The organism is Paraburkholderia sp. (genome assembly GCF_036488795.1).
In the GTDB taxonomy this organism is placed as follows: Bacteria; Pseudomonadota; Gammaproteobacteria; order Burkholderiales; family Burkholderiaceae; genus Paraburkholderia.
Genome location: NZ_DASXHA010000170.1, coordinates 1 through 53,072 on the forward strand (window position 1 = coordinate 1; position 53,072 = coordinate 53,072).

The 53,072-nt window shown below is 63.5% G+C and carries 44 protein-coding genes; 33 read left to right on the forward strand and 11 right to left on the reverse strand.

Annotated features, from left to right (window positions below):
- A partial coding sequence (locus VGH41_RS24870; protein ID WP_331600320.1) for an EcsC family protein occupies nt 1-745 on the reverse strand: 745 nt, incomplete at its 3' end.
- Nucleotides 746-884: 139 nt separating this feature from the next.
- On the opposite strand from VGH41_RS24870, the gene VGH41_RS24875 reads away from it, so the two are divergent.
- Together VGH41_RS24875 and VGH41_RS24880 are read left to right on the forward strand one after the other, a co-directional pair.
- Entirely contained in the window at nt 885-2,480 is a 1,596-nt protein-coding gene (locus tag VGH41_RS24875) for an MDR family MFS transporter (protein ID WP_331600321.1), read from the forward strand.
- A gap of 30 nt (nt 2,481-2,510) precedes the next feature.
- Nucleotides 2,511-2,972, forward strand: a complete 462-nt coding sequence (locus tag VGH41_RS24880) for a MarR family winged helix-turn-helix transcriptional regulator (RefSeq protein ID WP_331600322.1) — start codon at nt 2,511-2,513, stop codon at nt 2,970-2,972.
- Nucleotides 2,973-3,063: 91 nt separating this feature from the next.
- Here VGH41_RS24880 and VGH41_RS24885 read toward each other — a convergent pair whose 3' ends face one another.
- Nucleotides 3,064-4,341, reverse strand: coding sequence for an amino acid deaminase (locus VGH41_RS24885; protein ID WP_331600323.1), 1,278 nt, complete (start codon nt 4,339-4,341; stop codon nt 3,064-3,066).
- A 191-nt stretch (nt 4,342-4,532) separates the two neighbouring features.
- Here VGH41_RS24885 and VGH41_RS24890 point away from each other — a divergent pair, with 191 nt between their 5' ends.
- The 3 genes from VGH41_RS24890 (at nt 4,533) to VGH41_RS24900 (ending at nt 7,367) form a co-directional block, all read left to right on the forward strand.
- Entirely contained in the window at nt 4,533-5,423 is an 891-nt protein-coding gene (locus tag VGH41_RS24890) for a MurR/RpiR family transcriptional regulator (RefSeq protein ID WP_331600324.1), read from the forward strand.
- A 3-nt stretch (nt 5,424-5,426) separates the two neighbouring features.
- Nucleotides 5,427-6,908, forward strand: coding sequence for a D-aminoacylase (locus VGH41_RS24895; RefSeq protein WP_331600325.1), 1,482 nt, complete (start codon nt 5,427-5,429; stop codon nt 6,906-6,908).
- Nucleotides 6,909-6,974: 66 nt separating this feature from the next.
- Entirely contained in the window at nt 6,975-7,367 is a 393-nt protein-coding gene (locus VGH41_RS24900; RefSeq protein ID WP_331600326.1) for a RidA family protein, read from the forward strand.
- A gap of 142 nt (nt 7,368-7,509) precedes the next feature.
- Here VGH41_RS24900 and queF read toward each other — a convergent pair whose 3' ends face one another.
- The 3 genes from queF to ilvA are packed head-to-tail and all read right to left on the reverse strand — an operon-like array spanning nt 7,510 to nt 10,788.
- Nucleotides 7,510-8,334, reverse strand: coding sequence for an NADPH-dependent 7-cyano-7-deazaguanine reductase QueF (gene queF / locus VGH41_RS24905; protein WP_331600327.1), 825 nt, complete (start codon nt 8,332-8,334; stop codon nt 7,510-7,512).
- A complete protein-coding gene (locus tag VGH41_RS24910; RefSeq protein WP_331600328.1) occupies nt 8,331-9,248 on the reverse strand; it encodes a 5'-nucleotidase in 918 nt (305 codons plus the stop codon). Before VGH41_RS24910 ends, queF begins: the two co-directional genes overlap by 4 nt.
- 16 nt (nt 9,249-9,264) lie before the next feature.
- Nucleotides 9,265-10,788, reverse strand: a complete 1,524-nt coding sequence (gene ilvA, locus VGH41_RS24915) for a threonine ammonia-lyase, biosynthetic (RefSeq protein ID WP_331600329.1) — start codon at nt 10,786-10,788, stop codon at nt 9,265-9,267.
- 555 nt (nt 10,789-11,343) lie between these two features.
- Between ilvA and VGH41_RS24920 the strand changes: the two genes are divergently transcribed.
- The 18 genes from VGH41_RS24920 (at nt 11,344) to VGH41_RS25005 (ending at nt 33,730) form a co-directional block, all read left to right on the forward strand.
- On the forward strand, nt 11,344-15,438 hold the full coding sequence (locus tag VGH41_RS24920) for an FAD/FMN-binding oxidoreductase (RefSeq protein WP_331600330.1): 4,095 nt from the start codon (nt 11,344-11,346) through the stop codon (nt 15,436-15,438).
- Nucleotides 15,439-15,472: 34 nt separating this feature from the next.
- A complete protein-coding gene (locus VGH41_RS24925; protein WP_331600331.1) occupies nt 15,473-15,901 on the forward strand; it encodes an HIT family protein in 429 nt (142 codons plus the stop codon).
- A 76-nt stretch (nt 15,902-15,977) separates the two neighbouring features.
- A complete protein-coding gene (locus VGH41_RS24930) occupies nt 15,978-16,391 on the forward strand; it encodes a DUF971 domain-containing protein (RefSeq protein ID WP_331600332.1) in 414 nt (137 codons plus the stop codon).
- Between the two features lie 67 nt (nt 16,392-16,458).
- Nucleotides 16,459-17,190, forward strand: coding sequence for a bifunctional demethylmenaquinone methyltransferase/2-methoxy-6-polyprenyl-1,4-benzoquinol methylase UbiE (gene ubiE, locus VGH41_RS24935; RefSeq protein ID WP_331600361.1), 732 nt, complete (start codon nt 16,459-16,461; stop codon nt 17,188-17,190).
- Nucleotides 17,191-17,227: 37 nt separating this feature from the next.
- Complete coding sequence (locus tag VGH41_RS24940; RefSeq protein ID WP_331600333.1) at nt 17,228-18,244, forward strand: Tim44-like domain-containing protein; 1,017 nt, start codon at nt 17,228-17,230, stop codon at nt 18,242-18,244.
- A gap of 112 nt (nt 18,245-18,356) precedes the next feature.
- A complete protein-coding gene (locus VGH41_RS24945) occupies nt 18,357-19,001 on the forward strand; it encodes a ubiquinone biosynthesis accessory factor UbiJ (RefSeq protein WP_331600334.1) in 645 nt (214 codons plus the stop codon).
- A 15-nt stretch (nt 19,002-19,016) separates the two neighbouring features.
- A complete protein-coding gene (gene ubiB / locus VGH41_RS24950) occupies nt 19,017-20,594 on the forward strand; it encodes a ubiquinone biosynthesis regulatory protein kinase UbiB (RefSeq protein WP_331600335.1) in 1,578 nt (525 codons plus the stop codon).
- 13 nt (nt 20,595-20,607) lie between these two features.
- Nucleotides 20,608-21,246 (forward strand): thiopurine S-methyltransferase, encoded by a 639-nt coding sequence (locus VGH41_RS24955; protein WP_331600336.1) that lies wholly within the window; start codon nt 20,608-20,610, stop codon nt 21,244-21,246.
- Between the two features lie 169 nt (nt 21,247-21,415).
- Nucleotides 21,416-21,778 (forward strand): FmdB family zinc ribbon protein, encoded by a 363-nt coding sequence (locus VGH41_RS24960; RefSeq protein WP_331600337.1) that lies wholly within the window; start codon nt 21,416-21,418, stop codon nt 21,776-21,778.
- 71 nt (nt 21,779-21,849) lie between these two features.
- Nucleotides 21,850-22,503, forward strand: a complete 654-nt coding sequence (locus VGH41_RS24965; RefSeq protein WP_331600338.1) for a DUF502 domain-containing protein — start codon at nt 21,850-21,852, stop codon at nt 22,501-22,503.
- Between the two features lie 72 nt (nt 22,504-22,575).
- A complete protein-coding gene (gene aspS, locus VGH41_RS24970; protein ID WP_331600339.1) occupies nt 22,576-24,375 on the forward strand; it encodes an aspartate--tRNA ligase in 1,800 nt (599 codons plus the stop codon).
- 166 nt (nt 24,376-24,541) lie between these two features.
- Entirely contained in the window at nt 24,542-25,018 is a 477-nt protein-coding gene (gene nudB, locus VGH41_RS24975) for a dihydroneopterin triphosphate diphosphatase (RefSeq protein ID WP_331600340.1), read from the forward strand.
- Nucleotides 25,015-26,271, forward strand: a complete 1,257-nt coding sequence (clsB, locus tag VGH41_RS24980) for a cardiolipin synthase ClsB (protein WP_414696712.1) — start codon at nt 25,015-25,017, stop codon at nt 26,269-26,271. Before nudB ends, clsB begins: the two co-directional genes overlap by 4 nt.
- Before the next feature lie 245 nt (nt 26,272-26,516).
- A complete protein-coding gene (locus VGH41_RS24985) occupies nt 26,517-27,116 on the forward strand; it encodes a TetR/AcrR family transcriptional regulator (protein ID WP_331600341.1) in 600 nt (199 codons plus the stop codon).
- Between the two features lie 95 nt (nt 27,117-27,211).
- Nucleotides 27,212-28,999: an acyl-CoA dehydrogenase C-terminal domain-containing protein gene (locus VGH41_RS24990; RefSeq protein ID WP_331600342.1), complete on the forward strand. Its 1,788-nt coding sequence runs from the start codon at nt 27,212-27,214 to the stop codon at nt 28,997-28,999.
- Between the two features lie 120 nt (nt 29,000-29,119).
- Nucleotides 29,120-31,555 (forward strand): 3-hydroxyacyl-CoA dehydrogenase/enoyl-CoA hydratase family protein, encoded by a 2,436-nt coding sequence (locus tag VGH41_RS24995; protein WP_331600343.1) that lies wholly within the window; start codon nt 29,120-29,122, stop codon nt 31,553-31,555.
- Between the two features lie 86 nt (nt 31,556-31,641).
- Nucleotides 31,642-32,841: an acetyl-CoA C-acyltransferase gene (locus tag VGH41_RS25000; protein ID WP_331600344.1), complete on the forward strand. Its 1,200-nt coding sequence runs from the start codon at nt 31,642-31,644 to the stop codon at nt 32,839-32,841.
- 118 nt (nt 32,842-32,959) lie between these two features.
- Complete coding sequence (locus VGH41_RS25005) at nt 32,960-33,730, forward strand: enoyl-CoA hydratase (RefSeq protein WP_331600345.1); 771 nt, start codon at nt 32,960-32,962, stop codon at nt 33,728-33,730.
- Between the two features lie 12 nt (nt 33,731-33,742).
- On the opposite strand, the gene fdhD is transcribed toward VGH41_RS25005, so the two are convergent.
- Nucleotides 33,743-34,573, reverse strand: coding sequence for a formate dehydrogenase accessory sulfurtransferase FdhD (gene fdhD, locus VGH41_RS25010; protein ID WP_331600346.1), 831 nt, complete (start codon nt 34,571-34,573; stop codon nt 33,743-33,745).
- Between the two features lie 153 nt (nt 34,574-34,726).
- On the opposite strand from fdhD, the gene VGH41_RS25015 reads away from it, so the two are divergent.
- The 5 genes from VGH41_RS25015 to VGH41_RS25035 all read left to right on the forward strand — a co-directional run bounded on the left by VGH41_RS25015 (nt 34,727) and on the right by VGH41_RS25035 (nt 40,152).
- Entirely contained in the window at nt 34,727-35,203 is a 477-nt protein-coding gene (locus VGH41_RS25015; protein ID WP_331600347.1) for a nitrate reductase associated protein, read from the forward strand.
- Nucleotides 35,204-35,425: 222 nt separating this feature from the next.
- A complete protein-coding gene (locus tag VGH41_RS25020) occupies nt 35,426-38,530 on the forward strand; it encodes an EAL domain-containing protein (RefSeq protein WP_331600348.1) in 3,105 nt (1,034 codons plus the stop codon).
- 141 nt (nt 38,531-38,671) lie between these two features.
- Nucleotides 38,672-38,920, forward strand: coding sequence for a hypothetical protein (locus tag VGH41_RS25025; protein ID WP_331600349.1), 249 nt, complete (start codon nt 38,672-38,674; stop codon nt 38,918-38,920).
- A gap of 38 nt (nt 38,921-38,958) precedes the next feature.
- On the forward strand, nt 38,959-39,525 hold the full coding sequence (locus VGH41_RS25030) for a GNAT family N-acetyltransferase (RefSeq protein ID WP_331600350.1): 567 nt from the start codon (nt 38,959-38,961) through the stop codon (nt 39,523-39,525).
- Between the two features lie 75 nt (nt 39,526-39,600).
- The gene (locus tag VGH41_RS25035) at nt 39,601-40,152 is read left to right on the forward strand and encodes a GNAT family protein (protein WP_331600351.1); all 552 of its coding nucleotides are present in this window, start codon (nt 39,601-39,603) and stop codon (nt 40,150-40,152) included.
- Here VGH41_RS25035 and VGH41_RS25040 read toward each other — a convergent pair.
- On the reverse strand, nt 40,149-40,544 hold the full coding sequence (locus VGH41_RS25040; RefSeq protein ID WP_331600352.1) for an acyl-CoA thioesterase: 396 nt from the start codon (nt 40,542-40,544) through the stop codon (nt 40,149-40,151). The genes VGH41_RS25035 and VGH41_RS25040 overlap by 4 nt on opposite strands.
- A 299-nt stretch (nt 40,545-40,843) precedes the next feature.
- Between VGH41_RS25040 and VGH41_RS25045 the strand changes: the two genes are divergently transcribed.
- Nucleotides 40,844-42,730 carry an ABC transporter ATP-binding protein/permease gene (locus VGH41_RS25045; RefSeq protein ID WP_331600353.1) on the forward strand — a complete coding sequence of 629 codons (1,887 nt, stop codon included), beginning with the start codon at nt 40,844-40,846 and terminating at the stop codon, nt 42,728-42,730.
- Nucleotides 42,731-42,743: 13 nt separating this feature from the next.
- Here VGH41_RS25045 and murU read toward each other — a convergent pair whose 3' ends face one another.
- Both murU and VGH41_RS25055 read right to left on the reverse strand, forming a co-directional pair.
- Nucleotides 42,744-43,466: an N-acetylmuramate alpha-1-phosphate uridylyltransferase MurU gene (gene murU, locus VGH41_RS25050; protein ID WP_331600354.1), complete on the reverse strand. Its 723-nt coding sequence runs from the start codon at nt 43,464-43,466 to the stop codon at nt 42,744-42,746.
- Between the two features lie 12 nt (nt 43,467-43,478).
- Nucleotides 43,479-44,546 carry an aminoglycoside phosphotransferase family protein gene (locus VGH41_RS25055; RefSeq protein WP_331600355.1) on the reverse strand — a complete coding sequence of 356 codons (1,068 nt, stop codon included), beginning with the start codon at nt 44,544-44,546 and terminating at the stop codon, nt 43,479-43,481.
- A gap of 222 nt (nt 44,547-44,768) precedes the next feature.
- On the opposite strand from VGH41_RS25055, the gene VGH41_RS25060 reads away from it, so the two are divergent.
- The 4 genes from VGH41_RS25060 to rsmA all read left to right on the forward strand — a co-directional run bounded on the left by VGH41_RS25060 (nt 44,769) and on the right by rsmA (nt 50,537).
- On the forward strand, nt 44,769-47,135 hold the full coding sequence (locus VGH41_RS25060; RefSeq protein WP_331600356.1) for an LPS-assembly protein LptD: 2,367 nt from the start codon (nt 44,769-44,771) through the stop codon (nt 47,133-47,135).
- A gap of 67 nt (nt 47,136-47,202) precedes the next feature.
- Nucleotides 47,203-48,600 (forward strand): peptidylprolyl isomerase, encoded by a 1,398-nt coding sequence (locus VGH41_RS25065; protein ID WP_331600357.1) that lies wholly within the window; start codon nt 47,203-47,205, stop codon nt 48,598-48,600.
- 5 nt (nt 48,601-48,605) lie between these two features.
- Nucleotides 48,606-49,637: a 4-hydroxythreonine-4-phosphate dehydrogenase PdxA gene (pdxA, locus tag VGH41_RS25070; protein ID WP_331600358.1), complete on the forward strand. Its 1,032-nt coding sequence runs from the start codon at nt 48,606-48,608 to the stop codon at nt 49,635-49,637.
- Between the two features lie 30 nt (nt 49,638-49,667).
- Entirely contained in the window at nt 49,668-50,537 is an 870-nt protein-coding gene (gene rsmA, locus VGH41_RS25075) for a 16S rRNA (adenine(1518)-N(6)/adenine(1519)-N(6))-dimethyltransferase RsmA (RefSeq protein ID WP_331600359.1), read from the forward strand.
- 78 nt (nt 50,538-50,615) lie between these two features.
- Here the strand turns inward: rsmA and VGH41_RS25080 are convergent, their stop codons facing one another.
- The gene (locus VGH41_RS25080; protein WP_331600363.1) at nt 50,616-51,557 is read right to left on the reverse strand and encodes a DMT family transporter; all 942 of its coding nucleotides are present in this window, start codon (nt 51,555-51,557) and stop codon (nt 50,616-50,618) included.
- A 395-nt stretch (nt 51,558-51,952) separates the two neighbouring features.
- Nucleotides 51,953-53,072: autotransporter outer membrane beta-barrel domain-containing protein (locus VGH41_RS25085; protein WP_331600360.1), on the reverse strand; the 1,120-nt coding region annotated here is incomplete at its 5' end.

Genomic DNA, 53,072 nt, shown 5'->3' on the forward strand with positions numbered 1-53,072 from the left:
CCACGAGCTGGAAGTGGTCCATGAAAACGGTATTGACCATGGCGCCCAGCACCGCGCCGATCGCCGGAATCGACTTGGCGGCGATCTGCTCGCTCACCTGCACGGAAAAGCGCGAGGCAATGATGTTGAGCAGGCGCAGCAGCGCGGCCGAGCCGTGCGCGGTAAAACCTTTGGTCGCGATTTCGGACGACGCCTTCGACACCGCCTGCGCGAGCGCGCCGCGCATGATGAAGTAGCCGAAGTCGGCGTCGTCGTCAGCTTTCGACGTGCCGCCCATGCCCAATACGGTCAGACACTGCAACTGCGTGTCGATGGACGACAGGTCCTCGCCCTCGCTGCGCGCGATATCGCAGATCGAGCGGAACATCAGCGTGGTCGTAACCGGCAACTCCACCGGCAGCGCGAACAGACCGAAAGCGCCGCCTGCGGCGCCCGTCGTTGCCACTGCAAACTTGTGCAGCAGATTGCTCGGCTTGTCCGGCGCGGCCAGTGGCGCGGCGGCGTCCGGCCGGCCCAAGGTGCGCAAGGCAATTTGCAGGCACTTGCGTAACGCGATCTGCGTCGCGTCGGCGACTTTTTCGTTGGCGATGGCCGGCATCCGCGACAGCAGTTTTTCGAGCGGCGCGCCGACGATACTTGCAAGTTTCATCGCCAGTGCGGGACTTTCCAGCTCGTGTTTCGCGCGGCGCAGTGCGGCGAGGTCCTCGGCGGACAAGCTCTGTTCGGCGAGCGTATTGGACTCCATGTGCCTCCCTGGGTAGGCCGATTGTTTGGTCAGACGATTAGCGGCACCCTGGAGCCGGCGCCGCCACAAGCAGTTTAGACCCGCGCGCATGGTATGATTCCCGTATTGTTTGACGAGTCAACTGTTGCGCTGACAAAAAATGGCCGTCCATACCGCGGCTCACCATTCGAGTGGGCAAGTTTTGCCGTTCCGGGAATCGCTGATGGCGATGCTCGGCGTTTCTTTCGTGACCATGCTCGTCGCGCTCGACCAGACCGTGGTCGGCACCGCGCTGCCTACGATCGTCGCCGAACTCAAAGGCTTCGAGCTTTACGCATGGGTCGCCACCTCATACCTGCTGACTTCGGTGATCACCGTGCCGATCTTCGGGCGCCTCGGCGATTACTACGGGCGCAAGCCCTTTGTGATTGCATCGATCGTCGTGTTTACGGGCGCGTCGGTCTTGTGCGGCATGGCCAACAGCATGCTGTTTCTGGTGCTGGCGCGGGGGCTGCAGGGCATCGGCGGTGGCATGCTGGTGGGTACCGCATTCGCCTGTATTCCTGATCTCTTTCCCGATTCGGTCGTGCGTCTGCGCTGGCAGGTGTTGATGAGTTCGGCGTTCGGCATCGCGAACGCCGTGGGGCCGTCGCTTGGCGGCTTTCTCACGCAGTACTACGGCTGGCGTTCGGTGTTTTATGTGAATCTGCCGGTCGGCTTGCTGTCGCTGTTCTTCGTGTGGCGCTTTTTGCCGCATCTGCGGCACGTCGAACATAAAGACAAGATGCGGCTCGACTGGCCCGGCGCGTTGCTGATCGCGCTGTCGCTCGGCTTACTGCAGCTCTTCGTCGAAATGTTGCCCAAGCATGGCCTGGGACTGACCGCCGTAGCGTTACTGGCCATCAGCGTGGCTTGCGCCTACGGCCTGTGGCAATGGGAAAAGCGCTGCCCGACCGCAATCTTGCCGATCGACATGTTCCGTAACCCCAGCCTCGCCGCGCTATTTACGCTGGCGGTGCTCGGCGGCTTCACGATGTTCTCGCTGCTGTTCTACGCGCCGCTGCTATTTCAGGGCGGCTTCGGCATGTCGCCGAAACAAGCCGGGCTCGTGATCACGCCGCTGGTGGTGTTCATCACCATTGGCAGTATTGCGAACGGCCGTATCGTGTCGCGCGTGCGCAATCCGAACCTGATGTTGTATGTCGGCTTTACGCTGCTCGCGCTGTCGTGTCTGGGCGCGGTGATCGCCACGCGCGCCATGCCGCAATGGATCCTGATGTCGTTCATGGTGCTGGGCGGTCTCGGTCTGGGTTTCGTCATGCCCAACCTGACCATCTTTGCGCAGCAAACAGCGGGCCGTGAGCATCTCGGCATTGCAACTGCGCTGCTGCAATCGTTGCGTATGATCGGCGGGATGATCGGCACCGCGCTGACCGGCACGCTCGTCACCCATATGTATGCGGGCGGCGTGCGCAGCGCGCTTGAGCGTGATCAGGCGTCGCACTGGTTCGCGGATCTGGGCGACCCGCAAATCCTGATCAACCACGAGGCCCAGGCCACGCTGATGAGCCAGTTGACGCAGGCCGGCCACAATGGTGCGATGCTGCTCGAAGCGGCCCGCGAAGCGCTTGTCGCGGCGATTCATCTCGGCCTCGCGGTCGCGGCGGTGATTGCCGTGGTGTCGATCTGGCAGAGCCGCCGCGTGCCGCCTGTCAAGCTGCGCCGTCAGGTCGAGCCGACCATTCTCGCCGATTGATTATCGAATTCCCGCCTCGTCCGGTACATCATGGAACAACAGGATCGCGTCGCCATCGTTCAGCAATTCGGCCGCACCTATCGGGCGTTCATGTCGGCGTTCGAGGCGCATGTCGGGCATCCGCTGCCGCGCTGGCGCGTGATGCTCGCCTTGCACGATCAGGGCGGAGAGTCGTCGCAAAAGCGGCTCGTCGAGCGGCTGCGGGTCGATCCGGGCGCGCTCACGCGGCAGTTGAAGGCGCTGGAAGCGCTCGGCTGGATTTCGCGCAGCATGGACGCGCGCGATAACCGCGTCACCAATGTGCGTCTGACTGAAACCGGGATGGCCGCCACCGAAGCGAGCATGCCGCGCCGCAATGCATTTCTGCATGACACGCTGGCCGCGCTGCCGGACGAAGCGTTGTCCGCGTTGTCCGGTGCGTTGAGGATGCTCGAAGCGCGGATTGGAGAGGTGGGGGCGGCCGGCCCGGAGCCCATGGACGACATTCCGTGAGCCGCGCGCTTACCCGGGCGCGTGCCGCTAGCGGACGTGGAGCGCGCAGCGGCACGCGCGCAGACGCCGCCGCGCGCTGCGCGGTCAGACCTTAAAAGAACGTTTCGATTACTTCCGTCACCTGATACGCCGGATCGACCACCAGCAACTGACGCCATTTGTCGAAGGTCAGGCACGGATGCGAGATGTCGAACGCGATCATGTCACCCACTTTCAGATCGGCGCCGGCGGGAATCCGCAGATACGCGTGCTGATCCATCATGCCGAAGATTTCCCAGCCTTCGCTGGCCGCAATATCGCGCGGCGCCGGGGTGCCCGGACGATAGTGGCGCGCGGGTTCCGGCATGCCGGCGTCGAAGGCGGAGTCGCGCTTGCCGAGCCCGATGATGGCGCGATCCGGCTCGGGAATGGACTGCACATAGGCCCACAGTTGCAGCGCGGGCAACAGGCCTTCGCCCATCTTTCTGGCAACCGGATTGCGCGCGAAGATGTCCGTCTGCGCTTTGCGGTACACGCCCACGTCATGGGTCAGGTAGCAGCCCGGACGCAGCACGACTTCGACACGGCCTGCTTCGCTTGCCTTGGCGAACTCTTCCGCCACCACGTCGTACCATGCCGAGCCGGCGCCCGAGAGGATCGCCGGGGTGCGCGCAAAACGCCCTTCATCTGCGAGTGTGCGCGTGATGGCCACCGCATCTTGCAGAAACGCGCGCACTTCAGGCTCTTCCTTCAGCACGCCTTCATACAACTCGACACCGGCGAGCTTCAGGGCATCCGGATAGCGGGCAATCGCCTCGAGCACCGCATTGCGCTGCGCCGCGTCGCGCACGCCCGTGCGGCCGCCCGGCACGCCGAGTTCGAGCAGCACGTTCAGCGACTTGTGCACGGAGCCAAAGAATTCGCCGAGTTGCTCGACACCTTCCACCGAATCCACCAGGCAGAAAAATTCGAACTCCGGATCGCTCAGCATCTCGGCAATCAGCAGCATATTGCGGCGCCCGACCAGTTGATTGGCCATCAGGACGCGCGACACGCCGCCGTGATACGCGGCCCGCACCTGGTGTGCGGTGGCGAGCGTGATGCCCCACGCGCCGGTTTCGAGCTGGCGGCGAAACAGTTGCGGCGCCATGGTGGTCTTGCCGTGCGGTGCGAGCTTGACGCCGTACTCTGCAACGAACGCCTGCATCCATTTCAGGTTGTGTTCGATGCGATCCGCGTACAGGACCGCCGCCGGCAGGCTGACGTCCTCGTTCAACAGATTCCACTCAAGACGGCCGACGTCCATGAGCTGGATGCTGGCGCCCGGAACCATGCCCAAGCCCTTGCTATAAGGATCAATCGTCGCACCTTGATAGTTTGTAACTTTCATGTAAACCTGCTCCATCGTCCAGTTAAATAGAATCGATTTGACTTTCGTATGTTACCGAAAGTACGATGTTTGCTGAAATGTTATTTAGTACCACGACTGCGCCGCCGGCTGGTACAAGGTGCCGCGCGCGGCTGCGCGCGGGGGGCTTCCCATGCAAAATCCTGTCGTCTGGCAGAGTCTCCACGGTCTTCATGAACTCCACCGCTGAGCCGCTTACTTTCGATATTGTCGCTCGCATCGCCGAATGCGCGCCGGAGCTGCGTTCGGCGGAGCGCAAGGTGGCCGCCTTGATTCTCGACGATCTGACCGGCGCGTCGCGGGCGAGCATTGGCGCGCTGGCGCAGCAGGCCGGCGTCAGCGTCGCGACCGTCACGCGTTTTGCCAAAGCGGTGGGGTGCCGCGACGTGCGCGAACTCAAGCTGCGGCTTGCGCAGGCTGCGGCGGTGGGGCAACGCTTCCTGCAAAGCGGCGCGCCGGCCGATGCACCCGAGCCGCTCGCAACCCGCGTGTTCGACGAAGTGCAGACCGCGCTGACCCACAACCACCAGTTGCTGTGCCAGGCGCCTGTCGCGCAAGCCGCTGCCGCCTTGCGCGAGGCGCGCATGATCTACGTGTTCGGCATGGGCGGCGGTTCGACCGCGCTCGCTGACGAAATGCGCTTCCGGCTCGTGCGCCTTGGCCGGCCTGTTGCCACTTATCAGGACGCTTTACTGCAACGGATGGTAGCCAGTACGGTATCGCGCGAATGTGTCGTGATTGCATTGTCGACGACGGGGCGGGTGCCGGAAATGGTGGAGAACTGCCGCATCGCGCGCGGCTACGGCGCGACGCTGATTACGGTGACGGCGCCCGCGTCGCCGTTGGCCAGGTTAGCCGACTGGGTGATTCCGATCGTCGCTTTCGAAACCGACTTCATTTACAAGCCGTCGTCATCCCGTTACGCGATGATGATGGCGCTGGACGTGCTCGTCACCGAACTCGCCGTCAGCCAGGGCGACGAGAGCCGCGAGTTGCTGCGCCGCATGAAGCATGCGCTTGACGCGCACCGCGGCGGCGGCGACCGACAACCGATAGGAGACTGACTCATGCATTCGCATCCCGAAGCCGCCGACACGCTGATCATCGACGCGCAACTGTACGACGGGACGGGCGCGCCGCCGGTCGAACGCGACGTGGCGGTGCGCGACGGCAAGATTGTCGCGATCGGCAATCTGTCGAACTGGCTGGCCGAAGAGATTATCGAAGCGAACGGGCGGGCGCTCGCGCCGGGCTTCATCGACGTCCACACGCACGACGACACGCACGTGATCCGCGCGCCGCAGATGCTGCCGAAGATCAGCCAGGGCGTGACGACGGTGATCGTCGGCAATTGTGGAATCAGTGCGTCGCCGGTGGCGCTCAAGGGCGATCCGCCGGATCCGATGAACCTGCTTGGCGAGCGCGATGCGTTTGCGTATCCGACCTTCGCCGCCTATGTGGAAGCGGTGAACGCGGCGCGACCGGCGGTGAATGTCGGCGCGCTGATTGGCCATACGGCGTTGCGCAACAACCAGATGGACCGGCTCGACCGTGCGGCGACCGCGCAGGAAATCGAAGGCATGCGAGCGCAGCTCGAAGAGGCCCTGAAAAACGGCGCGCTCGGCCTGAGCACGGGGCTCGCCTATGGCTCCGCGTTTGCCGCGCCGACTGCCGAAGTGATGGCGCTGGCCGAGCCGCTCGCCGCAGCCGGCGCGCTCTACACGACCCATATGCGCACCGAGTTCGACGCGATTCTCGACGCGATGGACGAAGCGTACCGCGTGGGACGTCACGCGCGCGTGCCGGTGGTGATTTCGCATCTGAAGTGCGCGGGGCCGTCGAACTGGGGGCGCAGTGCCGAGGTGCTCGAATCGTTGGAGGGCGCGCGGCGCATGCAGCCGATTGGCTGCGACTGTTATCCGTACAACCGCAGTTCATCGACCCTTGATCTGAAGCAGGTGACGGGGGATATCGACATTACGATTACGTGGTCCGAGCCGCATCCTGAGATGGCGGGCAAGCTGGTGAAGGAGATTGCGGCCGGGTGGGGCGTGACGCAGCAAGAGGCGGGCAAGCGCCTGCAGCCGGCTGGGGCGGTGTATCACAACATGTCGGAGGACGACGTGCGGCGTATCTTGTCGCATCCGGCGACGATGGTGGGCTCGGACGGATTGCCGAACGATCCGTTGCCGCATCCGCGGCTGTGGGGTGCGTTTCCGCGTGTGCTGGGGCATTACGTGCGCGATGCCGGATTGTTGCCGCTGGAGGAGGCGGTGCGCAAGATGACGGGTTTGTCGGCGCGGCGCTTCGGTTTGACGCAGCGGGGCGAGGTGCATATTGGGTATCACGCGGATCTGGTGCTGTTCGATCCGGCGCGGGTGCGGGATGCCGCGACGTTCGCTCAACCGCAGCAGGCGGCGGATGGAATTGACGCCGTGTGGGTGAATGGTGTGCTGTCGTATCGCGATGGTCAGCCGACCGGCGAACGGGCGGGGCATTTTGTGGCGCGTGGCGCGGCATCGCGGGTGGATGCCCAGGGCGCTTTTTGAGTTTGGTTTTTTCGCGGTGCGTTCTGGCCTTGCCTGGGCGTGCCGGACCTTATAAGGAGTGGAGTGATGAAGCGTTATGGCGTGGAAGGCGGCAAGGGGACGGGCGGACAACATATGCCGTTCGCGCGTGCGGTTGAAGCGGATGGCTGGCTGTACGTGTCTGGTCAGACGCCGATGGAAAATGGCGAAGTGATCAACGGCGGGATTGTGGAGCAATCGCACAAGGCGATTCAGAATGTTTTTGCCATTCTCGCCGAAGCGGGTTATGGGGCTGAGCACGTGGTGCGATGTGGGGTTTGGCTTGATGATCCGCGCGATTTTGCTTCTTTTAATAAGGTTTTTCGCGAGTACTTCGGGGAGAACCCGCCGGCGCGGGCATGTGTTGTTTCGAGCATGGTGATTGATTGTAAGGTCGAGGTTGATTGTGTTGCTTATAAGGGCCCTGCGGGCAAGGGTTAACGGTTTGCTTTTTGTTTTTGCCGTTGCGGCGCTTTGGTTGTTTGGCCAACGCCGCAGGCAAACAGTCAAAGGGCGAAGCTAAATAGACCAATAGTCCAAAAGCAAAACAAGCAAAGGCCAACGCCGCAGGCAAACCACCAAATCACTGCCGCGCTGTGCGCAAATTATCCGGCATGGGCAAATTAAAATTCGTCCGGAACGGATTAATATCAAGCCCACCGCGCCGCGTGTAGCGCGCATAAACCGCCAACTTCAACGGCCGACAAACCTTGAGAATATCCATAAAAATCCGTTCGACACACTGCTCATGAAACCCGGTGTGATTGCGATAAGAAACGATATACCGCAACAACCCCGCAGGATCGATCTGCGGCCCAACGTAATGAATCTGCACGCTGCCCCAATCAGGCTGCCCGGTCACCGGGCAATTGGACTTGAGCAGATTGGAGAACACCGTCTCCTCGACAGGCGACTCGTCCAAAGCCGCCTTGAGCAACGACGGATCAGGGTGATAGACATCCGTATCCAGATCCAGCCGGTCAAGCGACAATCCCTCAAATTCCTCGAGCGCCAGCTTGCCAAAATCCATCGGGCCAGTCAGTTGCACTGAAACACTCGCGCCGCAGGCAGCCGAAACATCCCGCTTGATCGTGTCCCGCACCGCCTCGAACGACTCAAAGGCACTCTGCGCAAACGACCCGAGATATAGCTTGAAAGACTTCGATTCGACGATATTCGGCGAATCCGCCGGCACATAGAAAGTCGCCACGGCAATCTGCGGCTTGCCACGCGTATTCAGCCACGACAATTCATAAGCATTCCAGATGTCCGTGCCGAAGAACGGCAACTGCGCCCCAATGCCGATCGCCTCGCGCGCGGCCTGACGCGCGATCGGAAAGAGCAGCGTCGCGTCGTACTGTTCGGTATAAGCGGCAGGTTTGCCAAGCGGTGATTGTTCGGGTGTCATGATGCATTCACGATGCCACTCAGCACGTGCCCCGTCGCCGTCACGACGCGGGCCGATTCGCAGTGGCGAATTTGATCGTCGAAGAAAAAGTCCGGCTCGAACTCGCGCAAAAATGCGCTCTTGTCGAGACCGCCAAGGAACATCGCTTCGTCGATTTCGATGTTCCACGCCATCAGCGTGCGGATCGCCCGCTCATGCGCCGGAGCCGACCGCGCCGTCACCAGCGCAGTGCGAATGTGCATGGGCGCGGCCTGCGTCGGCGCGGCTTCGTCCGCCAGTTTCTGCAAGCGGTGCAGCGCCTCCAGCAACGGCTTGAGCGGTCCGTCCGCTAACGGCAAGTTCTTGTTGTGAATCTCGTGACCCACAAACGCGCGCAATCCATCCTTCTGAAACACCCGCTCGGCCTCGTCGGAAAACAGCACGGCGTCGCCGTCGAAGGCAATGCGGATCTCATCCGGATACTTGCTCGCCATTTTCGCCGATTCCGGCAACACGCGTGCAGCCGGGAATCCGGCGGCCAGCGCGTCGCGCACATCGTCCTGATTCGCGGACAGAAACAGCGACGCATTCAACGGCTTCAGATACGCAAACGGCGCACGTCCACGCGTAAACACGCCACGCTCGATGGCCAGCCCGTGCTCACGGCACGAATGAAATGCCCGCAGCCCGCTGATCGGATCGCTGCGCGACAAAATCACCACTTCGACCCGATGCGCCCCCGCATTCAACGCCAGCAGTTTGCGAATCAGCGGAAACGCCACGCCAGGTTTTGCCGGCACACTCAGGCGCTCGCGTTGCAGCTTTTCATAAGCGTGCAGGTCGCCTTTCTCGTACACGCGGTTCTCTTCCTCGAAGTCGAACAGCGCGCGTGACGAGATTGCCACGACCAGTTTGTCCTGAAGCGAGATTGCCATCTCAGCGGTCCGGCGCTTACGCGAGGAACAACCGGTACACCGGATTACGCGTCTCTTCCCAGTTCGGATAACCGAGCGTGGCAAGGAAACGTTCGAATTCGCTGTTCTCCGAAGCGGGCACCTGAATACCCACGAGGATCGAGCTGTAATCCGCGCCCTGATTCCGGTAATGGAACAGGCTGATATTCCAGTTCGGCGCCATCGACGACAGGAACTTCATCAGCGCGCCCGGCCGTTCCGGAAACTCGAAGCGGAACAACCGCTCGTCATGCGCGAGCGGCGAACGGCCGCCCACCATGTAGCGGATGTGCTGTTTCGACAGCTCGTCGCCGGTCAGATCCACGGTGGCAAAGCCGTGCGCCTCGAAGGCGCCGGCAATCTGCGCGGACTCGCTGCGGTTGCGGATCTGCACGCCGACGAAAATATGCGCGGAATTCGCATCCGCAATCCGGTAGTTGAACTCGGTCACGCTGCGGGTGCCCACCAGCTCGCAAAAGCGCTTGAAACTGCCGCGCTCCTCGGGGATGGTCACCGCGAACACCGCCTCGCGCGCCTCGCCGACCTCCGCGCGTTCGGCGACGAAACGCATGCGGTCGAAGTTCATGTTGGCGCCCGACGTGATAGCGATCAACGTCTGGTTCTCGACGCCCTCGCGCTCCGCGTATTGCTTGGCACCCGCTACCGCCAGCGAACCGGCCGGTTCGAGCACGCTGCGGGTGTCCTGGAAGACGTCCTTGATGGCGGCGCACAGCGCGTCGGTGTTCACGATCAGCACGTCGTCGAGATATTCGCGGCACAGCCGGAAGGTTTCCTCGCCGACCAGTTTCACCGCCGTGCCATCGGAAAAGAGACCGACTTCGTTCAGCGTGACGCGCTCGCCCGCTTTCAGCGACTGCGCCATGGCACAGGAATCGTCGGTCTGTACGCCGATCACCTTGATCTCCGGACGCACCGCCTTGACGTAAGCGGCAACTCCGGCCGCCAGCCCACCGCCGCCGATCGGCACGAAGATCGCGTGAATCGGCCCCTGGTGCTGGCTGAGTATTTCCATGGCCACCGTGCCCTGGCCGGCAATCACGTAAGGATCGTCGAACGGATGCACGAAGGTCAGGCCGCGCTCTTCCTGCAGCTTGACCGCGTGCGCGTAAGCGTCGCTATACGATTCGCCGGCCTGCACGACTTCCACGGTCGGGCCGCCATGCGCGCGCACCGCGTCGACCTTGACCTGCGGCGTCGTGACCGGCACCACGATGATCGCCTTCACGCCCATACGCGCCGCCGACAGCGCCACGCCTTGCGCGTGATTGCCTGCGGACGCCGTAATGACGCCGCGCTCCAGCGCCTGCGCCGGAATATGCGCCATCTTGTTGTACGCGCCGCGCACCTTGAACGAGAACACCGGCTGGTTGTCTTCGCGCTTCAGATAAATCGGATTGCGCAGCCGTGCCGACAGATTCGGCGCATGTTCGAGCTCGGTCTCGCGGGCGACGTCGTAGACGCGCGCAGTCAGGGTTTTCTTCAGATAGTCGTGGGAAGCCATGCGGGTGGCGCGGTGCGCTGTGTGAGACGGGAAAGGTCAATGATAGCGCCAACGGCCCGCGCTCTGGCCGTAACCGTGTCGTCCGCGCATGAGCGAAATGAGCGAAGCCCGGCAAGGCGCGTCAGCGGCTCGCCAGTCCAACCGTCCGGTCGACTAATTTCTGGACTCACCAGTTGGAACATATTTCAACGCGATCTGGCAGAAATCCGTTGTACAGGGGCGATTCGGGCGTCAACGCAGGCGGGGATGATGCGGTAGAATCCGATTTTGGAACAAGGATCGGAAGATGCACTGGCAGCCTCGGATCGCCCATTTGATGCCCGACCCGCGTGAGGCCCGTCCCGCGGCGCAAAGGCACATCTGTTGCGCACGATCGTGTAGTTGCATCTAAGCGCCGCGAAGCGGCCGGCGTGTGTAGCCCGCCGGCAGGTGCTTCGCCCAACTAGAAGATTTCCAGAATTGCGCCCCACGCGCATCGTCAGCCGTCGCCTCGTCAATGGTTCCTCAACGGTTCATTAACGAGCGCGTCCATCTGACCTACCGAGTCGTCCAAACATGAACGCACCTCAAGTATTCGATCCGCACGGAGCCGCCGCTGCGGTGGTCGCCGACCCCGAAGCGCGCCTGCGCGAAATTCCATACAACTACACGTCGTTCTCGGACCGCGAAATCGTCATCCGCCTGCTGGGTAACGACGCGTGGAACGCGCTCGCCGAATTGCGCGCGGAACGCCGCACCGGCCGCTCGGCACGCATGCTGTATGAGGTGCTGGGCGACATCTGGGTGGTGCGCCGCAATCCGTACCTGCAAGACGATCTGCTCGACAATCCGAAACGCCGCGCGCTGTTGATCGAAGCGCTGCATCACCGGCTGACGGAAATCGACAAGCGCCGCCGCGCCGATCTGACCGAGCATGGCGACGAGGCCGGCGTGGACCGCGCGGCGCGTGTCGAAACGCTGGTGGTGGCCGCGCGCCGCGCCGTCGATGACTTTGCCAGCGAATTCGACAAGACCGCTGAACTGCGCCGACGCGCCACCAGGGTGCTGGGCCGCGTCACGGAAAAGGACAACATCAAGTTCGACGGTTTGTCGCGCGTCTCCCACGTGACCGATGCGACCGACTGGCGCGTCGAATATCCGTTCGTGGTGCTGACACCGGATACCGAAGCCGAGATCGCCGGCATGATCAAGGCCTGCTTCGAACTCGGCCTGACGGTGATTCCGCGTGGCGGCGGCACGGGCTACACGGGCGGCGCAGTGCCGCTCACGCCGTTTTCGGCCGTCATCAATACGGAAAAACTGGAACAGCTCGGCGCGGTCGAATTGACCGACTTGCCGGGCGTGCCGCGCAAAGTCGCCACGATCTTCTCGGGCGCGGGCGTCGTGACGCGCCGCGTGACGGAGGCCGCGGAGCAGGCGGGCTATGTGTTCGCGGTCGACCCGACCTCGCTCGACGCTTCGTGCATAGGCGGCAACGTCGCCATGAATGCGGGCGGCAAGAAGGCCGTGTTGTGGGGCACCGCGCTCGACAACCTCGCCTGGTGGCGGATGGTCGACCCGGAAGGCAACTGGCTCGAAGTCACGCGTCTTGACCACAACATGGGCAAGATTCACGACATCGAAACGGCGCGCTTCGAACTGAAGTGGTTCGACGGCAACCACGCGCCGGGCGAAAAGCTGCTGCGCACCGAGTGGCTCGACATCAAGGGGCGCGTGTTCCGCAAGGAAGGCCTCGGCAAGGACGTGACGGATAAATTCCTCGCCGGGCTGCCGGGCATCCAGAAGGAAGGCTGCGACGGGCTGATCACGTCGGCGCGCTGGGTGCTGCACAAGATGCCCGCGCATACGCGCACCGTCTGCCTCGAATTCTTCGGCCAGGCGCGCGATGCGATTCCGAGCATCGTTGAAATCAAGGACTATCTGTTCGAAACGTCGAAGCAGGGCGGCGCGATTCTCGCCGGCCTCGAACATCTCGACGAACGCTATCTGCGCGCGGTCGGTTATGCGACCAAGAGCAAGCGCAACGCATTTCCGAAGATGGTGCTGATCGGCGATATCGTCGGCGACGACGCCGATGCCGTGGCCCAAGCCACCTCGGAAGTCGTGCGCATGGCCAATGGCAAGAGCGGCGAAGGTTTCGTCGCCGTGGCCGCCGAGGCGCGCAAGCGCTTCTGGCTGGACCGCAGCCGCACGGCCGCGATCGCGAAGCACACCAACGCGTTCAAGATCAACGAAGACGTGGTGATTCCGCTGAACCGCATGGGTGAGTACACCGACGGGATCGAGCGCATCAACATCGAACTGTCGATCAAGAACAAGCTGCAGCTGATCGATGCGCTCGAAGCGTTCTTCAGGGGCGGCAAGCTGCCGCTCGGCAAGAGCGACGACGCCAACGAAATCCCCAGCGCCGAATTGCTGGAAGACCGCGTGCAACACGCGCTCGACCTGCTCAAGCACGTCCGCACGCGCTGGGAATTCCTGCGCGACAAGCTGGATCTGTCGCTGCGCGAGGCGCAGCATTATCTGGTGGGCCTCGGCTACGAAGCGCTCGCGGAGAAGTTTGCCGATCGCGCGGACGCGCAGCCGGACGCCACCGTCTTCCACGTCACGCAAGACCGCACGATCCGCGTGTCGTGGAAGCAGGAGATCCGCGCTGAACTGCGCCAGATCTTCAACGGCGGGGAATTCAAGCCGATTCTCGAAGAAGCACAGGCCATCCATAAGCAGGTGCTGCGCGGCCGTGTGTTCGTCGCGCTGCACATGCACGCGGGCGACGGCAATGTTCATACGAACATTCCGGTCAACTCCGATAACTACGAAATGCTGCAGGACGCCCATACGGCGGTGGCCCGCATCATGAAGCTCGCGCGCTCGCTCGACGGCGTGATCTCCGGTGAGCACGGCATCGGCATTACGAAGCTGGAGTTCCTCACCGAAGAAGAGATTGGCGAATTCCGCAAGTACAAGCAGCGTGTCGATCCGCATGGCCGCTTCAACGCGGGCAAGCTGCTCGAAGGCGCGGATCTGCGCAATGCCTATACGCCAAGCTTCGGGCTGATGGGCTATGAATCGCTGATCATGCAGCAGTCGGATATCGGCGCGATTTCCGAGTCGATCAAGGACTGCCTGCGCTGCGGCAAGTGCAAGCCGGTGTGTGCGACGCACGTGCCGCGCGCGAACCTGTTGTACAGCCCGCGCAACAAGATTCTCGCGACCTCGTTGCTGGTCGAGGCGTTCCTGTACGAAGAGCAGACTCGCCGCGGCGTGTCGATCAAGCACTGGGACGAGTTCAACGACGTCGCCGATCATTGCACCGTCTGCCACAAATGCGTGACGCCGTGTCCGGTGAAGATCGACTTCGGCGACGTGACGATGAACATGCGCAATCTGTTGCGCAAGATGGGCAAGAAGAAGTTCAACGCGGGCAACGCGGCCGGCATGTTCTTCCTCAATGCCACCAATCCGCAGACCATTAACCTCGCGCGTACGGCGATGATGGGGGTCGGCTACAAGGCGCAGCGTCTGGGCAACGACGTGCTGAAGAAGTTCACGAAGAAGCAGACGGCGCATCCGCCGGCCACCGTCGGCAAGCCGAAGGTGGTCGAGCAGGTGATCCACTTCATGAACAAGAAGATGCCGGGCAATCTGCCGAAGAAGACGGCGCGCGCGCTGCTGGACATCGAGGACAACAAGATCGTGCCGATCATCCGCAATCCGAAGACCACCACGGCGGATACGGAAGCGGTGTTCTACTTCCCGGGCTGCGGCTCCGAGCGCCTGTTCTCGCAGGTGGGTCTGGCGACCCAGGCCATGCTGTGGGAGGCCGGCGTGCAAACCGTGCTGCCGCCGGGCTACCTGTGCTGCGGTTATCCGCAGCGCGGCTCGGGCCAGTTCGACAAGGCCGAGAAGATCGTCACGGATAACCGTGTGCTGTTCCACCGCGTCGCCAACACGCTGAACTACCTCGACATCAAGACCGTGGTGGTGTCGTGCGGCACGTGTTACGACCAGCTCGCCGGTTACGAATTCGAGAAGATTTTCCCGGGCTGCCGGATCATCGACATTCACGAATTCCTGCTCGAGAAGGGCATGAAGCTCGACGGCGTCAACGGCATGCGCTACATGTACCACGACCCGTGCCACACGCCGATCAAGACGATGGATCCCGTCAAGCTCGTCAATCAGCTGATGGGCTCTGAGAAAGACGGCTACAAGATCGAGAAGAACGATCGTTGCTGCGGCGAATCCGGCACACTCGCGGTAACGCGTCCGGACGTTTCGACGCAGGTCCGCTTCCGCAAGGAAGAAGAGATCCGCAAGGGCGCGGCGAAGCTGCGTGGGATTCCGCTGGTGGCCGAAGCAGGCGCCAATGGCATCAACCCCGCCAATGCTTCTGCGGGTTCCGCCGGCGCGCCGGACGGTTCGGTGCTCAAGGCCGGTGACGGCCCCCAGCCGAACGGCGCTACCGACATCAAGATCCTGACGAGCTGCCCGTCGTGCCTGCAAGGGCTGTCGCGCTACAACGAAGACGCGAACATCGAGGCGGACTACATCGTCGTCGAAATGGCCCGTCACGTGCTGGGTGAAGACTGGATGGCGGACTACGTTCAGCGTGCGAACAATGGCGGAATCGAGCGCGTGCTGGTTTAATGGCACGACTGACTGTTTTCGCTCGAGGACGACGATGGACTGTGTATTTTGCCGTGAAGATGGCGGCGATGTGCTGTGGCAAGACGATTCGCTGCGTGTCGTTCTTGCCGACGAACATGATTACCCGGGGTTCTGCCGGGTGATATGGAACAGGCACGTCGCCGAATTCTCGGACCTGGCCGACGCGGATCGCGACCGCGTGATGCGTGCCGTGAATGCAGTCGAGCGCGCGATCCGGCGCATCCTGCAACCGGTCAAGGTGAACCTGGCGAGCCTCGGCAACCAGGTGCCACATGTGCACTGGCACGTCATTCCGCGTTATTCGAACGACGCGCATTTCCCGCTGCCCGTGTGGGCGCCGCGTCAGCGTACGGTGTCGGAGGCGCTGCTGTCGTCGCGCCGCGCGCAGGCTACGTTGTTGCGCGAGGCGGTGCGGCACGAAATCGAACAGGCGCTTGGCTGAGCGCCCCTGAACCTGCCGCTGCGCGCCAGGGCGCCAGGAAGCTGGGCCGGCCCGGCGTTTTTCTTACGAGGTCATCATGAGTGGACTGACTCCCGACACACCGGTGCCGACCGGGGTGGTCGTGCATGCCAAATCGCATGTACTCGAACTGCAATACGCAAACGGCGAATCGTTCCGTGTGCCGTTCGAACTGCTGCGCGTGTATTCGCCTTCGGCGGAAGTGCGTGGCCACGGCCCGGGGCAGGAGACGCTGCAAACCGGCAAGCGTGAGGTGACGATCACCTCGCTCGAGGGCGTCGGCAACTATGCGCTGCAGCCGACCTTCTCGGACGGCCACTCCACCGGTCTCTATTCCTGGGATCTGCTGTACGACATCGCGACCCGCCAGGATGAACTCTGGCGCGAGTATCTCGACAAACTTTCAGCGGCGGGTGTGGACCGGGACGCCCCGATGGCTGCAAGTGGTGCAGCACACGGTCATTGTCACTGATACGATTCGGCCTGACCGCCGCGGTGATGCGGCGCAACATTTGAGAATACGCGAAAGGACGAACGCGATGAGCAAAACCCACTTCGGCTTTCAGACGGTCGACGAACAGGAAAAAGCGCAGAAGGTGGCGGGCGTGTTCCACTCCGTCGCCGCCAACTACGACCTGATGAACGACCTGATGTCGGGCGGGTTGCACCGGGCCTGGAAAATCTTCACGATCGCCCAGGCGAACGTGCGGCCGGGCTTCAAGGTGCTGGATATCGCGGGCGGTACGGGCGATCTGTCCAGGGAGTTCGCAAAGAAGGCAGGCCCGAGCGGCGAGGTCTGGCACACCGACATCAACGAATCGATGCTGCGCGTGGGCCGCGACCGCCTGCTGGACAAGGGCATCATCACGCCGGCGCTGCTGTGCGACGCGGAGAAGATCCCCTTTCCGGACAACTACTTCGACGTGGTGACGGTGGCTTTCGGGCTGCGCAACATGACTCACAAGGATATCGCTCTGGCCGAAATGCGCCGCGTGCTGAAACCCGCCGGCCGCCTGCTGGTGCTCGAGTTCTCGAAAGTGTGGGATCCGCTTAAGAAGGTATACGACGTATATTCGTTCAAGGTGCTGCCGTGGCTGGGCGACCGCTTTGCGAAAGACGCGGAGAGCTATCGTTATCTGGCCGAATCCATCCGGATGCATCCGGACCAGGAAACTTTAAAAACAATGATGGAACAAGCAGGCCTCGACGCCGTCAAATATTACAATCTGTCAGCTGGCGTGGTAGCTTTACATGTGGGGACCAAATACTAGGGTCCCTAACCCATCGTTTTTTAAAGGAAAGTGCAAAATGTCCGATTCGCGTTTGTTATCTACCCGTAAGAATTCGGGGTCGTTGGCGAGGAGAATCGGACTGGCTGCGATGGTCGGTCTGATTGCATTGACCACCATCGCCTCGCTCGACGCCGAAGCGCGCCGCATGGGCGGAGGCCGCAGCATCGGCCGCCAGCAGTCCACCACCATGCAGCGTCAAACCACGCCGCCTGCGCAACCCGCGCAACCCACCCAGCAAGCCGCTCAGCCGCAGCGTGCGCAACCTGCGCCTGTGCCGGCCGCCGCGCCCGCGCGCTCGCGCTGGCTCGGACCGATCGCGGGTCTCGCCGCCGGTCTCGGTATTGCCGCGCTGCTGTCGCACTTCGGGATGGGCGAGGCGTTCGCCGGTGCCATGGCCAATATGCTGGTGATCGCCGCCATCGCGTTCCTGGCAATCTGGCTGATCCGCCGCTTCATGGGCCGCAAGCGTGACGCTGCGGCGCCAGCGTATGCGGGCGGTGTGAGCGGCAGTTCGGCTGGCCTGAACTCGGCCCGCACGGACTATTCGCAGGAGCCGAGCTTCACGGCGCCGCCGTCCGGTTCGACCCTCGATTCGCAAGGCAGCCCGTTGAGCACGCCGGCCATCAACACGACCCCAGCGGTCCCGGCCAATTTCGATTCGGCAGCCTTCCTGCGCAACGCGAAAGTGTATTTCGTGCGCCTGCAGGCTGCGTGGGATGTCGGCAACATGGAAGACATCCGCGAATTCACCACGCCGGAAATGTTTGCTGAGGTGAAGGTGGATCTGGATTCACGCGGCGGCGAGTCGAACCTGACCGACGTGGTGCAATTGAACGCCGAGCTCCTCGGCGTCGAGGACCGCGGCAGCGAATATCTGGCGAGCGTGCGCTTCTCCGGCCTGATCCGCGAATCGTCGGGCGCGCCGGCCGAGCCTTTCGCGGAAATCTGGAATCTGTCGAAGGCCACCCGTCCGGGCGAGGGCTGGTTGCTTGCGGGGATCCAGCAGGTCGACAGCGCCCACCCTGCGCACTGAAGTTCGTCTTGCGCAATGGCTGTCTGGCTGAGTCAGCCGCGCAGCGAACGGACGTTACAATAGGAACCCGCGCAGGCACATCGCCTGCGCGGGTTTTTTCTTGCCACCATCAATGACCCTTGCCGCCAAGCCCTTCGCTGCTGCCGTCAATCATCTGCTTGCCCGCGAATCGTGGGCACGCGAGCGCCTCGCCCCGTATGCCGGCAAGACTGCCCGGCTAGCCTGTCCACCCGTGGTTCTGTCGTTGCTGGTGCAGCCCGACGGCTATCTGACCGCGGTTGACGAAGCCGCCGCGCATGCCTTCGACGTGACCGTCGCGGTGCCGTCGGACGCGCTGCCGGCCTTCGTGCAGGGCGGTCAGGCCGCGGTGATGAAGCATGTGAAGATCGAGGGCGACGCGGAGTTTGCCACGGTGATCGCCAAACTCGCCGAGCATCTGCGCTGGGAGCCGGAGGAGGACCTGTCGCGGCTGATCGGCGACGGCCCGGCGTGGCGAGTTGCCACACTCGCCCGCTCAGTGGGCGAGCATGCGAGGCGAACCGGACGTAATCTGCTCGACTCGGTGGCCGAATACCTGCTGGATGAAAATCCGCAACTGGTGCGTCGCGTCGCGCTTGACGAATTCAATGCCGAACTCGCCCGTACACGTGACACGCTCGCGCGGGTCGAAAAGCGCCTCGAGCGCCTTGAACAGAAGGTCGAAGCCCGCGGCGCACATGCGCCGGGCGGCGCCGCCACGTCGCGCGGCACGCGCTAGTCATCGGGCCCAACCATGCGTTTTCTGCGTTTCCTCAAAATCTTCTTTACGGTTATCCGCTTCGGTCTCGACGAGATGATGCTGGGTCGCATCAATGACCGGCGCGTGCGTTTGCTGTTGCGTATCACCACCATTGGCCGCAAGTTCGACCAGCCGCCGGGCGTGCGGCTGCGCCTCGCGCTCGAAAGCCTCGGCCCGATCTTCGTCAAGTTCGGTCAGGTTCTGTCCACCCGGCGCGACCTGCTGCCTGTGGATATCGCCAACGAACTCGCCAAGCTGCAGGACCAGGTGCCCCCGTTCGATTCGGCGGTGGCGATCGGACTCGTCGAAAAATCGCTGGGCGCCCCCGTCGATGTGCTGTTCGACGAGTTCGAGCGAATCCCGGTGGCCAGTGCCTCGATTGCCCAGGTGCACTTCGCCAAGGTGAAGGCGGGGCAGCACGCGGGCAAGGCGGTCGCCGTGAAGGTGCTGCGGCCGAACATGCTGCCGGTCATCGACTCCGACCTCGCACTTCTGCGCGATATCGCCGTCTGGGCCGAGCGTCTGTGGGCCGACGGCAAGCGCCTGAAGCCGCGCGAGGTGGTCGCGGAATTCGACAAATATCTGCACGACGAACTGGACCTGATGCGCGAAGCCGCCAACGGCAGCCAGTTGCGGCGCAATTTTGTCGGGCTCGATCTGTTGCTCGTGCCGGAAATGTATTGGGAGTTTTGCACGCCCACGGTGCTCGTGATGGAGCGCATGGTCGGCGTGCCGATCAGCCAGGTGGAGACGCTGCGCGCCGCGGGCGTGGACATTCCGAAGCTGGCGCGCGAAGGCGTCGAGATCTTCTTTACGCAGGTGTTCCGCGACGGCTTTTTCCACGCCGACATGCATCCCGGCAACATCCAGGTGAGTCTGGATCCGGCGCACTTCGGACGCTATATCGCGCTGGATTTCGGCATCATCGGCGCGTTGTCGGACTTCGACAAAAACTATCTCGCGCAGAACTTCCTCGCCTTCTTCAAGCGCGACTATCATCGGGTCGCGACGCTTCACCTCGAATCGGGCTGGGTGCCGCCCACCACGCGCGTCGAGGAACTGGAGAGCGCGATTCGCGCCGTCTGTGAGCCGTACTTCGACCGCGCGCTGAAAGACATTTCACTGGGCCAGGTGCTCATGCGCCTGTTCTCCACGTCGCGCCGCTTCAACGTGGAGATTCAGCCGCAACTCGTGCTGCTGCAAAAGACCATGCTGAACGTCGAAGGACTGGGCCGTTCGCTGGATCCGGAACTGGATCTGTGGAAGACCGCCAAGCCGTACCTCGAGCGCTGGATGAACGAGCAAATCGGCCTGCGTGGCTGGTTCGAGCGGCTAAAGATCGAGGCGCCGCAGTGGAGCAAGACGCTGCCGCAATTACCGCGGCTGATCCACCACGCGCTTGCTCATCACCACGATACCCAGCGCGGTCCGAATGACGACATGATTCGCCAGATCCTGCTGGAACAGAAGCGCACCAACCGGCTGCTGCAGGGCTTGTTGCTGTTCGGCGTGGCGGTCGGCGTAGGGGCCGTGCTGGCGCGCGCCTGGCTGGTGTTTGCCTACGGCGGATAAGCGGAGGTGATTCATGAGCGACCCGACTCAACCGGCGGACCCGGCTAACCCGCCCGGCGCAGATTTCGCCAACCGCGATCCCGATTCGCCCGGTTTCTGGGACGAACGCTTCGAGCGTGGCTTCACACCCTGGGATCAGGCCGGCGTGCCGGCGGCGTTTCTGGCGTTCGCCGCGCGGCACGCGGATGCGGCGGTGCTGATCCCCGGCTGCGGCAGCGCGTGGGAGGCCCTGTGGCTTGCGCGTGAGGAACGCCGGGTGCAGGCCATCGATTTCTCGCCGGCAGCCGTTGCGACCGCACGCACGCAACTGGGCGAGTACGCGGCGGTGGTGCAACAGGCCGATTTCTTCGCCTGGCAGCCGCCTTTCCTGGCCGGATGGATTTACGAGCGCGCATTTCTCTGCGCACTGCCTGTCGCGCGGCGGGGCGATTACGCGCAGCGCATGGCCGAGCTGGCGGCGCCGGGCGCGTTGCTGGCCGGGTTCTTTTTCATCGGCACGACGCCGAAGGGGCCGCCGTTCGGGATCGAGCGCGCCGAGCTCGACGCCTTGCTCAGTCCGTACTTCGAGCTTGTCGAAGACGAGCCGGTCAGCGATTCGATTGCGGTGTTCGCCGGGCGCGAGCGCTGGCTCACATGGCGTCGCCGGACCTAGCGCAGGGCGGGCCGGCACACAGGTGAACTTGTTTCCGCGCGCGTCGCCCCGATCTCGACGCAGGCGGCCGCGCCGGCCGTTCGCCCCCGAAAACCGGGGGTGGGGGATTGTTTGCGGCTATAATTCAAGGCTTTGCAAGCGTTTATCAGATTACTGTAGGGAAAAGATCATGCCGATCTACGCTTATCGCTGCGAGTCATGCGGCTTCGGGAAGGACGTGCTTCAGAAGATGAGCGACGCCCCGTTGACGAACTGTCCTGAGTGCGGAAAAGACGCTTTTCGCAAACAGGTGACCGCAGCCGGGTTTCAGTTGAAAGGTTCGGGCTGGTACGTGACGGATTTCCGTGGCGGCAACACGGCGAAGTCCGCGCCGGCTCCGGCCGGTGGCAATGCAGATGCGCCGGCGCAGACCGACGGCGCTGCTGCCGCGGGTTCGTCGGACAGCGCGGCCAGCAGCGCCCCGAGCACGGCCGCTGCTCCGGCCGCTCCTGCCGCGGCGTCCACCACGACCAGCAGCTCCGGTAGCGCATAGCGAGGCGTACGCCTTCGCGGCGGCACACTCGCCGCATCCGGCTTGGCCGGGTCGGCTTTCTGGCGATACACATGACGACGAAAAAAGCGACGCTCAAATCGGTGTTTCTGACTGGCCTGCTGGTGCTGGTGCCGTTGGCCATCACGCTGTGGGTGCTCGGTCTGATCATCGGCACGATGGATCAGACGCTGCTGTTGCTGCCCGAATCGTGGCAGCCGGAGCGGGCGCTCGGTTTCCGCCTGCCGGGACTCGGCGCGGTGCTGACGCTGGCGTTCATCTTTATCGTCGGGTTGCTCACGCAGAACTTCGTCGGGCAAAAGCTCGTGAAGTGGTGGGAGCTCCTCGTCGGCCATATCCCGGTGGTGGGGCCGATCTACACCAGCGTCAAGCAGGTCTCGGACACCTTGCTCTCCAGTAGCGGCAATGCGTTTCGCAAAGCCCTGCTGATCGAGTATCCGCGCCGGGGTTCCTATACGATTGCGTTTTTGACCGGGATTCCGGGCGGCGACGTGGTCAATCACCTGAAGGAAGATCACGTCAGCGTGTACGTGCCGACCACGCCGAACCCGACGTCCGGCTTCTTCCTGATGGTGCCGAGGAGCGAAGTGGTCGAACTCGATATGACAGTCGACGCCGCGCTCAAGTACATTGTCTCGATGGGCGTGGTGGCGCCGTCCGCGCCGCCGGCGCCGGTGCGGCGCTCCACCATCGAGCCGCCAATGTAATGCCGGCGCGCATTGTTTCAGTTTCATGAGCACGCGCGCCGTTCAACTAATGCATAACGAAAGACAAACATCATGTCGATGCGATCTGAATACTGCGGTCTGGTGACCGAAGCGTTGTTGGGCCAAACCGTGTCGCTGTGCGGCTGGGTGAGCCGCCGCCGTGACCACGGCGGCGTTATCTTCGTCGACCTGCGCGATCGCGAAGGCCTCGTTCAGGTCGTGTGCGACCCGGATCGGGCGGAGATGTTCAAGACCGCCGAAGGCGTGCGCAACGAGTTCTGCGTGCAAATCAAGGGTGTCGTGCGCAACCGTCCGGAAGGCACGACCAACGCCGGCCTGAAGAGCGGCAAGATCGAAGTGCTGTGCCATGAACTGAACGTGCTGAACGCGTCGGTCACGCCGCCGTTCCAGCTCGACGACGACAACCTGTCGGAAACCACGCGGCTTACGCACCGCGTGCTCGACCTGCGCCGTCCGCAGATGCAGCACAACCTGCGGCTGCGTTACCGTGTCGCAATCGAAGTGCGCAAGTACCTGGACGCGCAAGGCTTTATCGACATCGAAACGCCGATGCTCACGAAGAGCACGCCGGAAGGCGCACGCGACTATCTCGTGCCGTCGCGTACCAACCCGGGCCAGTTCTTCGCGCTGCCGCAATCGCCGCAGCTGTTCAAGCAACTGCTGATGGTGGCGAACTTCGACCGCTACTACCAGATCGTGAAGTGCTTCCGTGACGAAGACCTGCGCGCCGACCGCCAGCCGGAGTTCACGCAGATCGACTGTGAAACCTCGTTCCTCTCCGAGCAGGAAATTCGCGACCTGTTCGAAGCCATGATCCGTCACGTCTTCAAGGTGACGATCGGAGTCGAACTGGACGAGAAGTTCACGGTGATGGAGTACGCGGAAGCCATGCGCCGTTTCGGTTCGGACAAGCCGGACCTGCGCGTGAAGCTCGAATTCACCGACCTGACGGATGCGGTCAAGGACGTCGACTTCAAGGTGTTCAGCACGCCGGCAAATACCAAGGACGGCCGCGTTGCCGCTCTGCGCGTGCCGAAGGGCAGCGAACTGTCGCGTGGCGATATCGACAGCTATACGGAATTCGTGCGCATCTACGGCGCGAAGGGCCTCGCCTGGATCAAGGTCAACGAAGTCGCGAAGGGTCGTGACGGTCTGCAAAGCCCGATCGTCAAGAACCTGCATGACGAAGCCGTAAAGGCCATCATCGAGCGCACCGGCGCGCAAGATGGAGACATCATTTTCTTCGCGGCAGATCGCGCGAAGGTGGTGAACGACAGTCTCGGCGCGCTGCGTCTGAAAATCGGTCATTCGGAATTCGGCAAGGCCAACGGCCTCGTCGAAAACGGCTGGAAGCCGCTGTGGGTGGTGGACTTCCCGATGTTCGAATATGACGAGGAAGAAAACCGCTACGTCGCGGCGCACCATCCGTTCACGAGCCCGAAGGACGAGCACCTCGAGTATCTGGAAACGGATCCGGCGCGCTGCCTCGCCAAGGCATACGACATGGTGCTGAACGGCTGGGAAATCGGCGGCGGCTCGGTGCGTATCCATCGCGAAGAAGTGCAGAGCAAGGTGTTCCGCGCATTGAAGATCAACGCCGAGGAAGCCCGTGCGAAGTTCGGCTTCCTGCTCGACGCGCTGCAATACGGCGCGCCGCCGCACGGCGGTATCGCGTTTGGTCTGGACCGCATCATCACGATGATGGCCGGCGCCGACTCGATCCGCGACGTAATCGCATTCCCGAAGACGCAGCGCGCACAGGACCTGCTCACGCAGGCACCGAGCGAAGTGGACGAGCGCCAGTTGCGCGAGTTGCACATCCGTCTGCGTCAGCCGGAACCGAAGGCGTAACGCTGATGGCAGCCTGAGCTGCAGCGGCTGCAGCAGGTGTAGCAAACGAAAAAGGCGCTCATGCGCCTTTTTCGTTTTTTGCGTTACAGTCGAAGCAATCCGGACGCAATTGCAGAACCCGTCGACCGACATGTACCGCGCGAAGCCCGCGCCTCGTCTTATCACCATGCCGAAACCGCCGAAGATTCCCGAATCCGTTCTTGTCGTCATCCACACGCCGGGGCTCGATGTGCTGCTCATCGAGCGCGCTGACCGGGCGGGCTTCTGGCAGTCGGTGACCGGCTCCAAAGACACGCCTGACGAGCCGCTCGCCGTCACCGCCGCGCGCGAAGTGGCCGAAGAAACCGGCATCGTGATCGGCAGCGAAGCGGTGCCGCGCGCGGCATTGTTCGACTGGCAATACCAGATCGAATACGAGATCTACCCGGTCTGGCGGCATCGCTATGCCGAGGGCGTCACCCAAAATACCGAGCACTGGTTCAGCCTCGAAGTGCCGGCGCGTTGCGAGGTGACGCTCGCCCCGCTCGAACACACCGCCCATCTCTGGTTGCCCTACGAAGAAGCCGCCGAACGCTGCTTCTCGTCGTCGAACGCGGATGCCATCCTGCAACTGCCGGCGCGTCTGAAGGGGCGCGCCCGGTGAGCACCGGCCACGCGCAACGCTTCGCGCGCATCCGGCACACGCTGTTCGGCCGCCGCTACTGGCAGAAGTACCGCTTCACGACCGGCAATCAGGTGAAGCTGTTCTGCTCCGGCGAGGAGTACTTTGCCTCGCTGATTGCGCGCATCGACGCGGCTCAGAACGACGTGGTCCTCGAAACCTACATCTTCTGCAACGACAGCGCGGGCCAGGCGGTCAGCGCCGCATTGCTGCGCGCGGCCGCCCGCGGCGTGCGCGTGCGCGTGATCACCGACGGCATCGGCACCGCGCGCCTGCCCCTCTTCAACGACTGGCCCACGCGCGGCGTCGAGCATCGCATCTACAACCCGCACCTGTTCGGCCGCTTCGGCTTTTCGCGCACCCATCGCAAGCTGGCGGTGGTCGACGACAGCTTTGCGTGGTGCGGCGGCATCAATATCGTCGACGACTACGAGAACGACGGCGTGCGCCTGCCGTATCGCCGCTGGGACTTTACGGTGGAGTTGCAAGGGCCGGTGGTCGCCGACGTGCGTGAAGCGTTCGAAACGCAGTGGCACCGGGTCCGCTTCGGGCACCGCCCGGTCGCCACGCTGCAGCCCGACCTGTCGTTCAATGAGGATGCGAGCCCCGACGCGCTCAGACAGCGCCGCAGCCGAAACGCCGATCCCCGCCATGCCGGGGAGGCCGCGGTGGCCTTCGTCGCGCGCGACAACCTGATCAACCGGCGCGCCATCGAGAAGGCTTATCTCACCGCGATAGGCCAGGCGCACTCGGAGGTCCTGCTAGCCAATCCGTACTTCATGCCGGGGCGCAAGCTGCGGCGTGCGCTGGCGTTCGCGGCGCGCCGCGGCGTCGATGTGAGACTGATCATAGGCCGCAAGGAGTTCGCGGCGCTCGACTACGCCGTGCCGTTTTTGTACCGGTCATTGCTGAAGGCCGGGGTGAAGATCGCCGAGTATGAGAAGACCATGCTGCACGGCAAGGTCGCAGTCGTCGATTCGAACTGGGGCACCGTAGGCTCGTCGAACCTAGACGCGCTGAGCCTGATGCTGAACAACGAGGCGAACGTCGTGCTGGTGCAGGACCGCCAGATCGATACGCTGCGCGAGGCGATCCTCGTGGCGTTCAATGAATCGCGCGGCATCGACGAGGCGCACTACGAAGCGCGCCCCGCTGGCGAGCGGCTGCTGAACTGGTTCGCCTATACCACCTACCGCGCCGTGATGAAGCTGCTGACGGTAGGCGGCTACGACTAGCCTGCCCGAGCGCCCAGGGCAAACCCCCGGCTTGCGCCATGCCTTGACGCAACCCTGAGTGGCAAGCCGCACGGGAAGGCAAACGCTTCTAAAAAATCTCCCTCGTCCGATTGACGGATGCCGCAAAATTACTGCTCCGGTTAGAAACCGGTTTCTAATAAAGTCCTTGTTTCGCGGACGGCAGCACTCAATAATAGTACGGCCGTTCGCTTTTCTTTCGGTCACACAAGAACGGTAAAACAGCTATGCGAAAAGGCGAACAGACGCGAGCCGCAATTCTCGAAGCAGCACTTGATCTCGCAAGCCGCGACGGACTCGAAGGTCTGACGATTGGACTGCTGGCCGAGCGCATGCAGATGAGCAAGAGCGGGGTGTTTGCGCACTTCGGGTCGCGCGAAGACTTGCAGGTGGAAGTGGTGCGCGAATATCACCGTCGTTTTGAAGACGAGGTGTTCTTCCCGAGTCTGCGCGAACCGCGCGGGTTGCCGCGGCTGCGCGCAATGATCTCGCGCTGGATCGAGAAGCGCATCCAGGAAGTGACGACGGGGTGCATCTACATCAGCGGTGCGGTCGAGTACGACGACCGCGCGGACAGCCAGGTGCGCGAGCAGCTGGTGTCCAGCGTGACGATGTGGCGTGCCGCGCTTACCCGGGCCATTTCGCAGGCGGTGGAAGAAGGGCATCTGCGTGCGGATACGGATCCGGCGCTGATGCTGTTCGAACTGTATAGCTTCACGCTCGGTCTGCATCACGATGCACGCTTCCTGCACTTGCCGGATGCAGTACGCCTCACGTGGGCCGCGCTGGAAAAACTGATTATTTCGTATCAAAGCGAAAGCCGTTAGCAGGGCCGCGATCCAAAGAGATTCTGCGGCGCTGAAAGAGCCCGTTCACGGACTCGACTGACAGCCTGGCTTCCAGTCAAACTTTGGAGAGAGTCATGGGACAGTACGCCGCGCCGTTGCGCGACATGCAATTCGTGTTGCACGAACTGCTTAACGTCGAAGCCGAAATCAGGCAGATGCCGAAGCACGCGGATCTCGATGCCGACACGATCAACGCGGTGCTCGAAGAAGCCGGCAAGTTCTGCTCCGAAGTGCTGTTCCCGCTCAATCACAGCGGCGACCAGGAAGGCTGCACGTACGTCGGCGACGGCGTCGTGACCACGCCGAAGGGCTTCAAGGAAGCCTACGCACAATACGTCGAAGCCGGTTGGCCCGCCCTGGGTTGCGATCCGGAGTACGGCGGCCAGGGCCTGCCTGCGTTCGTCAACAACGCGCTGTATGAAATGCTGAACTCGGCGAATCAGGCGTGGACCATGTACCCGGGTCTCTCGCATGGCGCCTATGAGTGCCTGCATGCGCACGGCACGCCGGAACTGCAACAGACGTATCTGCCGAAGCTGGTGTCCGGCACCTGGACCGGCACGATGTGTCTGACCGAGCCGCATTGCGGCACGGACCTGGGCATTCTGCGCACCAAGGCCGAACCGGCCAGCGACGGCTCGTACGCCATCAGCGGCACGAAGATTTTCATCTCCAGCGGCGAACACGACCTCGCGGAGAACATCGTTCATCTGGTGCTCGCGCGCCTGCCGGATGCGCCGAAAGGCACCAAGGGCATTTCGCTGTTCATCGTGCCGAAATTCGTGCCGAACGCGTCGGGCGAGCCGGGCGAGCGCAATGGCGTGAAGTGCGGCTCGATCGAACACAAGATGGGCATTCACGGCAACGCCACCTGCGTGATCAACCTGGACAACGCCAGGGGCTGGCTGGTCGGTGAGCCGAACAAAGGCCTGAACGCCATGTTCGTGATGATGAATGCGGCGCGTCTGGGCGTCGGCATGCAGAGCCTGGGTCTGACGGAAGTGGCGTATCAGAACTCGCTCACGTACGCGAAAGAGCGTCTGCAGATGCGTTCGCTGACGGGTCCGAAGGCGCCGGAAAAAGCGGCTGATCCGATCATCGTGCATCCGGACGTGCGCCGTATGCTTCTGACGCAGAAGGCCTATGCGGAAGGCGCCCGCGCTTTCTCGTACTGGTCCGCGCTGCATATCGACAAGGAACTGTCGCACGCTGACGAAGCGGTGCGCAAGGAAGCCGCCGATCTGGTCGCGCTGCTCACGCCGATCCTCAAGGCGTTCCTCTCGGACAACGCGTTCGAAGGTACCAATCACGCCATGCAGATCTACGGCGGCCACGGCTTCATCGCCGAGTGGGGCATGGAGCAATACGTGCGCGACGCGCGTATCAACATGATCTACGAAGGGACCAACGCCATTCAGGCGCTCGACCTGCTGGGCCGCAAGATTCTCGGCGACATGGGCGCGAAGATGAAGAAGTTCGGCCAGCTGGTCACGGAATTCGTCGAAGCCGAAGGCATCAAGCCGGAAATGCAGGAATTTGTGAACCCGCTCGCCGACATTGGTGACAAGGTGCAGAAGTTGACCATGGAAATCGGCATGAAGGCGATGCAGAACCCGGACGAAGTCGGCGCCGCGGCTGTGCCGTATCTGCGCACCGTCGGTCATCTGGTGTTCTCGTATTTCTGGGCGCGTATGGCACGCATCGCACTGGACAAGGAAGCGTCCGGCGATCCGTTCTACAAGGCCAAGCTCGCCACCGCGCGGTTTTATTTCGCCAGGCTGCTGCCCGAAACCGCCATGACGATTCGCCAGGCCCGCGCCGGTTCGAAGTCGCTGATGGAAGTCGACGAAGCGCTGTTCTAAGCCATTCCGGCAAGCGCCATGGGGGTGCGTTCGTGCAAGCTGCGCGTCGCCCACATGGCGCTCCTCCCAGCCAATCATTCGCGAATTCGCGACACCGCATAACTCCCCCGGAGGAACGACGTGAGCAATCTGATCATTCGCAAGGTAGCCGTGCTCGGCGCCGGCGTGATGGGCGCGCAGATCGCTGCGCACCTGATCAACGCCAAGGTGCCCGTGCTGCTGTTCGACCTGCCCGCCAAGGAAGGCCCCAAGAACGCGATCGCACTCAAGGCGATCGAGAATCTGAAGAAGCTGTCGCCGGCGCCGTTCGGCGTGAAGGACGACGCGCAGTACATCCAGCCCGCCAATTACGACGATGACATCGGGAAGCTCGCCGGGTGCGATCTCGTGATCGAAGCCATCGCCGAACGGATGGACTGGAAGCACGACCTGTACAAGAAGGTTTCGCCGCACATCGCGCCGAACGCGATCTTCGCGACCAACACGTCGGGGCTGTCCATTACCGATCTGTCGCAAGGTTTCCCGGATGAGCTGAAGGCGCGCTTTTGCGGCGTGCACTTCTTCAATCCGCCGCGCTACATGCATCTGGTCGAACTGATTCCGACCGCTTCGACGCGTCCGGAAATTCTCGATCAACTCGAATCCTTCCTGACGAGCGTGGTCGGCAAGGGCGTCGTGCGTGCCAAAGACACGCCGAACTTCATCGCCAACCGCGTCGGTATTTTCTCGATCCTCGCGGTCATTACCGAAGCTGCCAAATTCGGTCTGCGTTTCGACGAAGTGGACGACCTGACGGGTGCGCGCCTGGGGCGTGCAAAGTCGGCAACCTTCCGCACCGCTGACGTGGTCGGTCTCGACACCATGGCGCACGTCATCAAGACAATGCAGGACACGCTGAAGGACGATCCGTTCTTCCCGGTCTACGAAACGCCCGCGGTGCTGGCCGAACTCGTGAAGCAGGGCGCGCTCGGTCAGAAGACCGGCGCCGGCTTCTACAGGAAGGAAGGCAAGGCGATCAAGGTGCTCGATCCGAAGACGGGCACGTATGTCGACGGCGGCGCGAAGGCCGACGAACTGGTGGGCCGCATCCTGAAGCGTCCGCCGGCAGAGCGTCTGAAACTGCTGCGCGAATCGGAGCATCCGCAGGCGCAGTTCCTGTGGTCGATCTTCCGCGACGTGTTCCATTACATCGGCGTGCATCTGGAGTCGATTGCGGACAACGCGCGTGATGTCGATCTCGCGATCCGCTGGGGCTTCGGCTGGAACGAAGGCCCGTTCGAGGGCTGGCAGACGGCCGGCTGGAAGCAGGTCGCCGAATGGGTGCAGGAAGACATCGCCGCAGGCAAGGCACTGTCGAACGCGCCGCTGCCGTCGTGGGTGCTGGAAGGCGTGGTTGCGGAGAAGGGCGGCGTGCACAGCAACGAAGGTTCGTGGTCGCCCGCATTGAAGACTTTCGTGCCGCGCTCGTCCTTGAGCGTCTACGAGAAGCAGGTGTTCCGCGCGCCGCTCGTCGGCGAGACCGGTGCCGATCCGAAAACCTACGGCAAGACGCTGTTCGAAACGGACGCAGTGCGCGCCTGGGTCGACGACCGTGCCGGCGAGAACGACGTCCTGATCGTGTCGTTCAAGAGCAAGATGAACACGATTGGACCGTCGGTGATCGACGGTCTCACGCAGGCCATCGAACTGGCCGAGAAGGAATACAAGGGTCTCGTGGTGTGGCAGCCCACGTCGCTCAAGCTCGGCACGCCGGGCGGTCCGTTCTCGGCGGGCGCGAACCTCGAAGAAGCATTGCCCGCGTTCATGACGGGCGGCGCGAAGGGCATCGAGCCATTCGTGAAGAAATTCCAGCAGGGCATGCTGCGCGTGAAGTATGCGAACGTGCCGGTCATTGCCGCCGTGTCGGGCATCGCGCTCGGCGGCGGCTGCGAGCTGGCGCTGCATAGCGCGAAGCGTGTGGCGCACATCGAAAGCTATCTGGGTCTGGTTGAAGTGGGTGTGGGTCTGGTGCCCGCCGGCGGTGGCCTGAAGGAAGCGGCGCTGCGCGGGGCGGAAGCGGCGATGCAAGTGGGCGCGACCAGCGACCTGCTGAAGTTCGTGCAGAAATCGTTCGAAAACGCGGCAATGGCGAAGGTTTCGGCCTCGGCACTCGACGCCCGCGCCATGGGTTATCTGAAACCGTCCGACACGATCGTCTTCAACGTGTTCGAACTGCTCGACGTCGCGAAGAAGGAAGCGCGTGCGCTGGCCGCCGCGGGCTACCGCCCGCCGCTGCGCGCGACGCAGGTGCCGGTGGCAGGGCGTTCGGCGATTGCGACGATCAAGGCGTCGCTCGTCAACATGCGCGACGGCCGTTTCATCAGCGAGCATGACTTCCTGATCGCCGGCCGGATCGCGGAAGCGGTGTGCGGCGGCGACGTCGAAGCGGGCAGCCTCGTGGACGAAGAATGGCTGCTGCAACTCGAGCGTCGCGCGTTCGTCGATCTGCTCGGCACGCAAAAGACGCAGGAACGGATCATGGGCATGCTGCAAACCGGTAAGCCGGTGCGTAACTGACGCGCGGCGCAACCGCGATGAACCGCATGGGGCCGGAGCAGGCGCTAAAGCGCGAACGCCGGCCGACCGTGACAAAGGAGCATTAAATGACAAAGCAATTGCAAGACGCCTACATCGTCGCCGCGAGTCGCACGCCCATCGGCAAGGCGCCGCGCGGCATGTTCAAGAACACGCGCCCGGACGAACTGCTGGTCCACGCAATCAGGTCCGCTGTGGCGCAAGTGCCGGGCCTCGATACCAAGGTGATCGAAGACGCTATCGTCGGCTGTGCCATTCCGGAAGCGGAACAAGGTCTGAACGTCGCACGCATGGGCGCGCTGCTGGCCGGTCTGCCGAACACGGTGGGCGGCGTCACGGTGAACCGCTTCTGTGCATCCGGCCTGACCGCGCTGGCGATGGCCGCTGACCGCATCCGCGTCGGCGAATCCGACGCGATGATCGCAGGCGGCTGCGAATCAATGAGCATGGTGCCGATGATGGGCAACAAGCCGTCAATGTCGCCGCACATCTTCGATCGCAATGAGGACATCGGCATTGCCTACGGCATGGGCCTGACGGCGGAGAAGGTCGCCGAGCGCTGGAAGATCAGCCGCGAAGCGCAAGACGCGTTCTCGGTCGAATCGCATCGTCGCGCAATCGCCGCTCAACAGGCCGGCGAGTTCAACGACGAAATCGCCGCCTACACGATCACCGAGCGTTTCCCCGATCTCGCCAGCGGCGAAGTGAAGGTCAAGACCCGCGAAGTGAAGCTCGACGAAGGCCCGCGCGCGGATACGTCGATGGAAGGCCTGGCGAAACTGCGCACCGTGTTCGCCAATAAGGGTTCGGTGACGGCCGGCAACAGCTCGCAAACCTCGGATGGCGCAGGCGCGCTGATCGTCGTGTCGGAAAAGATGCTGAAGGAATTCAACCTGACGCCGCTCGCCCGTTTCGTCAGCTTTGCAGTGCGCGGCGTGCCGCCGGAAATCATGGGCATCGGTCCGAAGGAAGCCATTCCGGCTGCGCTGAAGGCCGCGGGTCTGAAGATCGAGGACATGGACTGGATCGAACTCAACGAGGCGTTTGCTGCGCAGTCGCTGGCGGTGATTCAGGACCTGGGTCTGGATCCGTCGAAGATCAATCCGCTGGGCGGCGCGATCGCCCTGGGCCACCCGCTGGGCGCGACGGGCGCGATTCGTGCGTCGACGGTGGTGCACGGCCTGCGCCGCCGCAACTACAAATACGGCATGGTCACCATGTGCGTCGGCACGGGGATGGGCGCGGCAGGCATCATCGAGCGTCTGTAAGCCAGCCCTGATGGTCCCGTCAAGACCACTGAACGGTTCGCAGGCCGCCGCGGCATGCGAACCGTTTTCCATTCAGCAGCAGGAAGTATTGAGCAGCACCGGGCAGCACTAACAGGAGATGACGATGGACATTCTGGTCGAGCGCGCAGACGGCGTGCTGACGATTGCCTTCAACCGGCCGGACAAGAAGAACGCGATTACGGCCGCGATGTACCAGACGATGGCCGACGCGCTGGTCGAGGCGCAGACCGATGCCGCCGTGCGCGCGATCGTGCTGCGCGGCAGCCCCGGCATTTTCAGCGCCGGCAACGATCTGGAAGACTTCATGAAGTCGCCGCCGATGGGCGAACAGTCGCCCGTGTTCCAGTTCCTGCGTGCCATCAGCTCGGCGGAGAAGCCGCTGGTGGCGTCGGTGGCGGGCGCGGCGGTGGGCGTCGGCACGACGCTGCTGCTGCACTGCGATCTGGTCTATGCCGCCGACACGGCGACCTTCTCGCTACCGTTCTCGCAGCTAGGACTGTGTCCGGAAGCGGCCTCGAGTCTGCTGTTGCAGCGCGTCGCCGGTTATCAGGCGGCGGCTGAGAAGCTTCTGCTCGGCGAGGCGTTCGATGCGCGGGAAGCGCATCGTATGGGCTTCGTGAACCGCCTGCTGCCGGCCGCCGAAGTCGACGCATTCGGGTTGGCGCAAGCAGCGAGGCTGGCGGCGCTGCCCGCCTCGTCGTTGCGCGTCACGAAGCAGCTGATGAAGCGCGCGGCCCACCGCGAGCTGCAAACGCAGATGACCGAGGAGGCGGTGCACTTCGGCAAGATGCTGCTCGCGCCGGAGGCACGTGAGGCGTTCAAGGCGTTCTTCGAGAAGCGCAAGCCGGATTTCCGGCAGTTCGACTGAGGCTTGCGGCGCTTACGTCGGCTGCAGCGTGTCGTAGTCGACGTAGCTGGTTTCGCGGCAGAAGCTGACGAGCCGCACGCCGGCTTGCCTCGCAATCGAAATCGCCAGCGAGGACGGCGCCGAGATGGTCGCAAGCATCGGCACGTCGACGCGCGCGGCCTTGCGGACCAGTTCGTAGCTCGCACGGCTCGACAGGAAGACGAAACCGTCCTGCGTGTCCGCGCGGTCCAGCACCAGCTGGCCAATCAGCTTGTCCAGCGCGTTGTGCCGGCCCACGTCTTCGAAGGCCATGCGGATCGCGCCTTGCGCATCGCACCATGCGGCGGCATGCAAGCCGCCCGTCAGACGGGTCAGCGCCTGATGCTCCGGCAACTCGCGCGCGGCGCGCGCAATCGCATCGGGCGCGAGCCGTTGCAGAAAACCGGTGTCGGGCACGCGCTCCGGTTTCAGATCCAGCAAATCAATGCTTTCGATCCCGCACACGCCGCAGCCGGTGCGTCCGGCCAGCGCGCGGCGCTTCTCCTTCAGCGCGACGAAGGCCTGTTGCACCACTTGCAATTGCACTTCGGCATGCGGCAATTCGCCACTGAACAGTTCGACCTCGATGTCCTGAATGTCGCTGCCGCGCTCGACGATCCCTTCTGAAATCGCAAAACCGACGGCGAACGCTTCCAGGTCGCGCGGCGTGCACATCATCACCGCGTGCGAAATGCCGTTGAAAACCAGCGCGACGGGCCATTCCTGGCCGACCTGATCGGTGACCGTCTCAACCGTGTCGCCGCGGTGCCGGCGCACCTGACGTGCCACGGCGCCTGGTTGATCGGCAGTTTCCAGTTCGTTCAAGCTTCGACTCCTTCTCATCCGGCGCTACGGCCCGTTGCCGCGCCGTCCGGCGCGACCGCGAGCGGCGCAAGCCGCGCCGCCGCAGCGCAAATAAGGTTCTAAAATACCTCAAGCTGGCCTTGCGTGTTGCCTGCCATCAAAGAGGACATTGCCATGGGACTCAACGAAGCGCCCCTGTTGTTCAACTTCGAAGTCGAGTCTTCGGAGGATCTCACCTACATTCCAATGGCCGTGCGTTTCAATCTGGACCGTTTCGGACTGCGTGTTTCGCTGGCTCAGTGGCAGATGCTGCCGTATGAGGACCGCAAGCTGCTGGCGCGCTTTCCGGTAGAAGACGACACCGCGATCGAGCCGAATTTCGACCACGCACTGTTCGAAATGCTGCGCACGCACGCGAACGTCGAGCCGGAGTGGTTCACACCGGAAGAAACCCCGGCATGGCGGCGGGTGGACGCGGTGCCGGACGGTGTCGTCCATCAGGCCGATCTTGCCAGTCTGCACGCGCCGAGCGCCGACCAGTGGGCGCGCCTCGACCCGTTCAAGCGCTATGTGTTGGCCAAACTGTCGCGCAAGCTGGAGAGCAACCACGACTTCGTTCCGGCCATGAAGGAATTTGGTCTGGCCGGGTAGGTCTGGCCGGGTAGGTCTCGCCAGGCAGGCGGCCGCGGTGTGCCGCCTGCGCCGCGCGCGAATATTTTTCACTTTCCCCCTCAAGCCGGGCCGAACGTTGCCGTTATCCATGGGTTAGCGCGTAACGGACCCGCAGTTCCAGAAGAGGCCGGTGTTGTACGGCACATCGAGAGCGGGCGCCTGGCGCGCTCCCGCCCGCAGAACGAACGACGTTCGGAACCCATGACTCCTTTTTTATCGAGGCGGCTGCTGATCAATCTGGCAGTCGTCGCCGCAGCGGTCGGCGCGAACGCGTTCGTCGCCTACACGCAAATTTGCGGGCAGCGCGAGGCGGATCTGCGCACCCAGCGTTCGACCCGCATCCGGCAGAATCTGGATGCCTACCGCGCCGCGCTGGATGACGGCCTCGCGGCGCTAGGGCGTTTCGAGACTTCCGGGCAGCCGGGGCCGGCTGATGCGGCGCTCGCCATGGCGGGGTCGCTGACGGGACTGGATCGGGCGCTGGCGGGCGAACTGGCCGACAATCCGCCGATGGCCCATGCGCTCGGCAAGGTCAGCGCCGACAGCCGCGCGCTGCAGACCGAGATCGGCGCGGCACTCGAGCGTAGCCGTGCCAGCGAGGCTGGCGCTCCACGCGACTGGGCGGCCTCGGCGTATACCCGTCTGGCGATGGATCTGGGCCACGTGGACGCGGGCCTCGCGGCGTTGCGGCAGCAGGACGACCACGCGCTGGAGGCGTCGCTTGCGGCGTCGACCCGTGACAGCCAGCACGCGATGCTGCTCCTCGTCCTCACCATGCTGACAGGCAGCGCGCTTCTGATCTACACATTCGGCGCGCGCGAGAGTGCGGCGCGCGCCCGGCTGCACGATGCCCGGACGTTACGCCGCGACGACGAGCGCTTTCGCGGCCTGTTCGACACCCATCCCGTGCCGATGTACATCTTCGATCGCGACACGCTGCGCTTTCTCGCGGTCAACGCGGCGGCCGTCCAGCAGTACGGCTACACGGAAAGCGAATTTCTCGCGATGACGATTCGCTCGATCCGCCCACATGCCGAGGTCGGCCGGCTCGAATCGCACCTGCAGCGAAGCGACGCGGCGCCACAACGCGGCCGCACGATGGCCGGTGTCTGGCATCACCGGCGCAAGGACAACACGACGATCAACGCGGATATCTCGTACCACTCGCTGACCTACATGGGCCGCCCGGCGATCTTCGTGCTGGCCGACGACGTCACCGAGCAGATCAATGCCGAAGCCGAGGCGCAGCGCTCGAACCAGATGCTCGAGACAGTGATCGACAATATCCCGCAGCGGGTCTTCTGGAAGGATCAGGAGTCACGCTACCTGGGCTGCAATATGGCGTTCGCGCGCGATGCCGGACTGGCCTATCCCGAGCAGGTGGTGGGCAAGACCGATCACGATCTGCCGTGGCGCTCGCTGGCCGACACCGTTCGCAAACTGGACCACGAGGTGATCAGCACCGGCGTGCCGAAGATGAGCTTCGAGCTCGATCTGCTGATCGATGGCGTGCATCGCACCACCATTACGAGCAAGCTGCCGTTTACCGATAGCGACGGCCGCGTGATCGGCGTGCTCGGCTCGTACACCGACATCACCGAACGCAAACGCGCCGACCTCGCGCTGCGGCTGCAAAGCCGCGCGCTCGACGCGAGCGTGAACGCCATTCTGATCACCGCGCCGACGCCGGAAGGCAATCTGATCGAATACGTGAATCCGGCGTTCAAGCGCATCACCGGTTACGACCCGTCCGAAGTGATCGGCCACGATTGCCGCCTGCTGCAACGCGACGACCGCGATCAGGAGGGCATTGCGCTGATCCGCCAGTCGCTCGGGCTCAATCGCGAGGTCAGCGCGGTGCTGCGCAACTATCGCAAGGATGGGGCGCTGTTCTGGAACCAGCTGTTCATTGCGCCGGTACCGAACGCGGACGGCCAGACCACCCATCACATCGGCGTGATCAACGACGTCACCGATCTGATCCGCTATCAGGAGCAGCTCGAGTATCAGGCGAACTACGACAGCCTGACGCGCCTGCCGAACCGCAACCTGCTGCGCGACCGTCTGGAGCACGCGCTGATCATTGCGCGGCGTCACAACAAGGGCGTCGCGGTGGTGTTCATCGACCTCGACGGCTTCAAGAACGTCAACGACAGTCTCGGCCACAGTGTCGGCGACCGGCTGCTCGGCGTGGTCGCGGAACGCCTCGCGCGCTGTGCGCGGGCCAGCGACACCGTGGCGCGGCATGGCGGCGACGAGTTCGTGATCGTCATGACCGATACGGTCGACGAGCAATCGCTGATCGCATGGATGGAGCGCGTGAAAGCGGCGATCTCGGAACCGGTGTGGCTCGACGGCACCGAGTTGTACGTGGGCTGCAGCATGGGCGCGAGCCTGTTCCCGCAGGATGGCGACGACACCGAAACGCTGATGAAGAAGGCCGACCTCGCGATGTACCGCGCGAAGGACATGGGCCGCAATACCTTCCAGTTCTATCAGCCGGAGATGAATGCGGCGGCGGGCGCGCGGCTGAATCTCGAACGCCGTTTGCGGCGCGCGCTGCGCGACAACGAATTCCTGCTGCACTACCAGCCGCAGGTGGATCTCGTGACGGGGCAGATCGTCGGCATGGAAGCGCTGGTGCGCTGGCGCGACCCCGAAGCGGGACTGATCCCGCCCTCGGCGTTCATTCCGGTCGCGGAAGAGTGCGGGCTGATCGGCCCGCTGTCCGAATGGGTGCTGCGCGAGGCGTGCCGGCAAAACAAGGCCTGGCAGGACGAAGGCCTGCCGCCGACGCGCGTGTCGGTGAACCTGTCGGCGCGCCAGTTCCATCAGCACGATATTGCGAAGCTGGTCACCCAGGTGCTCGAAGAAACCGGGCTCGAGCCGCAGTATCTGGAACTGGAACTGACCGAAAGCACGATCATGCGCAACGCCGAGGAAGCCGTGTTGATGCTGAACTCGCTGCACGCGCTCGGCATTGGGCTGGCAATCGACGACTTCGGCACCGGCTATTCGAGCCTGAGTTATCTGAAGCGCTTTCCGGTCGACCGGTTGAAGATCGACCGCTCGTTCGTGTCGGATATCGGCATGTCCGGCGACGATGAGACAATCACCTCGGCGATCATCGCGCTCGCCCATTCGCTGAAATTGCAGGTGATCGCGGAAGGCGTGGAGACCTCCGAGCAACTGGACTTCCTCAAGGAACGCGCCTGCGATGAGATGCAGGGCTTCTTCTTCTCGAGACCCATGCCCCGTGATGCGATTCCAGGCTTGTTGCAGGGCGGGGCGGCGGTGATGGTCTGACGATGACGGCGAGCGAAGCGCGGTGGTGGTCGCGGACAGGCGACTGCCTCGCGATGCGGCTCGACTGCCCGATGGCGAGTTTTGCTCGACGACGTTCTATTACAAGCACCTTTGAATCGCCTCGCGCCAGGAGTTCAACCGATGAAGCACGCTGGGCCTAAGGCAATCGACGCGCTCGCCGATCTGATCGGCTCGATCCGCGCGTTGAACAGACTCAAGGAGCCTCGGCCTGGCGTTTTTTATCGGCAAGGCAAAGCGTTTTTGCATTTCCACGAGGATGCTGCCGGACTGTTCGCGGACCTTCGGGTCGCCACCGAGTGGGAGCGTTTTCGCGTATCCGGGACCGCCGAGCGGGCGGCCTTTCTCGCGCTGGTCGAGAAGAGCCTGTAACGCGCGAGCACGCTCCAATCCTGCGAGAGACTCCCGAATTGAATACCTCGGACTTCCCTGCTGAAGGCATCTTCACGGAGCGCGTTCATCTGCGCATGCCGCGCCCTGAAGACGCAGCGGCACTACTGGCATTCCAGAGCGAAAATCGCGCGCATCTCCAGCCGTGGGAGCCGTTCCGCGGCGACGGATTCTACACGTTGCCGGCCACCCGGCAGCGGCTCGCCACCATGCAGCAGCAGATGGCGAACGGCTCCGCATTGCATCTGCAACTGCGCGAGCGCCACAACGCTGAATTGCTCGGCGAGTGCAACTTCACGAATATCGTCCGCGGACCATTTCAGGCCTGCTTTCTGGGGTTTTCGATCGGCAGCCGCCACGAAGGCAAAGGCTTGATGAGCGAAGCGTTGAGCGCGGCGATCGAGCATGTTTTCGAGCACTACCGGTTGCATCGGATCATGGCCAATCACCGTCCCGAGAACGCGCGTAGCGGCGCGCTGCTGGCGAAGCTCGGCTTCGAGCGCGAGGGCCTGGCGCGCGCGTATCTGAAGATCAACGGGGTATGGGCCGACCATGTGCTGACTTCGCGTGTCAATCCCGACGAGTAGTGCACCCGTCGGGCCGCGCGCCTGCAGGCGCCATGTAGAATTGCCGCTCGCATGACCGAACCCGCCAGGTGCTCAATGAGCGACTTTCCCACGCTCGAAACCGATCGACTGCTGCTGCGTGAACTCGTTGCTACCGATGCGCCCGCGTTATTCGCCATTCACGGCGACGCGCAAGCCATGCGCTGGTACGGCGCCGATCCGATGATCGACGTGCGTCAAGCGCAACGGCTGATCGCGATTTTCGCCAGCTGGCGCGAGATGCCCAATCCGGGTGTGCGCTGGGGCATTCAAAGCAAATCCGACGCTCGCCTGATCGGCTCGTGCGGGTTGTTCAAATGGAATCGCGGCTGGCAGACCTGCAGCGTCGGCTATGAGCTGGCGAGCTCGGCGCGCGGCACGGGTCTGATGACCGAAGCGCTCGCCGCGGCGCTCGACTGGGGTTTCGGGACCATGGCGCTGCACCGCATCGAAGCGCAGATTCATCCGGACAATCTGGCTTCGTTAAAGCTCGCGCGCGGGCTGGGTTTCGTGCACGAGGGCCGGGCGCGCGAAGCCGGTTTCTGGCAGGGCGAGCATCACGATCTGCTGCAGTTCGGCCTGTTGCGCACGGATTGGGCGCGAGCCTAGTCCAGCGCAGGCAGCGCGCGCGGGCGGCGGTCGCTGTCGGTGGCGACATAGGTGAGGGTCGCTTCCGTCACTTTCACGACCTCTTCCGCGAGGCTCATGCGTTGGGCGTACACCTCCACTTCGATCGTGACCGAGGTGTTGCCCGTCTTGACGATATCCGCATAGAAGCTCAGCAGATCGCCGACGAACACCGGCTGCTTGAAGACGAACGAGTTGACCGCGATGGTCGCCACACGACCGTTGGCGCGGCGGCTCGCCGGAATCGAACCGGCAATGTCGACTTGCGCCATGATCCAGCCGCCGAACACGTCCCCGTGCACATTGGCGTCCGACGGCTGCGGCACGACGCGCAGTGCACACGATTTTTGCGGGAGTTGCAGTTGATCGGTCATTGAGGCACCCATGAGAAACGGTTGAGTCGGATCTGGCTCGGCCCGTAGGCGCATTTTCACGACGGCATGTCGACCGGCGACCGGCCAGCCCATGAAAAGCGGCGCCAGCCGGCTTCTGCGACAATATAGAGATCAGGAATTGTACGGGAAAGCGCCCAGCCGGGTCGCGCACCAAAATGCCTGCCCGACGCCGCGCGGTTTGCTAGACGCTCACCGGTTGCCGGTTGCGGCGCAGTTTGCCGGTTCTCGCGCCCACGCTGCTGCCTCCGTCTGTTCCACCCCCACCCAGCCGATCCCCCATGCGCCGCTCCCCAGCCTCTTCCGAACCCGCTCCAATCTCGACCCAGCCGCGCAACGACTGGCAGACGATCCTGTCGTTGCTGCCCTACCTCGCTACCTACAAAGGACGGGTCACGCTCGCGCTCACCTGCCTGATCGGCGCGAAGGTCGCCAATCTGGGCGTGCCGATCGTGATGAAGCGGATCGTCGACAATCTTGCTTCGGTGCAGCATCTGACCGCGCTCGGCCGCGCGGAGCATGCGCCGGGCATCGTCCTGCTGGGCGGCGTCGGCTTGCTGGTGGTGGCGTATGCGGTCGTGCGGCTATCCACCTCGCTCTTCACCGAGCTGCGCGAAATCCTCTTCTCGAAGGTCACTGAAAGCGCGGTGCGTCAGCTTGCGCTGAAAGTATTCCGTCATCTGCATGCCCTGTCGTTGCGGTTTCACCTCGAACGTCAGACGGGCGGCATGTCGCGCGACATCGAACGCGGCACGCGCGGCATTACGCAACTGATTTCGTATTCGCTCTACAGCATCTTGCCGACGCTGGTAGAAGTGGGGCTCGTGCTGGGCTTCTTCGTCGTGAAATACGAGGCGTATTACGCCGTCGTCACGTTCGCCGCGCTTGCGGTGTATGTGACCTTCACCGTGAAGATGACCGAGTGGCGCACGCATTTTCGCCGCACGATGAACGACCTCGATTCGCGGGCCAATTCGCGCGCGATCGATTCGTTGCTCAACTACGAAACCGTCAAGTACTTCGGCAACGAAGAATGGGAAGCGCACCGCTACGACGAAAACCTGAAGCGCTATCGGGCCGCGGCGATCAAGTCGCAGAACTCGCTTTCGGTGCTGAACTTTGGGCAACAGGCGATCATCGGCACCGGCCTCGTGTTCATTCTGTGGCGGGCCACTCAGGGTGTGATGGCGGGGCGGCTCACGCTCGGCGATCTGGTGCTGATCAACACTTTCATGTTGCAGCTTTATATTCCGCTGAATTTTCTGGGCGTGGTGTATCGCGAACTGAAGCAGAGTCTCACCGACATGGATCGCATGTTCACGCTGCTCGGCGCGACCCAGGAAGTGCCGGACTTGCCCGATGCGCCCGCGCTCGCGGTCAAGGGCGCGCAGGTCCGCTTCGAGCACGTGAACTTTTCGTATGAACCTGCGCGGCAGATTCTGCATGACGTGAGCTTCACGATTCCGGCGGGCACCACGACGGCGGTGGTCGGCCATAGCGGCTCGGGCAAGTCGACGCTCGCCCGCCTGATGTTCCGCTTCTACGATCTGGACCGGACCACGGGCGGTGCCATCACCGTCGACGGTCAGGACATTCGCGATGTGACGCAGGATTCGCTGCGGGCCTCGATCGGCATCGTGCCGCAGGATACCGTGCTGTTCAACGACTCGATCTACTACAACATCGCCTACGGCCGCCCCAGCGCGACGCGCGACGAGGTGATTGCGGCGGCGCGCGCGGCGCATATCCACGACTTCATCGAAGGCTTACCGAAGGGCTATGACACGCCGGTCGGCGAGCGCGGACTGAAGTTGTCCGGCGGCGAAAAGCAACGCGTGGCGATTGCGCGCACGATCCTGAAGAACCCGCCGATCCTGCTGTTCGACGAAGCCACCTCGGCCCTCGATTCACGCTCCGAACGGGCGATCCAGTACGAACTCGATCAGATTGCGCGGGAGCGGACGACGCTGATCATTGCGCACCGCTTGTCGACGGTGGTGCATGCGCAGCAGATCATCGTGATGGACAAGGGGCGTATCGTCGAACGCGGCACCCACGCCGAGCTGGTTCGCGCAGGCGGCCTGTTTGCGCAGATGTGGGCGCTGCAGCAGCAACGTGCCGCAGCGAGCGAGGATGCACCGGAAGCGGCCGCGGACAGCGTTCGCTGAGCGGGAGAGGGCGTTATCCCGCAGCCTTGAGCCGCAGCCGTTCGTCCAGTGCCTGCAACTGCGCCGGCGTGCCGACGTTGTCCCACGGTCCGGCATACAGTTCACCGCGAGCCAGTCCGCGGGCCGCCGTGTCCTGATAGTAAGGGCTGAGCGCGCGCCGGGTGCCGCGCGGCAGATCCTGAAACATGCGGGTGTCGTACAGGCCGATGCTGCCGAAGGTGAAGCGCGGCTGCGAGTCAGACGACACCACGCCGTCGACGAGGCCAAAATCGCCCTTCGGATGAAACGGCGGATTCGGCACCATCACCAGATACATGCCGGGCTGCGGCAGCGCGGCGAGCCGCGCGGCCTGCGCATGCAAGGACGCGTAGTCGAAATCGGTATACACGTCGCCGGCGATGCCGAGAAAAATCTCGCTCGCGCCGCCGTCTTCGAGGAGCGGCAGCGCCTGCGCGATGCCGCCGGCCGTCTCCAGCGCTTCCTGTTCCGCCGAGTAACGCAGTTGCACGCCCCAGCGCGAACCGTCGCCGAGCGCGCTTTCAATGCGTTCGCCGAGCCACGCGTGATTGATCACGACAGTCCGGATGCCCGCTTGCGCCAACCGCTCGATTTGCCAGACGATCAACGGTTTGCCGCCCGCTTCGAGCAGCGGCTTCGGGGTGCGATCCGTCAACGGACGCATGCGTTCACCGCGCCCGGCGGCGAAGATCATCGCTTTGGTGAGGGTCGTCGTCATGGGCCGGCGCGCTCAGAAGGTGTAGCCGACTTCGTTGGCGCGGCCTTCGAGTTCGTCGAGCAGCTTCGCGAACGGCGCAAGCGGCCGGTAACGCGCAGCCACCTTGCGCGCATAGCCGATGAAGCGTGGCAGGTCATTCATGTAGTGCGGCTTGCTGTCACGATAGTTGATGCGGCAGAACAGGCCCAGCACCTTGATATGCCGCTGCAGGCCCATCCATTCGAGCTGGCGGTAGAACTCGCCGAAGTCGGGGTCGACCGGCAAGCCGGCCTTCCTCGCGCGTTCCCAGTAGTACACAAAGCAGTCGAGTTCGAATTCCTCGTCCCAGCTCAGAAACGCGTCGCGCAGTAACGACACCACGTCATAGCTGATCGGACCGTATACCGCGTCCTGGAAATCCAGTACGCCCGGATTGGCCGGGTTCGGCGCGGCATCCACCAGCAGGTTGCGCGGCATGAAATCGCGCAGCATGAAGACTTGCGGCTGCGCCAGGGCGCTGGCGATCAGCAGCGCAAAGGTGCGATCGAGCAGCCCGCGGGTCTTCTCATCAACCTCGCGGCCCAGATGGCGGCCAATGAACCACTCGGGCATCAGCTCCATTTCCCGGCGCAGGAAGGCTTCGTCGAAGGGCGGCAACACCTCAGGCTGCGACGCGAGCTGCCAGCGGATCAGCGCATCCAGCGCGTCGCGCATCAGCGAACGGGCGCTTTCAGGGTTGCCCTCGGTCAGCGCATTCAGGTATGACGCGGTGCCCAGATCCGTGACGAGCATGAAGCCCGCCTCGAAATCCACCTCCAGCACGCGCGGCACATGCACGCCCGCCGCGCCCAGCAGCTGCGCGACCTGCACAAATTCGCGGCACTTTTCCGGCGGCGGGGCGTCGACGGCGATCAGTGTGCCCGGTGCGGCGTCTTCCGCATTCTTATCGGCAATCCGGAAATAGCGCCGGAAACTGGCGTCGCTGGAGGCGGGCGCGAGGGTTGCGAGGTCGAGTGCATAACGGTTCGCGTGGCCGTGCAGCCAGCTGGCCAGCAAATTCAGGCGGGTGTCGGGGGAGTGCGGAGGGAGGGGCAGCGTCATGAAAACCGTAAGGCAAATTCAGGGGGACAACGTCTTGCCATATAATACCCCACGACTTTTTTGACGCGACTCACGCCGGCTTTCGCGCATTCCGTTTCACCGCCCGCCTCATTGTTCGACAGATTTGAGACTGGATGGGCAGCAGACTCTGACAGTCGGCTGTCCAGGCGGCGGATCGTGACTGCAAAAAGCGGGCGGTTGGGCCGATTCGCCAAACGATACATGCCGCCTAGACAGCTTTCCCAAACGACCCCCTCTCGTGGCGGCGTGCCGCGCAAAAGGCGGCTTGTCGCGGCGTTGATCGCCGTGCCGGGCCTGATGCCCGCGCTCGTGCACGCCCAGTTGTCGGGCGACGCCGCGCAGGCACAGCCTATCTACGCGCCGTGGGGCATGCGGCTCGCCCCGCAGCTCGAAGAACATCCGCTGCATCCCGCCCAGAAGCCGGCAACCTTCGTGCTCGGCGATTCGACCAACGGCACCACCGACCAGGATCTCGCCGCGAAAGGCTCTGCCGAAGTGCGCCGTCCGACCTTCACGATCAAGGCCGACGCGCTGCACTACGATCAGGACACCGACATGGCCGACGCGTACGGCAACGTGCACGTGGACAACAACGGGGCGTCGTTCGTGGGACCTGAGGCGCACATGCAGGTCGATTCGAGCGAAGGCTACATGACCGCGCCGAAGTATCGCTTCAACATGACGGGCGGTTCGGGCAGCGCGACGCGGGTCGACTTGCTGGACAACGAGCGCTCGGTGTTCTCGCAAGGCACCTACACCGCGTGTCAGTGCGAGAGCAATCCGGCGTGGTACATCCGGGGCAGTGAGTTCGATTTCGACACCGGCGCCGACGAAGGCGTGGCCCACAATGGCGTGCTGTTTTTCGAGGGCGTGCCGGTGTTCGGCTCGCCCTGGCTGTCGTTTCCGCTGTCGGGCGACCGGCGCAGCGGCTTCCTGCCGCCCACCTTCTCGCTCGGCTCGACCAACGGCTTCGAGCTGGACCTGCCGTATTACTTCAACATCGCACCGAATCGCGACCTGCTGCTGACACCGAAGATCATCTCGAAGCGCGGTGTCGAGACGGACGCGACGTTCCGCTACCTGTCGCCGACTTACTCGGGTTCGATCACCGGCATCTTCCTGCCGGACGATGCGATCACGAAGACCAACCGTTACGCGCTGTTCATCCAGCATAACCAGAACTTCGGTAACGGCTTCGGCGGCTACATTTACTACAACAAGGTTTCGGACAACACGTTTCCGGAAGACCTTGGTTCGGCCTCCAGCCAGATTCTCAACGGTACGCAGCTGCTGTACCAGCAGGAAGCCGGCCTGACGTACAACAACGGCCCGTGGTCGGTGCTGGCGCGCGAGCAGCACTGGCAGACGCTGACGCCGTCGGTGGCGCCGTACGGGCGTGAGCCGCAGTTGAACGTCAAGTATTCGAAGTACAACGTCGACGGCTTCGATTACGGCGCGATGGCCGACTTCTCGCGCTTTAGCATCACTACGCCGGACGCGACCCAGGGCGATCGTGTCGTCTTCGATCCGTACGTGTCGTATTCGCTGGTGGGGCCGGGTTACTTCGTCACGCCGAAGGTGCAATGGCACTTCGCGTCGTACGACCTGAGCAACATCGGCACAGGGTCGCCCGCGGGCCAGCCGAAGAACTTCACCGAGTCGATTCCGACCTTCTCGTTCGACACCGGCCTGATCTTCGAGCGCTCGGTGCGGCTGTTCGGCCAGGACTACATTCAGACCCTCGAGCCGCGGCTGTACTACGTCTACACGCCGTATCACAACCAGAACTTTGCGCCGTTGTTCGACACGGCGGACGCGGACTTCGGTCTCGCCGAAATCTTCACGCCGAACACCTTCGTCGGCGATGACCGGATTGCGGATGCGAACCGTCTGACGGCGGCCATCACCACCCGCTTCATCAACCCGGCAACCGGCGATGAACGTGCGCGCTTCGTGCTCGCGCAGCAGTACTACTTCCAGGATCAGCGCGTCACGCTGCTGCCGACGCAGACCCCCGCGCAGGCCACGCACTCGGACCTGATTGCCGGCGCGTCGCTGAAGCTCGGGGCGGGTTTCGCGTCGGAAACCGCGGTCCAATATAATGCAGACAATAACCGCTTGACCCAGAGCAGTATCGGCTTCGGTTTCAGTCCGGAGTCGGGCAAGGTGATCAACATGGCCTATCGATACACGCGTGCCGATACGACGCTCGACAACACGCCTGTCAATCAGATCACCGTGTCCGCGCAGTGGCCGCTGACGCACCACGTGTATAGTGTGGCGCGCATTAACTACGATCTGCAGGGGCACGCGATCGTCGACAGCCTGCTCGGTTTGCAATACGACGCGGACTGCTGGGTGCTCGGTATCGGCATTCAGCGTTATGCGGATGGAGTCAACAACCTGGGATTGCCGACCCAGGGGACGCGGGTGCTCGCGCAGATCACGTTCAAGGGCTTGTCGAGCGTGGATAACGGCTTGATTCAGGCATTCCGCTCAGGCGTGCCGGGATACACGCCGCTGCCGCCGAATCCGGCGCCGGAGGCACGTTTCACCAATTACGAATGACGGCCATCCGATCACCTATAAAATGCGCAAAGACGGGCGGGGCGCGCCCGACATCATTGGAGTATCTGTGGGAATCATGAAAAAGTTTCGCTTGGCAATGCTGACGGCCGGTCTCGTCGCCGCTGCCTCTTTTCTGTCGGTCGCGCCCGTTGAGGCGCAAGATCTTCCCAACGCAGGCGCGCAGCAGGTTCAGGCCGCCGCCGGCAACGGTCAGACCATCGATACGATCGCCGCAGTCGTGAACGACGGCGTCATCACGCAGCGCGAGCTCGACGAGCGCACCGGGCTGATCGCGCACCGCCTGCAGCAGCAGAACGCGCCGGTGCCGCCGGTCGACCAGATGCGCCAGCAGGTGCTCAACCAGATGGTGCTGGAACGCATCCAGTTGCAGAAGGCCAAGGAAGACGGCATCACCGTCGACGACGCGGCTGTGCAGAAAACCCTGGAACGGCTTGCCGCGGCAAACAACCTGCCGCTCGACGTGTACCGCTCGCGGATCGAGTCGCAAGGTGTGCCCTGGTCCACCTTCCAGCGCGACGCCCGCACGGAATTGATCCTGTCGCGTCTGCGTGAAAAAGAGGTGGACAGCAAGGTGACGGTGTCGGACGCGGAAGTCGCCAACTACATCGCCAGCCAGCGTGGGCCGAACGTCGGTTTGACGAGCGACCTGCATCTCGAACACATTCTCATCAAGGTGCCGGCCAACGCGGTGGAGTCGGATATCGTCGCGGCCGAGCAGAAGGCGCAGGCCATCCTGCAACAGGCCACCAGCGGCGACACGAAGTTCGAGAAGCTCGCCAAGTCGGATTCGCAAGCGGCTGATGCCGCCAAGGGCGGCGACATGGGCTTTCAGTCCACCACGCAGCTTGCGCCCGAGTTCGTGAAAGCAGCCGCGTCGCTGCGTCCGGGCCAGGTGAATCCGGACCTGATTCGCACCAACGACGGTTTCGAGATCATGCGCCTGGTCGAGCGCCGCGCCGGCCAGGGCACGGCCAGCGCCGATTCGACCAAGCTCGTGCAGACGCACGTGCGCCACATCCTGCTGCGCGTCGGCGACGGCATGTCGGAGCCGCAAGCGCGTCAGAAGTTGCAGGAAATCAAGCGTGAAATCGCCGAAGGCGGCGACTTCGCCAAATTCGCACGGACGTATTCGCAAGACGGTTCCGCGTCGCAAGGCGGCGACCTCGGCTGGATCAGCCCGGGCGAAACCGTGCCGGAATTCGAGCGTGCCATGAACAGCCTGCAAGACGGCCAGATCAGCGAACCGGTCCGCAGCGAATACGGCTACCACCTGATCCAGGTGCTGGGCCGTCGCGACGCCGAAGGTTCGGTTGCGCAGCAAATGGATCTGGCGCGCCAGGCCATCGGTCAGCGCAAGGCGGAGCAGGCTTACGCCGACTGGCTGCGCGAATTGCGCGATACCGCGTACGTCGACGTCAAGGTCAACCAGCCGAACCTGCAGTAATCACCATGACAAGCGCTGCCCAACCGTCCGACGCCCAGCTGCAGATCGCGATCACGACCGGCGAACCCGCCGGCGTCGGTCCCGAACTGACCGCGCAGGCGCTGGCGGGTGCGGCGGCCCACTGGCCCGGCGCGCAGTTCATCGTGCTGGGCGACGCCGGCCTGCTCGCTGAGCGGGCTCGCGCGGTCGGCGTGGATTGGGCGGTGCTCACGGGCGCGGCCCATGAACGCGGCGGCCATGGCGGCCAGGTGCGGGTGCAGCACGAGCCGCTCGGCGTGCCGTCGCAGGCGGGCAAGCTCGACGCGGCCAACGGCCGGTATGTGCTGAACCTGCTGGACAGCGCCATTGATGGCGCAGTGGCGGGCCGGTTCGATGCGATCGTCACGGCGCCGCTGCAAAAAAGCACCATCAACGACGCCGGTGTTCCTTTCACCGGCCACACCGAATATCTGGCTGAACGAACCCATACGCCGCGCGTCGTGATGATGCTGGCCGGCACCGGCCAACGCCCGCTGCGCGTCGCGCTGGCGACGACCCATCTGCCGTTGAAGGATGTGTCGGCGGCGCTGACTATCGAGGGCCTGGTCGGCACGCTGCGCATCATCCAGCACGACTTGCGCCACCATTTCGGTTTGCCGGCGCCCCGCATCCTCGTGACCGGCCTGAACCCGCATGCGGGTGAAAACGGCTATCTAGGGCACGAGGAGATCGACGTGATCGCGCCCGCATTGAAGCTCGCGAACGACGAGGGCATCGACGCCCGCGGCCCGTATCCGGCCGACACGATGTTCCAGCCGCGTTACCTGAACGAAGCGGATTGCGTGCTGGCCATGTTTCATGACCAGGGCCTGCCGGTCCTGAAGTACGCAACCTTCGGCGAAGGCATCAATGTCACGCTCGGGTTGCCCATCATTCGCACTTCCGTTGATCACGGCACGGCGCTCGACCTCGCGGGCACCGGCCGCGCGGACGCAGGCAGCCTGATCGCAGCAATCGACACCGCCGTTTCGATGGCGCGCCACCGTCGCGCAGCCTGATTTTTTCGTTCCTCTTTTTAGCGTCTTTCGATGTCCACCAGCAGACAGCACCAGGGTCACTTCGCGCGCAAGCGTTTCGGACAGAATTTTCTGGTCGACATGGGCGTGATCGATTCGATCGTCGACGTGATTCGCCCGCAACGCGGCGAACGCATGGTCGAGATCGGGCCGGGCCTCGGCGCGCTCACCGAACCGCTGATCGAGCGTCTCGCAACGCCCGAGGCGCCGCTGCATGCGGTCGAGCTGGATCGCGACCTGATCGTGCGTCTGAAGAACAGGTTCGGCGATCTGCTGCAATTGCATTCGGGCGATGCGCTCGACTTCGACTTCGGCTCACTGGCGCAACCGGACGAAGCGGGCGCGTCACCGAACAAGCCGACGCTGCGCATTGTCGGCAATCTGCCGTACAACATTTCGAGCCCGCTGCTGTTTCATCTGACGTCGTTCGCGCACTGTGTGATCGATCAGCACTTCATGCTGCAAAACGAAGTGGTCGAACGCATGATTGCGGAGCCGGGCAGCAAGGCGTTCAGCCGGTTGTCGGTGATGCTGCAGTACCGCTACGTGATCGACAAACAGCTCGACGTGCCGCCTGAGGCTTTCCAGCCGCCACCCAAGGTCGATTCAGCCATTGTGCGGATGATTCCCTACGAACTGCACGAACTGCCTGACGTCAACGAGCGCGTGCTCGGCGAAGTCGTGACGGCAGCGTTTTCGCAGCGCCGCAAGATGCTGCGCAACACGCTGGCCGCGTTTCGCGACACGGTGGATTTCGAGTCGATCCACTTCGATTTGCAACGCCGCGCCGAAGACGTGCCCGTCGACGAATACGTGCGCGTCGCGCAGATCGTGCAGGCGTCGCGAGCGGGCGCAGCGGCACCGGGGCATGCGCCGGGCTGAGTGTTCTCTACAGGGTTGCGGTGTCGTGCGTGGTTTCGTCCGCGCGATCAGTCGCGCACCGGACCCGTTTCAGCTCGTTCAGGCAGCCACGCGCCGCACCGGCGCATTGACCAGCGCGATCCCCGTCAGCACCAGCAGCGCGGCCAGCAAGAACCGCACACTGAACGACTCGCCCAGCAGCAGCACGCCGAAGGTGACGCCAAAGAGCGGCGTCAGAAACGAGAACACGGACAGGCGTGACGCGATATAGCGGGTCAGCAGCCAGAACCAGGTCAAATAGCTGACGAATGCGACAACGATCGCCTGATAGCCGAGGCTGATTACCGCGAGCGGCGTGACCGTCTCCACTCGCATCTGACCCAGACCTGCCGCCAGCGCGAGCAACACCACCGCGGATACCGCCAGCTGATAGAACAGCGTCTTGCTGGCGCTCGAATGCGCGAGCCGTGTGGCGCGCACGACCACGGTCGTCGCGGCCCACGCAATACCGCCCAGCACGCCGAGGGCATCGCCCGTCACACCTGCGAGCGTCGCAGCGTGGCTCGCGCCGCTATGAGTGCGCGTGAAGCCGTCCGCAAACGCAAGCGTCATGCCGGCGAAGGCCACGACGATGCCCGCCCACTGGATACGCCGCATCCGCTCGCCCTCGACGAACCAGTGCAGCCCCAAAGCCGTAAAACACGGCGCGGTGTACAGAAACACCGCCATGCGCGAGGCACTGGTGAGCGTGAGTCCCAGAAAAATGCAGACGAATTCGCTGGCGAACAGGATGCCCGCGAGCAGTCCCGCGCCCAGCGTGCCGTCGTCGCGAAATAGCGGCGTGCCGCGGGCGCGCGCCCAGCCCCATACCAGCACGGTGGCCATCGCCGAGCGCAGTCCAGCCTGAAAGACCGGTGGGAGCGCCGTGTTGGTGCTTTTGATGGCGACTTGCTGCAGGCCCCAGATGGCGCAAAGCACAATCATCGTCAGGACGGCAAAGCTGTCGGGCGCGCGGCGTGCGGGAAGGGCGGCGGTGCTCATGGAATCGTTGTAGCGTGAAACAGGGGCGGAGATATCGGGTGAGGCGGGCGTCTCGTCGTTGTATTGGGCGCGGCCCGTGCGACGCAAAGTAACACGTCTCACCAGCACGCCGTTGACTGACTTCAGGTGCGGCGGGAGATCCCGTCCTGCGCCGAGCGGCCAACCTTCACACGATAACAAAAACGGGCGGCACTCAGAAGCGCGGTCCAGTGTGCTCACGCGCGGCGGTTCTGTCGTGGGGCGCGGGTTTAGCTACGGGAATCCGGGCGACGCGCCTCTACAGCGCGCCAGCGGCCGTTCCGTCGCGTAGAAGCGCGCGCAGTTAGGCACGATGTCGCGCATCGGGCATCGGGCATCGGGCATCGGGCATCGGGCATCCGGCATCAGTTTTGAAATCACCACGACCAGCGCACGCCGACGTTGCCTTCGACGACGCTGCGGTGGGCTCCATTGATATTGGTCGTATAGTCCGCCGTTGCGTACACGCTGCCGCGGGTGCTGACGCGTGCCGCGAGCCCGACGCCGAACTGCGCGGCCGTCGCAGGAACACTGGTGGGAATGGACGTGGTATTGGCGAACGTCACCGTATCCGTGCCGTTGAAGTAGCGCCATAGATTCGCGCGCAAGTACGGCTCCCAGGTGGCACCGCCACCCTCGAACCTGCTTTCGAGGCGCAAGCCGAGGCGGCCGATCACGCCGTCCGCCGAATGAAACGACACGCTCGAGATGCCGTCGTCGAGCGAGTCGATCGACGTATGCTGCCAGATCAATTGCGCCTGGGGCTCGAGCCGCAGATTGGCCGGCAACGGAATCGGCAAGCCGGCTTCGAACGACGCCGTCTCTTCGTGGCCGTGCGTGGTTGCGCCGACGTTCTCGAACGACATGGGGCTGATCGTCAGCGTACTGCCCATCGCGACCGCGTCCGTGTACCAGCCACCGGGTCCGACGTGTGTCCAGTAGCCGCCCGCGGTGTACGCGTTGACAGACAGGTGGCCCGCTGCGAAGTTGGGAAAGCCGAGTGCGAAGCCGCTCACGTCGCCCTGGGCGCGCGCAAAGCCGAGGATGAAGCCATAGTGATTGCGATGCCCGCCAGACGTCACATCTGAGTAGACATCCTGACCGATTTGCAGGCCGCCGAACGTGCCGCTGAATTCAGGATCGACTGCGCCGCCGTTGCTTTGCGTCGCGTGACCGCCCCACACCCTTGACCATGACGCCGGCAGCACGCCTGTCTCGCTGAGCAGCGCCTGGGAGCCCTGGCGGTCGTGGAAGGTGCCGATCTGCTCGACGCCCAGCATGCGCACCAGTTCCGGCACTTCCGCATAGACGGGCACCTCCATCCGGTACAGCGGGACGGGTTGGGCGCCGGCAGGGGGCGCGGCGGGTAATGGCGGCGTGCCGGCGGCCGCCTGGGGAGGCGCGAGGCTGGGGGTGGGGGGCGGTGTTGGTGTTGGTGCAGGGGTTGGAGTTGGAGTTGGAGTTGGGGTTGGGGTTGGGGTTGGTGCAGGGGTTGGA

Bases quoted from the DNA above. Each gene is read 5' to 3' on its own strand.
- VGH41_RS24875 (WP_331600321.1), top strand. From the start codon at position 885: ATGGCCGTCCATACCGCGGCTCACCATTCGAGTGGGCAAGTTTTGCCG.
- VGH41_RS24880 (WP_331600322.1), top strand. From the start codon at position 2,511: ATGGAACAACAGGATCGCGTCGCCATCGTTCAGCAATTCGGCCGCACC.
- VGH41_RS24885 (WP_331600323.1), bottom strand. From the start codon at position 4,341: ATGAAAGTTACAAACTATCAAGGTGCGACGATTGATCCTTATAGCAAG.
- VGH41_RS24890 (WP_331600324.1), top strand. From the start codon at position 4,533: ATGAACTCCACCGCTGAGCCGCTTACTTTCGATATTGTCGCTCGCATC.
- VGH41_RS24895 (WP_331600325.1), top strand. From the start codon at position 5,427: ATGCATTCGCATCCCGAAGCCGCCGACACGCTGATCATCGACGCGCAA.
- VGH41_RS24900 (WP_331600326.1), top strand. From the start codon at position 6,975: ATGAAGCGTTATGGCGTGGAAGGCGGCAAGGGGACGGGCGGACAACAT.
- queF (WP_331600327.1), bottom strand. From the start codon at position 8,334: ATGACACCCGAACAATCACCGCTTGGCAAACCTGCCGCTTATACCGAA.
- VGH41_RS24910 (WP_331600328.1), bottom strand. From the start codon at position 9,248: ATGGCAATCTCGCTTCAGGACAAACTGGTCGTGGCAATCTCGTCACGC.
- ilvA (WP_331600329.1), bottom strand. From the start codon at position 10,788: ATGGCTTCCCACGACTATCTGAAGAAAACCCTGACTGCGCGCGTCTAC.
- VGH41_RS24920 (WP_331600330.1), top strand. From the start codon at position 11,344: ATGAACGCACCTCAAGTATTCGATCCGCACGGAGCCGCCGCTGCGGTG.
- VGH41_RS24925 (WP_331600331.1), top strand. From the start codon at position 15,473: ATGGACTGTGTATTTTGCCGTGAAGATGGCGGCGATGTGCTGTGGCAA.
- VGH41_RS24930 (WP_331600332.1), top strand. From the start codon at position 15,978: ATGAGTGGACTGACTCCCGACACACCGGTGCCGACCGGGGTGGTCGTG.
- ubiE (WP_331600361.1), top strand. From the start codon at position 16,459: ATGAGCAAAACCCACTTCGGCTTTCAGACGGTCGACGAACAGGAAAAA.
- VGH41_RS24940 (WP_331600333.1), top strand. From the start codon at position 17,228: ATGTCCGATTCGCGTTTGTTATCTACCCGTAAGAATTCGGGGTCGTTG.
- VGH41_RS24945 (WP_331600334.1), top strand. From the start codon at position 18,357: ATGACCCTTGCCGCCAAGCCCTTCGCTGCTGCCGTCAATCATCTGCTT.
- ubiB (WP_331600335.1), top strand. From the start codon at position 19,017: ATGCGTTTTCTGCGTTTCCTCAAAATCTTCTTTACGGTTATCCGCTTC.
- VGH41_RS24955 (WP_331600336.1), top strand. From the start codon at position 20,608: ATGAGCGACCCGACTCAACCGGCGGACCCGGCTAACCCGCCCGGCGCA.
- VGH41_RS24960 (WP_331600337.1), top strand. From the start codon at position 21,416: ATGCCGATCTACGCTTATCGCTGCGAGTCATGCGGCTTCGGGAAGGAC.
- VGH41_RS24965 (WP_331600338.1), top strand. From the start codon at position 21,850: ATGACGACGAAAAAAGCGACGCTCAAATCGGTGTTTCTGACTGGCCTG.
- aspS (WP_331600339.1), top strand. From the start codon at position 22,576: ATGTCGATGCGATCTGAATACTGCGGTCTGGTGACCGAAGCGTTGTTG.
- nudB (WP_331600340.1), top strand. From the start codon at position 24,542: ATGCCGAAACCGCCGAAGATTCCCGAATCCGTTCTTGTCGTCATCCAC.
- VGH41_RS24985 (WP_331600341.1), top strand. From the start codon at position 26,517: ATGCGAAAAGGCGAACAGACGCGAGCCGCAATTCTCGAAGCAGCACTT.
- VGH41_RS24990 (WP_331600342.1), top strand. From the start codon at position 27,212: ATGGGACAGTACGCCGCGCCGTTGCGCGACATGCAATTCGTGTTGCAC.
- VGH41_RS25000 (WP_331600344.1), top strand. From the start codon at position 31,642: ATGACAAAGCAATTGCAAGACGCCTACATCGTCGCCGCGAGTCGCACG.
- VGH41_RS25005 (WP_331600345.1), top strand. From the start codon at position 32,960: ATGACGATGGACATTCTGGTCGAGCGCGCAGACGGCGTGCTGACGATT.
- VGH41_RS25015 (WP_331600347.1), top strand. From the start codon at position 34,727: ATGGGACTCAACGAAGCGCCCCTGTTGTTCAACTTCGAAGTCGAGTCT.
- VGH41_RS25020 (WP_331600348.1), top strand. From the start codon at position 35,426: ATGACTCCTTTTTTATCGAGGCGGCTGCTGATCAATCTGGCAGTCGTC.
- VGH41_RS25025 (WP_331600349.1), top strand. From the start codon at position 38,672: ATGAAGCACGCTGGGCCTAAGGCAATCGACGCGCTCGCCGATCTGATC.
- VGH41_RS25035 (WP_331600351.1), top strand. From the start codon at position 39,601: ATGAGCGACTTTCCCACGCTCGAAACCGATCGACTGCTGCTGCGTGAA.
- VGH41_RS25040 (WP_331600352.1), bottom strand. From the start codon at position 40,544: ATGACCGATCAACTGCAACTCCCGCAAAAATCGTGTGCACTGCGCGTC.
- VGH41_RS25045 (WP_331600353.1), top strand. From the start codon at position 40,844: ATGCGCCGCTCCCCAGCCTCTTCCGAACCCGCTCCAATCTCGACCCAG.
- murU (WP_331600354.1), bottom strand. From the start codon at position 43,466: ATGACGACGACCCTCACCAAAGCGATGATCTTCGCCGCCGGGCGCGGT.
- VGH41_RS25055 (WP_331600355.1), bottom strand. From the start codon at position 44,546: ATGACGCTGCCCCTCCCTCCGCACTCCCCCGACACCCGCCTGAATTTG.
- VGH41_RS25060 (WP_331600356.1), top strand. From the start codon at position 44,769: ATGCCGCCTAGACAGCTTTCCCAAACGACCCCCTCTCGTGGCGGCGTG.
- pdxA (WP_331600358.1), top strand. From the start codon at position 48,606: ATGACAAGCGCTGCCCAACCGTCCGACGCCCAGCTGCAGATCGCGATC.
- rsmA (WP_331600359.1), top strand. From the start codon at position 49,668: ATGTCCACCAGCAGACAGCACCAGGGTCACTTCGCGCGCAAGCGTTTC.
- VGH41_RS25080 (WP_331600363.1), bottom strand. From the start codon at position 51,557: ATGAGCACCGCCGCCCTTCCCGCACGCCGCGCGCCCGACAGCTTTGCC.